Origin of the sequence: Amycolatopsis sp. NPDC101161 (assembly GCF_044768185.1) — a bacterium.
Taxonomy (GTDB): domain Bacteria; phylum Actinomycetota; class Actinomycetes; order Mycobacteriales; family Pseudonocardiaceae; genus Amycolatopsis.
Map to the genome: position 1 here is coordinate 913,341 of NZ_JBIWPI010000006.1, position 55,764 is coordinate 969,104.

A 55,764-nucleotide genomic window follows, 5' to 3' on the forward strand; every position below is an offset into this window, starting at 1 on the left:
CCGGTGACGTGCGCGATTCCGGCTGGCGCTCGGGAGGGGAGAACCGGCAAACTGGACGCGCTGTGAGGGGAGTATTCCTTCGCGGCGGTGTCGTCAGCACGGTGGCCCAGCGCCCCCGGCACCGTCGGCCGGTGTTTTCACTGGCGGGAGAGACCTCCGGTTAGTTGCTCATGCGCACTATCCGGAGGTTCTGGTTCCATGACTGTCCCCCTGTGGCTGTGGATCGCCACGATCGGTGGCCTGCTCGCGCTGATCGCGCTGGACCTGGTCATCGTCGATCGCAAGCCGCACGAAGTGACCACGGGGGAAGCCGCTCGCTGGGTGATCTTCTACATCTCCTGCGCGATCCTCTTCGGCGCCGGCGTGTGGTTCTTCGCCGGGCACGACCCGGGCGTCGAGTTCTTCACCGGGTACATCACCGAGTACTCGCTGAGCGTCGACAACCTGTTCATCTTCATGATCATCATGGCGTCGTTCAAGGTGCCCGCCATCCACCAGCACCGCGTGCTGCTGGTCGGCATCCTGCTCGCGCTGGCCATGCGCAGCGTCTTCATCGCGATCGGCGCCGCGCTCATCGAGCAGTTCGTCTGGGTGTTCTTCCTCTTCGGCGCGGTGCTCGTCTGGACGGCGATCAGCATGCTGCGCGGCAAGGGCGAAGACGAGGAGTACCACGAGAACGCCCTCACCCGGCAGGTCCGCAAGATCGCGCCGGTGACGGACGACTACCACGGCCACCGCTACACGGTGAAGCTGAACGGCAAGCGGATGATCACGCCGATGCTGCTGGTGATCGTGGCGATCGGCTCGGCGGACCTGCTCTTCGCGGTCGACTCGATCCCGGCGATCTTCGGCATCACGCAGGAGGCGTTCCTCGTCTTCACCGCCAACGCGTTCGCGCTGATGGGCCTGCGGCAGCTGTACTTCCTGCTCGGCGGCCTGGTGACGAAGCTGGTCTACCTCACCTACGGCCTCGCGGTGATCCTGGCCTTCATCGGCGCGAAGCTGTTCCTGCACGCCCTGCACGAGTACCACGTCGTGCCGGACTGGCTGGACATCAACAACTGGGTCTCCCTCGGGGTGATCGTCGTCGTGCTGAGCGTGACCACGGTGGCCAGCCTGGCGAAGGCCCGGCGCGACGAACGCAAGCAGGTCGCCGCGTAAGTCCCGACGTTAGGTCGTTCGCAGCGCTAAGGAATTCCGGTACGGTCGGGGACGTGCGTCCTGCCGACATCGAAGCCCTCGTCGCCCCCGGCCGTCCCGCGCTGCGCGGGAACCTGCTGCTCACCGCGCTGAAGAAGCCCGATCTCGAGACGAACGCCGCGCACAGCGCGCTGCGGCGCGTCTCGCTCGACGGCGGGGAAACCGCGTGGACGCACGGTCCGCGCGACTCGGCGCCCGCGATCTCCCCGGACGGGCGCTGGGTGGCGTTCCTCCGCGCGGGAGAGGGCAAGGGGGCCGACGGCAGCCCGCAGCTGCACGTCATGCCGGCCGACGGCGGTGACGCGCGCCGGGTGACGTCGCTGCACCTCGGCGCCGGCGAGCCGGTGTGGGCGCCGGACTCGCGGCGGATCGCCTTCACCGCGCGCGTGCCCGAACCCGGCCGGTACGGAACCGAAGACGCCGACGGCGAGACGCCGGAGCCGGCCGCCGAGGCCCCGCGCCGGATCACGCGCATGGACTACCGCATCGACGACATCGGCTTCCTGCGCGACCGCGTGCAGCGGCTGTTCGTCGTCGACGCGCTGGACGAGGACGCGCCGGATCCGGAGCCGCTGACCGGCGACGGCTTCGACGTGACCGGCCCGGTGTGGACGCCGGACGGCACCCGCGTGGTCTTCACCGCGCCGCCGGACTGGGGCGCGGCCGAGAGCGACCACCGCGACGTCTGCGCGATCTCCGCGTCGGGCGGCGAACCCGAGGTCCTCGTGCGGGGCGCGGGTTTCTCCGAGCGGCCGGCGTTCGGCGCCGACGGCACGCTGTTCTACTTCGGGCAGTCCTTCGACGAGCACCGCGAAGCCGCGATGACCGGGCTGTACGCGGCGACGCCCGAGTTCGGCGCCGGCCCGGTGAAGGCGCGCCGGCTCACCGACATCGAGACGGTCGACTGCGAGGCGTCGGCGGGGCCGCCGGCGCCGCGCGGGGGCGACGTGCTGGTGGCCGTCCGCAACCGCGGCGCGGTGGAGCTGCGCGCGGTGCCCTTCGCCGCCGCGGACGCCCCGCTGGCCGACCTGCCGGTGGTCTACGCGGACCAGACGGCGGTGCGGTCGTTCACGCTCGACGGCTCGGTGCTGGCGGCGGTGATCGCCACGCCGTCGACGTCGGGCGAGGTCGTGCTCCTCGGTGACGGCGAGCCGCGGGTGCTCACCGACTACTCGAAGCCGTTGCGGGACAAGGGCATCCGGCCGATGATCGAGCTGGAGACCACGGCGCCGGACGGCTACCCGGTGCACGGCTGGCTGGTGCTGCCCGAGGGCGACGGCCCGCACCCGGTGCTGCGCGTGGTGCACGGCGGCCCGTTCACCCAGCAGGACTGGGCGGTGTTCGACGAGGCGCAGGTGTACGCGGCCGCGGGGTACGCGGTGGTGCTCGGCAACCCGCGCGGGTCGGCGGGCTACGGCCAGACCCACGGCCACGCGATCACGGAGGCCTTCGGCACGGTCGACGTCGACGACGTCCTGGCGCTGCTGGACAAGGCCCTCGAGCGGCCGGACCTGGACGCCTCCCGCGTCGGCATCATGGGCGGCTCGTACGGCGGGTTCATGACGAGCTGGCTGGCGGCCCACCACGGCGAGCGCTTCAAGGCGGCGTGGAGCGAGCGCGCGGTCAACGCGTGGGACTCGATGGTCGGCAGCTCCGACATCGGCTACTTCTTCGTCGACGCGTACATCGGCGCGTCGCCGGAAGTGCAGCGCGAGAAGTCGCCGCTTTCGTATGCGGCGCAGATCAAGATCCCGTTCGCGGTGGTGCATTCGGAGCAGGACTGGCGCTGCCCGCTGGAACAGGCGCAGCGGATGTTCGTCGCGCTGCGTCGGGCGGGCGCTCCGGCGGAGATGCTGCTGTTCCCCGGCGAAGGCCATGAGCTGTCCCGGTCCGGGCGTCCGCGGCACCGCGTCCAGCGCTTCGAAGCGATCCTCGAGTGGTGGGGCCGGCACCTGTGACCGTGCCCGAGGTGGACTTCGAGCTCGAGACCTGGCGGATGGTGCTGTTCCGGGCGGGTCCCCGCGCCGGCGAGATCTCCGAGGAGATGGCGCGGGAGCTGCGGGCCCGGCACCTGTCGTCCGCGCGGCAGCAGCAGGAGGCGGGAACGCTCCTGTTCGCCGGGGCGGTGCCGGAGCCGTCGTCGGCGCTGCCGGTGACGGGGGTGGCGTTCTTCCGGACGTCGGAAGCGGAGACGCGGGCGATCCTGGACGCCGATCCGGCGGAGCAGGCGGGGTTGATCGCGTCGGAGATCGTCGGGTTCGTGTGCCCGCGGGGCACGCTTGGCTGACGGGCTGGTCTGCTTCGACGTCGACGGGACGCTGGTCCCCGGCACCAGCTCGTGCGCCTGGGTGGCCGCGGTGCTGGGCCACGAAGCCGAGCTCGTCGCGGCCGAGGCCGCGTACGGCGCCGGCCGGATGACGAACCAGGAAGCGTCGGTGATCGACGCCCGCGGCTGGGCCGGGCACACCGAAGCCGAGATCGCGGCCCGGCTGGAAAAGCTGCCGCTGGTCGACGGGATCGCCGAGACGGTGGCGTGGTGCCGGGAGCGCGGCCTGCGCCCGATCCTGACGACGCTCGCGTGGACGCCGGTGGGCCGGATGCTCGCCGGGCGGTTCGGGTTCGCCGCGTACTGCGGCCCGGTCCCCGCGGTGGCGGACGGCCGCTACACCGGCGACGTCGCCGAGCACCTGGACGAGTACGGCAAGCGGGACTTCGCGCTGGCCCAGGGCTTCGCGCCGGAGCGGTGCGTCGCCGTGGGGGACAGCCGGTCGGACCTGCCGCTCTTCGCCGCCGTCGGGATGAGCATCGGGTTCAACGCGAGCCCCGATGCCCGCGCTGTCGCGACGCACCTCGTCGACGGCGGTGACCTGCGGGCGATCATCCCGCTGCTGGACGCTCAGTTCAGCAGCGTGTAGTTCAGCTCTTCGCAGACCCGGCCGAGCGGGACGTCCAGGCCCGGGTGGTCCAGCGGCAGCAGCACGTCCGGTGCGATCGGCAGGGCCGCGCCCGCCGGGGGGTCCCACAGGCAGATCGCCGGGTCGCCCGAATCCATCGAGGACCGGTACCAGAGGCCGTCCAGGTCGCTGAACGCGCCGCGGATCGCGCGCGCCCACGCCTGCGTCAGCTTCTTCGGGCCGCTCGAGATCTCCTGGGACGCGCCGACCCGCGTCGGCCACAGGCTGGTCAGGTCGAGCAGGCGCAGCGTGCGCGTCGGGCGGACGACGACCAGGCGGGGCCCGCGCGTGCGGCGGTCGACCGTCGAGCTGGTCTGGAAGACCTCGGCGACCGACGTGCGGACCGTGAGGCCGAAGTAGAGGACCCCGTTCGCGGGATCGGTGACCGGTGCGCCGCCGCGGCCGGGCGACTGCTGGTCGAACCGGCCGTGCGGGAGCGGGCCGGTGTAGCGGAACGAATTCCACTGCTGGGGGTGGTTGCCGTGCGCGGTGAAGATCCGCACCAGCCTGGTCGCGGGCTGGACCGTCACCACGTCGTTGGCGCGGTTCAGCTGCCGGACCAGGACGGATCGGGCGGGCGGCAGCGGTAGCCGGGCCATGGGTCGGGGGTGGTCCGTCCTTGTCGGTGATCTTGCTCGGGGACGCTCCAGCCTAGAACGGGGAGCCGAGCGTGGCGATGAGGCGGGCGATGTGGTCCGGGTCACCCCCGGACAGGAGCCACTGCCGCGGCGTCGCGGGGTGCTCGTTGATGACGAGGTCCGGCTGCGGCGTGCTCATGAAGGCGGCGACGACGAGCGCGGGCTGGTCTTCGGGGAGGGCCTTCAGCACGACTTCGAGTCCGGGGAGCACGCCCGAGCCGGCGAACTGCCACGCCGGGAGCCGCCAGCCGCCGTCTTTCCAGCCGGTCAGCCTGCCTTCCTTGAGGCGGTGCCGGATGCGGCTGTCGTCGACGCCGAGGGCGCGGGCCGCTTCGTTGACGCTGAGGGCGCCTTCCGCGAGGACGGCGTGCGCGGCCACGGTGCGCGCCCGGAAGTCCGGTTCGCCTTCCCGGCGCGGTGAAAGGTCCAAGCCGACGTCGGTGAGCGCGGCGCGCTGGTCGGCGGAGAAGTAGTGCGAGGGATCGGGGTTCGGTGGTGACAGTCTGCGCGCCGCGTCTTCGACGAGCGTGAGGAACTCGTTCGCGTCGACCTTCAGGCCCGCCTTGGCGAGGATGTTCTCCAGCGCTACAGACATGGGGTTCAGACTAACCCGAAACAGCGCGGGTGTGCGGGTTCGTGCGGTTTCTTGCCCTATCTGTGGGTGAATTCACCAGAGATCGACACTTACCGCACATCAGTCAACACGTTGAGTAGGCAACTTCCGGTCAGTGTGACGGCATCGGACGAGGTTGTCCAGGCTTGACAGTGTGCGTGCCGGGCCTTACGTTCCGGATGAGTAAACGATTTCCGCTCCGTGCTCACAGGATCCGGCGGGTTCGCGCCGGTCATGGGGGACACAGGGGGTGGGGCGTGCCTGGGGGGCCCGGCACGAGCCGGCCCCCCGGGCACGTCGCTCCGCTCCCGCGCACGTGAGCCGATCCGTTCGTCAGCGGCGCGAGCTCTTCCGCTCGATCAGCGTCGCCTCGAGGGTCGTGGTCGTCGCTTCGCGGCTGCTGTCGGAGATCCGGGCCAGCAGCAACTGCGCCGCCACGCGGCCGACCTCGTACGCCGGCTGGGCGACCACCGTCAGGGGCGGCTCGATGAGCGTCGTCCACGGGGCGTCGTCGAACGAGACGATGCCGATGTCACGTCCCGAGCGCAGCCCACGCGACGACAGGGCCTCCAGCACGCCGATCGCCATCGTGCTGTTCGCGACCAGCAGCGCGTCCGGCGGGTGCGGCTCGTCCAGCAGCTCCAGCGCCGCCAATCGGGCGCCCTCGGCCCGGTACTCCGCCCGCCGGGACACGACGTTCGCTTCGCCGACGACGTCGGCGTACCCGGCCAGGCGGTCGTCGGCCGTGCGGACGCCCGCCGGCCCGGTCAGGCAGCCGACGCGGCGGTAGCCGCCCGCCAGCAGGTGCCGGGTCGCTTCGGCGGCCGCGTGCCGCGTGTCGACCAGGACCTGGTCGCCCGAGGCGGCCGGCAGCGGGCGGTCGACCGCCACCAGCGGCGTGCCCTGGCGGCGCAGGCCCTCGACGTTCGTCGAGCGGCCGGTCGGCGACAGCACCACCCCGGCGACCCGCTCCTGCAGCGCGACCTCGATGTAGCGGCGCTCCTTGTCCTCGTTCTCGTCGGAGTTGCAGAGCACCACCGAGTAGCCCGACCGCTGCGCGAGGTCCTCGACGCCGCGCGCGATGGCCGTGAAGAACGGGTTTTCGACGTCGGAGATGATGAGCGCGAGGACCGCGGTCTCCTGCCGGCGCAGGTTCCGGGCCAGCCCGTTCGGGTGGTAGCCGAGCTCGGCGGCCGCCTCCTGCACGCGCGCGGCCAGCGTCGGGTCCACAGTGGACTTGCCGTTGAGCGCGCGCGACACGGTCGCCGTGGAGACGCCGGCCCTCGCCGCGACGTCGCTGATGGTGGCCACACGCCCTCCCTGATCACCGGTCGAGGGGGAGGATAGCGCTCCTGGTGGTCGTTTACCGTCCGCTTACCTTGCCGGGTGCCGGCCCACTTCCGGTTGACCGCGGGGGTTACGCCGAACGGAGCCGGTCGCGCTCCGCCACGTCCACAGTGGAGGGTGGTCGGAAGTGGCCGCGCGGGGTCAGCCCGGTGAGGGCCCGGCAGTCCCGGCTGAGGTGCGCCTGGTCGGAGTACCCCGCGGCGGCGGCGAGCGCGGCCAGCCCGGCAACGCGCGGAGCGAGCGCGACGGCACGCTGAAACCGGGCGACGCGCAGGTAGGTGGCCGGCCCGTACCCGACGGCCTGGACGAAGCGCCGCCGCAACCGCCGCTCGCTGACGGCGGAGGGCTCTTCGATTCGGGTGGCCGCGACATCGGGCGAGGTCGCCCGCGCGGGTGCGCCGAGCTTCGCCGCGATCCCGGCCGGGTCCGCCTCGCCTCGAGCGAGGAGTGCGGCCGCATCGGCGACCCGCGCTCCACCGCTCCCCGGCCGCATCAGAGCCTGCGCTTCCGCGACCCGCGCGGCCCCCGCGTCCAGCCGCTCGATCAACTTCGCGACCGCCGCATCCGCCGTTGCAGCCTCCATCGAAGCAAGCCGCGACTCCACCGCCTCCGCCGGCGACAGCTCACCCGCCAGCAACCGCTCCGAAAGCACCTCCCCGGCCCGCCCCCACAGCTCACCCAACGACACCCGGCGGTCCCGCAGCTCGTCGGCCGCCACGCCGAGCACCGCCGGCGCGTGCCCCGGCTTGAACCGGACGCCCCGCAGCACCGCGCCCGGCCGGGTCAGCGACGACCACGCCGCCGTGTCCGGGCCCGCGATGAACACGCCGCCGTCGCCGGCGACCAGGTCCAGGCAGCCGTCGGGGACGATCCGCTTCGGGCCCGTCGAAGCCGATCGCCACACGCAGCGCGCCACGCCCGCCAGCCGCCGGGGTGGCGCCTCCTCCTCGTACACACCCCGATCATGCACCCGGGCACCGACAAAAACCGGGCGGCACCCGTTCGGGTGAATCCCAGTGGGTAACGGCTAACGCGCGGTGAGGTCACGGCGAGATAGAGGTCGACGCACCCGACGTAGGGTGCGCCCGACGAGAGAAGACCTCTTCATGGGTGCTCACACCGCCAACCGCGACCAGGGCCGCGTCAGGTCGGCCGGCAGCGTCGTGGTCGTCCTGGGTGTGCTCGCCGCGGCCTTCGCGGTGACGTCGTTCGTCGTGCCGCGGTCGGCTCGCGGTCCGGCCAAGGTGGAGCCGGTCGCCGCGCCGGTCGTGCCGGCCGCCGTCGCCACCGTGAGCCACTCCGTCGTCTACGAGCTGCTCGGCGCGCACGGCGCCCAGGACGTCACCTACTCCGGCGCCGGCTCGGTGCTGACCCAGCACGCCGAGGTCGCGACGCCGTGGTCGGCCGGATTCACCCGCGTCGGACCGGTCGGCCGCACCGAGTTCTACAGCGTCGCCGCGCGCAACACCGGACCCGGCGAACTGCGCTGCCGGATCGTCGTCGACGGGGTCGTCGTCGCCGAGAAGACCGTCACTGAGCCGGGCCGCCAGTTCACCTGCGCCGTCTGACGGCACTATGAGCGGCGTGAACGACGCCGCGATCCACTTCGGGCCTGCCCTCGTGGCGGTGCTGGTCCTGCTCGCCGTCGCCGCCACCGCGGTGGTCCAGGCGGGGGGCCTCGGGCGGGGCCGCGACGTGCTGATCGCCGCCGTCCGGGCGGTCGCGCAGCTGGCCCTCGTGTCGTTCGTGATCACCGCCGTGCTGCGCTCGACGCCGCTGACCGGCCTGTTCGTGCTGCTGATGTTCGGCATCGCCGCGGTGACGTCGGCGCGCCGCGCCGGCCGCTGGGGGAACCTGCCGTGGACGGCGCTGGCGATCGCGGCCGGCGTCGTACCGGTGCTCGCGCTGGTCCTCGGCGCCGGGGTGGTCCCGCCGAAGCCGATCGCCGTCGTGCCGATCGCCGGCATCGTCATCGGCGGCGCGATGACCGCGACGTCGCAGGCCGCCCGCCGCGCGCTCGACGAGCTCAAAGCCCGCCACGGCGAGTACGAAGCCGCGCTCGCCCTCGGCTTCCTGCCCCGGCCCGCCGCGCTGGAGATCTGCCGCCCCTCGGCGGGCCACGCGCTGATCCCGGCGCTGGACCAGACCCGAACGGTCGGCCTGGTGACGCTCCCGGGCGCCTACGTCGGCGTGCTGCTCGGCGGCGCCGGGCCGATCGAAGCGGGGCTGACGCAGGTGCTCGTGCTGATCGGGCTGCTGGCCGCGGAAGCCGTCTCGATCCTGGTGACCGTGCAGTTCGTCGCGGCGGGGAAGCTCAGCCGAGCGGCGTAGCCAGGTGCGCGGTGTCGTTGAAGCGCCGGATGATCCAGGTGTCGCCGTGCACCACCAGGTGCGAGATCGAGCCGTTGTCCGCGCCGAGGAACGCGAACCGCTCGACCGAGCGGCTCGCCTGCGCGAACACCTCGCCGATCACCCCGCCGTGGGTGAACACGGCGACGCGCTGGTCCGGGTGGGCCGCGGCGATCCGCGTCAACGCGCCGCGCAGCCGGGCGCCGAACGCCTCGTCGGACTCCGCGCCCGGGATGACGTCCCAGCGCTGCTCGGCCCACAACCGCTCGACGACGGGATGGCCTTCGGCCGTGTACTTGCGGAAGAGCCCGTTCTCCCAGTCGCCCAGGTGGATCTCGCGCAGGTCGCGCTCGACGACCGGGGTCAGCCCGAGCTTCTCCGCCAGCGGCGCGGCCGTCTCGGCCGTGCGCCGCAGCGTCGTCACGTAGATCGCGTCGATCCGCTCGCCGGCCAGCCGGTCGCCGACGCGCCGGGCGTGGTCGCGGCCGTCCGGCGCGAGCTCCGGGTCGGCCTGGCCCTCGACCAGGGTGAACGGGTTTTCGCCACGCGCGGGAGCCGACTCGCCGTGCCGCACCAGGAAGATCTCCGTCGCGCCCGGCGGCGGGCTGAAGCGGTGCTGGCGGTACTCGATCTCCTGCTCCGGCGTGCTCATGCTTCGACGGTACAGCGGCGCGAAGCGCCTCGGTTGAGGGTGGTGGTGGGGAGGAAGGCGGAGACTAGCCGAGCTGCTTGTCCACGAAACACCACCGCCACGTCTCGCCCGGCTCGAAGCTGCGCATCACCGGGTGCCGCGACTCGTGGAAGTGCCGGGTCGCGTGGCGCCGCGGCGAAGAGTCGCAACAGGCGACGTTGCCGCACTTCAGGCACATGCGCAGGTGCACCCAGGTCGTGCCCTCTTCGATGCACGCGACGCACGTGTCCGGCGAGCTCGGGTCCTTTTCGACCCATTCGTGGGCCAGGTGCTTGCACGATCCCGCCGTCGCGGCCGGCGTGCGCAGCTCGCGCCCTTCGACCTCGGGTTCTTCCTCGTCGCGGTCCAGCATGGACTCTTCGATGTCGAGCCGCTCCAGGACCTTGCGCAGGACGTCGTCGTCGGCGCTGCCGCTGTCGCGGGCCTTGAGGAACTGGCGGCGTTCGACGTCGAGCAGCTCGAGCCGCAGGCGGCGGTAGGCGTCGCTCGGCGTCTCGGCCAGGGCGCTCTGCCGGCCGAGCTGCTCCCACGCCGAGTCGGCGCGGTGCTGCAGCCGGTCGCGCAGGCGCTGGATGATCTCCGGCGGGTCGTCGTCCGTCCGGATCTCTTCGAGCTTGGCCAGCGCCGCGCTGGTCATGTCGTGCAGGACGGCCGCCTCCTGCAGGGCGTCCTCCGCCGGGTCCGGCCGCGGCAGGCGCAGCTTCCGGATCAGCGGCGGCAGCGTCATGCCCTGCACGGCCAGGGTGCCGGCCACGACGACGAACGCGGCCAGCACCAGCACGGCCCGCTGCGGGGTGTCCGCGGGCAGCACGAACGCCGCGGCGAGCGTGACCACGCCGCGCATGCCCGCCCAGGCGATCACGGCCGAGTAGCGCCACGGCCAGATCTTCGCCCGCGGTTTCGCCGGCAGCAGGCGCCGCTCCAGCCGTTTCACGGTGCCGATGCCGGCCATCCACAGCACGCGGGTGAGGATGGTCGCGGCGAGCACGGCGACGCAGATCCAGGTCAGCATCGCCAGCGACAGCCCGGTCTCGCCGACCTCCGACAGGATCCGCCGCAGCTGCAGGCCGATGAGCAGGAAGACCATGTTCTCCAGCAGGAACGCGATGGTCTGCCAGTTCAGCCGGGACGCCAGCCGGGTCGAGCCGGACAGGATCTGCGGGGCCTTGTGGCCGAGGATGAGCCCGGCGATGACGACCGCGAGCACGCCGGAGCCGTGGATCGCCTCGGCCGGGATGTAGGCGATGAAGGGGACGGCGAACGACAGCGCGGTGTCGAGGACCGGCTCGTTCAGCCGGGCGCGGACGAACGCAGCCGCGAACCCGACGAGGAGCCCGACCACGGCCCCGCCGATGGCCGCGCGGAAGAAGTCGGCGCCGACCTGCCACAGGCTGACCGACCCGGCCAGCGCCGCGATGGCCGTGCGGAGGGCGACCAGCGCGGCGGCGTCGTTGAACAGGCTCTCGCCTTCGAGCAGCCGGATCAGCTTGCGCGGCATGCCGACCCGCCGGGCGACGACGCTGGCGGCGACCGCGTCCGGCGGGGCCACGACGGCGCCGAGCGCGATGCCGCCGGCCAGCGGGAGGCCGGGGATCACGGCCCAGGCGACGAGGCCGACGCCGAGCGTGGTGAACACGACGAGCCCGACCGACATCAGCCCGATCGCGCTCCGGTTCTTCCGGAAGTCGATCAGCGACGTCTGGATGGCCGCCGAGTACAGCAGCGGCGGCAGCAGGCCGAGCAGCACGACCTCGGGGTCGAGGTGGTACTCGGGCACGCCGGGGATGTAGGAGGCGACGACGCCGACGACGATCAGGCACAGCGGGGCGGACCAGTCCAGCCGCCGCGCGACCGCGCTGACGACGAGGACGGTCACGACCAGCGCCACTATCTCTGCCGCGATGTGCACGGGGTAATCATCACCCCGGGGTCGCGGCGCGCGTCACCGGGCCAGCTCGGTGAGCACCTCGGCGACCAGCTGGGTGTCCATGTACTCGGTGATCTCGCGGATCCGGCCGTCCTCGAGGCGGAACACGAAGCAGTACGCGTTGTCGTACCGCGCGCCGGTCTTGAAGGCGACGCTGCCCCGCGTCTCGACCACGACGACGTCGTCTTCGGCGACGAACCGGCTCGCGGTGCTGGTGTAGGTGCCGTCGAACTGCTCGCCGAGCGGGCCCAGCAGGTCGCGGCGGACCGAGTCCTTGCCGCGGAAGCTGCCGGACCAGCTGTTGTGGCCGCTGACCGTCCAGGTGACGTCGTCGGCCATCGCGGCGACCAGCGGCCGGATGTCGCCGGTGCCCCAGGCGTCGAACGCGGTTCTCAGCAGTTGCTTGTTTTCGGCTGCGCTCATGGCTCGTAGTCAACACGCTGGAGCGCGCTCCAGGGCAAGTTCGTAGGCTGGGCCGTGTGACGACGGTGGAGATCGCGGCCGGTGCGCTGCGCGGGTCCGCACGCGACGGGGTCCGGACGTTCCTGGGCGTGCCCTACGCCGAGCCGCCGGTGGGGGAGCTGCGGTTCCGCGCGCCCCGACCGGTTTCGCCCTGGACCGGAGAACGCGACGCGACGAAGTGGGCGCCCCGCGCGCCGCAGCCCGAGCTGACCGGTCGCGGTTTCACCGGCGACGAAGACTGCCTCTACCTGAACGTCTACGCGCCCGAGCCGCCCGGTTCGTACCCGGTCCTGGTGTGGATCCACGGCGGCGGGGGCGTGATGGGCGCGCCGCACCAGTTCGACGCGTCCGCGTACGCCCGCCGCGGTGTCGTGGTCGTGACGATCGCCTACCGGCTCGGTGTGCTCGGGATGCTGCACCTGCCCGGCGTCGCCGACTCGAACCTGTCCCTGCGCGACCAGGTCGCCGCCCTCGAATGGGTGCGGGACAACATCGGCGCGTTCGGGGGCGACCCGGGGCGCGTCACGCTCGCCGGGCAGTCCAACGGCGGCCGCACGGTCGGGACGCTGCTCGCCGTGCCCGCCACGCGCGAGCTGGTCCACCAGGCGATCGTGCAGAGCGGGACCGGCGTCGGCTCGGTCGTGCACACCCCGGCCGAGGGCGCTGCCGTCGCCGAAGCCGTCCTGCGGGAGCTGGACGCCTCGCCCGAGGACCTTCCCGATCTCCCGGTAACGCGGATTCTCGAAGCGCAGCAACGGGTTTCGGCGGTTTCGGGGACCAAGGTGACCTACCGCGTGGTCGTCGGCGACGAGCTGCTCCCGCGCCCGCCGCTCGAAGGCGTGCGCGAGGTCCCGCTGCTGATCGGGACGACGGCCGACGAAGAGGACCTGTTCAGCTGGCTGCAATCGGGCGGCGCGAAGCTGCTGGGCGTCGGCTCGACGATGCTGGACGCGTCCGCAGTGGAGAAGGCCGCCGAGGCGTATAACGACCTACTCGACTGGCCTGAGGACCAGATCCGCAACCGCGCGCTGACGGCGGGGGACTGGTGGATCCCGGCGATCCGCTTCGCCGAACGGCAGCCGAACGCGTGGATGTACCGCTTGGACTGGCGCATCGCCCCGCGCGGCCGCGGCCTGGGCGCGGTGCACGGCCTCGACCTGCCGCTGATGTTCGACGACATCCGCAACCGCAACTGGCGGTTCCTCTTCGCCGGCCGCACGTTCCCGGCCGAGCGGATGCAGGCGGTCGCGACGGAGATGTTCGAGGCGTGGGTCCGGTTCATCGCGACGGGCGACCCGGGCTGGCCTCGGTACACGACGGCGGACCGCGTCACGCGGCTCTTCGACGACGTCTCGACGACGGTGTCCGACCCGGACCGCGAGCAGCGCCTCCTCTGGGACTGAGCCGGGGCGGCGCGAAACCGCCCCGGCTCGGGCCTAGACGGTGATCTTGTCGACGTTCGGGCCGCCGTTGGCGGTCGTCGCGGTCGCCTTGATCTTGTTCGCCCCGGCGGTCAGGGTCACCGGGATCGTGACCGTCTGCCAGGTGTCCCAGTTGCCGGTGCCGCCGAAGGCCACCCCGGACGCCACCTTCGTACCGTTCACCGAGATGTCCATCGGCCGGTTCACCGTGGTGCCGTTGGCGAACCGCAGGACGACGTTCGCGCTGCCCGCCGCGGCCGCGGTCACGGTGAACTCCACCGCACTGCCGGTCGCGTTGTCGTAGTTGACGAACCCGGTGCCGGTGAAGCCCGCGTGGTTGGACTCCGCGACACCATTGGTGATCGTGGCGTCCTCGGCCTGGTAGTCCACCGGGTTGCCCGGGCCGGGGTCGACCGTGCCGTCCGCCGGGATCGTCTTCGTCCCGGTGTTCCAGCCCGCGACCCGCACGGACGGCTTGGCGCCCTTGAGGTCCGCGGTCCGGTACGTCGCCGTCAGCGTCGTCGACTCGCCCGGCCAGAGGCTGACCTGGTTGTCCGTCCACTGCACCGGCAGCACCGGTGCGCCCGCCGCGCCGACCACGTGCGCGTCGACGAAGAACGCCGGCACCTTGCCGGACGCGGGGTTCGTCAGCGTCACCTTGGTCGTCGTGGTGCCGTCGCCGTTGGTCGTCGTCGTGGCGGTCGACCCGAGCGGCACCTGGGCCAGGCCGTTCAGCCCGGACAGGTCGGCGTACGACGTCGTCGGCGTGTAGTACCAGTCGCTGTTGGCCCAGTCGAGCGTGTCGGCCTTGGTGGACAGCCAGTACACGTTCCGGCTGACCTCCTTGCCCGACGAGTCGGTGAGCACCAGCTTCGCCAGGTACGTCGTCGACAGCCCGCTCACCGAACCGATGGTCAGCGCGGTCGTCTTGGCGCCGTCACCGCCCACGGACACGGCCTTGGACTGGGTGAACTTCTCCGTCCCGTCGAGGTTGTACAGCTTCACGGACGCGGTGAGGCCCGACGCCGCGTCGTGGTTGTGGTTGACCACCACGACGGACTTGGTGTCGTACGAGTACTGGATGTGCAGCGGCTCGTTCGCCTTCTTGGCCCCGAAGTAGGAGCCGTTCTGGTCGAGGTAGGTGTCGAACAGCTGCCAGTGCAGCGACGTCCAGCCGCTGTTGAGCATCCAGTAGATGATCCCGGTGGCCGGGTTCGAGCTGTCGCTGAAGTTGCGCGAGTGCGACTCGAACTCGGCGCGGACGTTCTCGTACTGCGCCAGCTGCGCCTTGCGGACGAAGTCGTCGAGGCTCGCCGGCTTGCCGTACCGGCCGGTCAGCGCGTTGCCGAACAGCTTGAGGTTGGCGAACGTCGACGACGAAGACCGGTGGTACTGCGCGGCCGACGGGTTCTTCCACAGCGTGTCCAGCTCACTGGACGACATCATCCGCTTGAGCGTGTCCATCGTCGGGATGTCCGGCCCGGCGCTGGTCTCGGAGTTGAAGCCCCACGCACCGCCGAGGTCGCTGTGCGCCTTGTCGTACCAGTAGTTCGGCGGGACGTAGTCGTACGGCCCGTTCATCTTCATGCCCGAGGACCCGAGCTGCGGCGACGACTTCGCCGACGCGGCCGGGACCACCGGCGTGGGCCAGTCCGCGGCGCTCAGCGCGTCGAGGTAGTTCTTCTCGATCGTCGCGTCGGGAGCGAAGTCGCTGCCGATCAGGAAGGAGATGACGCTCGGGTGGTCGCGCAGCCGCTCGGCCTCCGCGGTCATCGACGCCTTCGCGACCGGGTAGTCCGCGGACGTCCACGTGTCACCCGGTTCGCTGCCGTTGACCTGGCCCTCCCACTTGTCGCAGCACTCCCAGCCGGGCAGCGTCAGCACGCCCATCCGGTCGGCGAGGTCGAAGAACTCGTCCGGCTCGATGTGGCCCTCCAGGCGCACGGTGTTGAGCCCGAGGTCCTTGACGTAGGCGAGCTTGTCCGCCGCGTACTGCTCGTTCCAGCGCAGGAAGAGGTCCGGCGAGTAGCCGCCGCCCTTGATCAGCAGCGGGCGCCCGTTGATCGTGTACGCCCGGCCGCCGCTGGAGTTCTTGTTCGCCGTCACCTGGCGGACGCCGAAGCTCGAGTGCGAGGTGTCCGACGCCGTCCCGCCGACGGCGGCGGTCAGGTCGAGGTCGTAGAGCGGCTGCCCGCCCATCCCGGCCGGCCACCAGACCTGCGGGTTGTCGATCCCGACCACGCCGAAGGTGACGGTCTTCTTCTCCTTGGCGGCCAGGTTCACGGTCTGGCTGATGGCCTTGCCGGCGACCGTGCCGGAGACCGTCGTGGACACCGCGGCCGCCGAGTCGTTGCGGACGTCGGCCTTCACCGTCAGGTCGGCGTGGGTGGTCCCGGTCAGCTTCGTGACGACGTGGCCGCCGCGCAGCGCCACCGGGCCGCTGCGCCGGACGAGGACGTCCCGCACGATGCCCATGTTCTGGTCCGGCGGGGTCTGCGCCCAGTCGATCCAGCCCATCGACAGGTCCTTGTTCGGGTCGTTGGGGTAGACCTTGAACGCGACGCTGTTCGCGCCGGCCTTCACCAGCGCGGTGATGTCCAGGTCGTGGCGCGTGTAGGCGCCGGTGACCTGCGTCTTGTCGGCGACGCGCGTCCCGTTGACCCAGACGTCGGCCTTGGACAGCACGCCGCTGAAGTCGAGGTAGGTGCGCTGGGTGGTGTCGGGGACCGTGAGGTCGGTGCGGTACCACCACGGGACCTGGAAGTCCGCGGTCGGCACGTTCTTCATGTTCGTCGAGTAGAACGGGTCGGCGTACTTGCCGTTGGCCAGCAGGCCGGCGTAGACGGTCGAGCGCGGGCCGACCGGGTACCAGCCGGACGTGTTGTACCCCGGCTTCGACACGGCCGAGTCGTCACTGACCTGCGCGGACGTCTGGATCAGGAAGCCGGGGACGGCGGTGGCCGGGCCCGCGGCCGCGACGGCCGCTCTCGCCTGCTCTTGCCCGGTGGCCGCCGGGACGGTCGCCCCGCTCACGGCGACGGCGAGCACCGCCGCCGCCACGAGGGTCCGGGTTCTTTTCTGCCGATAGCTCACTAGCGCGCCTCCTAGGCACCACGGCGGCGTGGGGACAGCGGGACCATCGTTAGGGAACTTTCCTAACAATTGCGGACGATCGTAGCGGTCCGGTCACGCCGGGAACAGGGGCGAATCGGTCAGACCCGCGTGATCCGCCACGCCGCCGCGGCGCGCAACGCCAGCAGGAGGGGCAGCGAGCCGTCCTCCCGGATCCGCCGCGGAAGTGCCTCGCTGAGCGGGACACCGCGGGTCGGTGCGGTGCCGATGGCCGGGCGGCGACCTCGGTGCTGTCGACGGCCGGCTCGGTCACGCCGAAGAACTCCGGCTTGGCGCCGCGTTCCATACCGGCGCGGGCCGTCGCCCAGCGTGCGCAGGTCCCCGGCTCGAGCGAGCCACTGCCCGACGGCGCCACCGTCGAGACGCCGATCAGGTCGGCGAGCGCGCTGCTGCCGAGCTCGCGCAGCGCGCCGTCGGTGTCGGCGCGGGCCGCGCGCCGGCGGCCGGGAGCGGGTCGCCGCGCATGCCGAGATCGGGCCGTTGAAGAGCAGGCGGCCGCGGGCCCGCACGGGGAGACGCAGTGGCTTTGAGCGCGGGCGGCAGCCGGTAGGGCTCCTCGGCGGAGGTCTGGCGTGGGGCGAGTTTCAGGCTTCCGCGTCGAGGTAGACCCACTGGCCGTCGGCGCGGCGGAAGCGGCTGTTCTCCTCCAGGAAGCCGTCGCGGCCGCGCTGGCGGTAGTGCGCCCGGAACTCGACCGTGCCCTCGGTGTGCAGCAGGCCGCCGCCGGTGCGGCCGAGGATCTGCAGCCGCGTCCACTCCTGGCCGGGGTCGAGCGCCAGCCGGCGCGGGCGGGTGTCCGGGTGCCAGGTGCGCAGCAGGTACGCCGTGTCCCCGACGGCGAACGCGCTGAACCGCGAGCGCATCAGCAGCTCGGCCGTCGGCGCCGCGAGGCCGCCGTCGTGGAACCGGCCGCAGCACGCGGCGTAGGACCCGGCGAGACCACATGGACACGAAGTCATCCCGGAATCATCCCACGGCGGCCGTGACCGTCTACTGAGGACTAACCCGCGTTGACCGGCTTCCCGGACTCCCGCGCCTCCTGGGCCCCGCGCACCGCGAGCCGGTCGGCGCGCTCGTTCTCCGGGTGCCCCGCGTGGCCCTTCACCCACAGCCACTCGACCTCGTGCACGCCGGCCGCCGCGTCCAGGCGCTGCCACAGATCCGCGTTCTTCACCGGCTCGCGCGCCGCCGTCTGCCAGCCGTTCTTCTTCCAGCGCGGCAGCCACTGCGTGATCCCGTTGCGCACGTACGTGCTGTCCGTGAACACGCGCACCTGCGACGGCCGGGTCAGGCTCTCCAGCGCGCGGATCGGCGCCGTCAGCTCCATCCGGTTGTTCGTCGTCGGGGTGGCCTCGCCGCCGTACAGCTCGCGCTCGTGCCGCCCGTAGCGGAGGACCGCGCCCCAGCCGCCCGGTCCCGGGTTCCCGCTGCACGCGCCGTCGGTGAAGATCTCCACGTCCACGCGGCGACCCTACCGGTCGCGACCCTCGCCCGGAGCCGCCACGCCGGGTTACGGTGAACCTCCGGAGGGGAACCATGAACGGGCACGACGACACGGGCGAGGGCGCACTCCTCGCTTACCTCGCCGATGCCGATCGCGACTACCTGCTGGGCCGGGGCACCCGCCGCCGGTTCCGCGCGAACGACGCCCTGCTCATGCAAGGCGACCCCTCGGACCACGTCCACGTGCTGGTCTCCGGCTGGGTCCGCGTCTCGACGATCGTCGAGGACGGCCGCGAGGTGCTCTTCGGCCTGCGCGGCCCGGGCGAGGTGCTCGGCGACCTCGCCGCCGTCACCGGCCGGCCGCGGTCGGCCTCGGTGCGCGCGATCGAACCCTGCACCGTCGTCCAGCTGACCGGCGCGGAGTTCGTCGACGTCCTGCACACCCGCCCGGAAATCGCCATCGCGACGATCAAAACCGTCGCGGCCCGGTTGCGCAACGCCGAGTCGGCCAGGCTCGACTCCGCCGCCTTCGATGTCAGCCGCCGCGTCGCGGTCTTCCTGGTCAGGCTGGCCGAAGAGCACGGCAAGCGCGTCCCCGAGGGGGTGCTCATCGAGGCCGCGTTCTCGCAGGAGGACATCGCCTCGCAGATCGGCGCCGCACGGCGTACCGTCGCACGAGCGTTGCGCGTGCTGCGGGAGCGGGGGATCGTCGAGACCGGCCGCCGCCGGATCCTCATCCGCGAGCCGCGCGTCCTGCGGGCCTTCGCCCGTTCTGAGCCAAACGGCACACAACACCCGTGACAACGGGCATCTGAGCGCACCCCTCCCGGCGGCATCCTGGGTTCCGGCCGGAAAAGAAACCGATGCCGACCGGCCGGAAAAAACAGATGCCGGAATTCCCATTCGAACGAGATCGGGGCGTGTTCCGCACGCGTCAGACGACTTCCGTTCCGATCTCCGTCCCGGCCCGGGTGCAGCGATGAGGAGGTGTGTGTGATGGAGAGCCACTCGATCTGGGCGCTGATCTTCGGCGCCAACTGACCCGCGGCGGCCCGGCCGGCAGGCTCGTGGGGGGTCGGCCGGCCGGGTATTCCGCGAATGCGGTGTCCACGATTTGTCATATCCGCGCGGAATCGCGCTTGGTAATGTGGTCGTTCGATTCCGCCGGGCAGGGGAGGGGGTGGGATGCGGCCGGAGAACGCCTTCCCGTTCGTGCGCGAGCTGAACGAACTGCGCCGCGGCCGCGGGCTCGACGCGGCCGACCTGCACCAGCGGATCGGCCCCTGCCTGCGCGAAGCGTGCGAGATCACCGCCGCCGACCAGCCCGCCGCCGCCCGGCAGAAGCTCGTGCTGCGGCTCACCGAGCTGTGCGGCCGGCTGCCCGCGGACCTGCGGCTGGCCGCGCTCGCGGCGCTCGGCCTGCACGAAGAGGCCGCGGGGGAGTTCCTCGACCGGCGGATCTCCTGGCTGGCCAGCGTCCTGGACCGCGACCCGCGCACCGCGCGCCGCCGGATCGACCTCGCGTTCCGCCGGCTCGACGAGCTGCTGGGCGCGCCGCCGGCCGGGCGCGACCTGCACCCGCTGGCCGGCTGGTACGTCGAGTCGATGAAGGCGCGGCTGCGGCTCGACCGCGACCCGCCGGACCTGGAGGAAGAGCGCCGGATCGTCGCGGAGGTCGACGAGCTCGACGAGCTCGTGCTCTCGTTCAGCGTCCCGGCCGAGCCGGGCAGCGACCCGGTCCCGGACATCACCGCCGACGTCCTGTTCGGCGGCGAGGTCGTCGAAGCGCGCCAGGTTTCGGTGAGCCACGCGCAGTTCATCATGCGGCTGCCCAGCCCGTTGCGGCTGGGCCAGCGCCACGAGTACGGGATCCGGTTCGCGCCGCGGCGCACGTCGCTGCGCCCGTACTACGTCATGACACCCCTGCGCCGGTGCGAAGAGTTCTCGGTGCGGGTGCGGTTCGACCGCGCGGCGCCGCCGTCGCGCGTGTGGCGGCTCAACGGCGTGCCCGGCCGCGTCATCGACGACGGCGTCGACTCGGGGGACGCGCTGACGGTCAACCGGGTCGGCGAGGTGGGGCTCGAGTTCCACGATCTGCACCAGGGGTTGAGCTACGGCCTGCAGTGGTCCTTCGACCCCCGGGAGGACTGAGCGGGTCATGCGCACCGTCCCGGTGGCCGCGACCGTCGTCCGGATCGGGATCGTCTCCCCGAGCCGCGGTGGCACCGCCCGCGCGGTGCACCTCGGCACCACCCTCGACGGGGTGCTGGACGAGGTGTTCGACCGCGTCCCGGAGCCGTACCGGACGCCGACGTGGTACCGCCGGCCGGAGGGGGACAACACGACGCTGGTCATCCCGCCGACCGTGCCGCGGCCGTGGGTGGCGGGCGAGTTCGCCGGCGAGCTGGCCGCCGCGCTGCGGCGTCGCAACCGCCACCTCAACGAGTTCGGCCGGCTGCGGCTGCGGCTCGCGGCCGACCACGGCGACGTCGTGCTGCGGCCGCCCAACTTCGGCGGCGCCGCGGTCGCGCTGGCGGTCTGGCTGTGCGAAGCCGAGGTGCTCAAGGCGGCGCTGGCCGCGGCGCCCGAGCTGGACCAGCTGCTGATCGTCTCCGACCGGTTCCACGAGGCGTTGCCGGACGGCCCGGGGTTCCGGCGCGTCGTCGTCCCCGCCGGCGGGGAGCGCGAAATCGCGTGGCTGCGGACCGGTCCGGATACTGGGACGCGGAATACCGCCACCGGCGGTGGGTTGGCACCGTCGTAGCCGACGGAAAAAGGGGCCCGCGATGAGCACGTTCACGAGCGAGTGGCAGGACTGGAAGACGCGGCGCGAGGAGGACCTCGCGGCGCCGCACGGCTGGCTGGCGCTGGTGTCGCTCGACTGGCTGACCGACGCCCCGCGCGAGTACCCCGGCATCCCCGGCCGCTGGTGGCAGGACGCGGACGCGGCGTACGTCGACCCGGCCGGCGCGTCCCTGACGCACGAGGGCTCGCCGATCACCGAGACCCGCCGGTTCGAGCTGGTCAACAGCGGCGCGGGCACGCGGGTGCTGGCCGGCGACGTCGAGATCGAGGTCGCCCGCCGCTCGGGGTACCTGATCCGCGTGCACGACCCGAAGGCCGAGGTCCTGCGCGCCTTCCACGGCGTCCCGGCGTACGAGCCGTCTCCGTCCTGGGTGCTTTCGGGCCGCTTCGAGCCGTTCGAGTCACCGCGCCCGACCACGGTGGGTGCGGTGGTGGAGGGCCTGAGCCACGTCTACACGGCGCCGGGCGTCGTCCACTTTTCGTTCGGCGGGCAGCAGCACACGTTGACGGCGTTCAACGGCAAGGACGGCGGCTTGAGCATCCTGTTCACCGACGGAACGAGCGGCGTCACGACGTACGCGGCGAACCGTTCGCTGCCGGTGGCCGCGCCGTCGCCGGACGGATCGGTGACGCTGGACTTCAACCGGGCGGTGAACCTGCCGTGCGCGTTCACGGACTTCGCGACGTGCCCGCTCCCGCCCGCGGGCAACCACCTGCCGTTCGCGGTGGAGGCGGGGGAGAAGATCCCGCACGAACGCGGGTGACCCCCCCGCCCGCCGTCAGTGGGCGACGTCGATGACGACGCGGTTGGGCGAGGTGAGCGTGAAGACGTTCACCGCGGTCCGCGACCGCACCCCGAGCCCGACGGTGACCTGGGCTTCGAAGTCCCCGGTGAGGGCGACGGCCATGACGTTGGCGAGGTTGCGCGTCCGGAACTTCTGCGGGCCCGGGTAGGTCGGGTTGCCGTTGTCGTCGTGGTAGGTGGCGTGCGAAACGGCGACGTTGATGAAGTACTCCCCGGTGAGCCACACGATTTCGCCGCTCGGGTCGGCGGTGAGCTCATCGGTGAGCCGGTAGCTGACGGTGGGCGTGGCGCCATCACCGAAGTCGAGCACGACCCGGTCGAAGCCGGGGTTGTTCCCGGTCCGGATGGCAGTCAGAGTGGGAACGCTTTGAACGGCGGCATCCGAGGGCACCGCGGCGGCGAGCGTCCCGGCTAGCAGGAGCGCAACGGCGACGAGCGCGCGTCTGACGGGTCTGGACATGGGTGGACCTCCTGGAGCGAACCGACGGAAGTCCCAGCGCTGGGTTCTCGGGGGACGTCCGGTTCGTCCGGGAGTTGCGCGGGAGTCCCTTATCGTTATGCGGCTGCTCCGATCGGGCCGGGATCAGGTCGCGATCGGGAGCCGGAGCTCGACTTCGACCCCTTTGGCGGTGGGGAAGGCGAGTCCTTCGCAGGTCACCCGCAGACCCTGGGCGAGGAAACCGCGGACGACGCCCTCGTACCGCTCGCTCATGAGCTTGGTGAGCTGACCCACTCGCCGGCCGTCGAGGTGAACGCCAATCACTTCTGCGCCTCGGTGCTTTCCCCGGTCGACCGTGCAGAAGCCCAGGGTCGCGACGATGGCCCGCACGTCTTGACCCTTGCGTGGCGCGTACGCCGCCAGGACGTCTTGGTGGTCTTCCTCGCGGGTTACGGTGCAGGTGCGATCGCCGCACAGCAGCACGGTGCCCGCCGTTCGCTGGGCGACGATCGGGTCGATCGCCCCCACCGCCATCCCGACCGCGCGGGCTTCGGCCAGGTGCAGGTAGATGCCGTAGAACTTGGCACCGCCGCCCGTCACTCGTGCCGGACAGGATCCCAGGCGGCCGCGCTCGCCCAGCCACCGCAGCACGGGCTGGTAGTCGCGGGCGAGCTCTCGCTCCAAGTAGCCGACGGTCGCCGTCCCGGTGCTGTTCACCACGTCGACCCGCACCGCGTTCCGGTCGTGCGGGTTGGCGGGTTCGGGGACGAGCACGGCGGTGACGGGCAAGTGGTCGTCGAAGTCGTACCCCGCCGCCCGGCCGCGGACCGACGACCGCAGTGCCGGCTGGTAGTGCGACTCGCCCCGGACCGGGACGCGTCCGTCATCGGGCAGCGCAACGAGCTGGGACGCGGAAGCAGCGGGCCGAGGCGCTGGGCTCTTGGTGCCGCCGCGCTGGAACAACGACCACATCGGACGACCTTTCGCGCAGGTGAGCTGTTCGCGCTTGCAGTCGCGCAAAGCGGTCTGGCCGTTACCGATGACGTCAGCGGTGACCGTGACGCCGCAGCCAGACGTCCGTACAGCACGCTTCGCACGGCTCGAGTTCGCCGGGAGTGACCGCTCCCCAGGCGATTCGCTCCTTCGGGTGCACAGTCCGTCCTTGACGCGCGGAGCGGTTTTGCCCTTTGTCCAACCAGGTGCAGTCCGGATCGTTGTGGTAGGCACTCCCGCCCCGCGTCCGGTATCCGTACGGCAGGACGTTGACCGGCGGCTTCCGGCACAGCGCGCACCAGGCGACCGGCATCTGGTGCACGCACTCGGTTTCGTCGCCGGCGGGAAGCGACGGAACCCGGTCCGGCACCGCTTCGCCGGCCGGTTCGACAACACCCCACCACAGGTAGTCGCGGGCTCGCGTCGCCGCGACGAGACGCTGCCGATCACGAAGCTCCGACGCCTCCTCGGCCGCGACCCCGGCTTCGGTGGCCTTACCGGGAAACTCGACCACCAGCACGGCTTGGAAGTCGAGCCCCTTCGCCCGGTGCACGGTGCCGACCTTGAGGCAGTCGTCGGGCTCGCCGGAGTAGTCGTCGAGGGACAGGCACGGCACGCCGATCGCGCGCAGGATCCGCCGGCACCGCGTGAGATCGCCGCGGTGGAACAGGATCAGCGCCGTCTGCCCGAGCGGAGCGGGGAGCTCGGCGATGCGCCGCGCCAGCTCGTCCGCGAGTTCGTCCTCCGAACCGCGCCACGACGTGGCCGTACCACCAGTGTTCGCCCCTTCGGCTTCGCGCAGGGCGACGCCGACCTCGTCGTCGAGACCGTCCACCTCGTTCTTCGCGTCGATACCCTTGGCGAACGAGAGCACCTCGTGCCGGTTCCGGTCGTTGACCCGCAGCACCTCGCCGCGGCCCTTGACGGGGATGCCGGCGTCCGAGAGCCGCCAGCCACCCGGGTAGACCTGCTGCTGACCGTCGCCGACCAGGAGGAGCTGGTTCGGGCCGGTCCCGGCCAGTTCCTTGATCAGCCGGAGGCCGTTCAGCGTGATGTCCTGCACCTCGTCGACCACCACGGCGGCGTAGCGGTTCTCGAGGGGCCGCTGCCGCAGTTCGGCCAAGGCCGTGTCGATCACGTCGTTGTAGTCGTGGAGTCCGCGCTCGGCGAGCAGTTCCCGGTACGTCTCGTAGAACCGCCACACCGCCGCCTTCTGCTCGGCGGTCAGCCGCACGTTCCGGCCGTGCCTGCGCGGGATGCTGTACTCCGCCAGCGTGGTGAACCCGCGGCCTCTGATGACCCGGTCGATTTCGGTCCGCCAGTATTCGTCGTGCCGCTCGATCGGTTCCAGCACGGCGCGATGGCGTGCCCACGCCCGGCTGAACGCCGTCCGCACGCCGCGAGGATCGACGTCGAGCCCCATCCCGCGTTCGACGAGGAACCGGCGGATCCAGGCGTGGAGGTGGGTGAATTCGGCCCGCCCGGCCAATTCCGGCGCAAGACGGGTGAAGGCCGCCTCGTGGACCGCCGGAAGGGTGCGTACGAAAGTGGTGAACAGCAACGGACCGGTGCTCCGCCGGGCAAGGCGGCGGAGCCGGTGCAGTGCGACCACGGTCTTGCCGGTCCCCGCCGGGCCGCTGATCCGGGCGGGGCCGCTGTAGTCCCGGTTGACGATCGCCCGCTGGTGCGGGTGCAGGAAGGTCAGCCAGCTGTCGAACGGACGCTGCTGGGCCGCGGCGACTTGGTCGGCCACCAGGGCATCCGGCTCCAGCAGGGCGTCCGCGGTCCGGTCGCGTCCGGAGGTCTCGACCCGCAGGGGAACGTAACCGGCCAGCAGCCTCCCGGCCTGGTCGGCGACCGCTTCGACCTGGCCGCGGTTCAGGTGCGGCGCGGCGCGTTCGAACAACTGCGACAGGCGCTGTTCCGCGATCACCCGGAAGGGGCCCGCGTCCCGGACCGAGGTGCCCGCTGAACCCGGTGCGATCAGCACGAAGTGAACGGCACTGCCCGGCAGCACGCGACCGCGGCCGTCCCGGATACCCGCGCACCGTTCCTCGGCGTGCCGGACGAGCCGGTGAAGCGCAGGCGGAACCGGCGGCCGGGCGGCGATGGTGATCGCGAAGACGCCCTCGGAACCGATCAGGAACGCGTCCGCCCGCGGCTGTTCGGCGGGCAGATCGCCGCGCACGAACAGACGCCAGGCGGTCGTGGTCTCCACGAGCAGTCCGCCGAGCACGCGGCGCCGGTCCGGATCGAGTTCTGGGAAGCGCTCCTTCACCAGCGTGGAAGCGATTTGTTGGCGCACTCGCCGGGTATGGTTGCTGAAGTTCACTGACCCTCCCCGCCGTGACTTCCGGTAGCCAACTTATTGCCGGCTGCCGTCACGCGGGGAAAGTCAGTGACATCTCACTCGAATGTCGCAGGACGCGGAATCCGCCCACCTGCGGAGGCGGAAATCACCAGCCGCGCTCGCGCCACTCCTTCAGCTTCGGGCGTTCCGCCCCCAACGTCGAATCGTCCCCGTGCCCCGGGTAAAACCAAGTCTCATCCGGCAGCTCATCGAAAATCCGCGCCGAAACATCGTCCAGCAACGACGCAAAGTCCTCCGGCGAAGTAGTCCGCCCCACCCCGCCCGGGAACAGTGAGTCCCCAGTGAACAGATGCGGATGTCCTGAAGGATCGCGATAAAGCAGCGCGATCGACCCCGGCGTGTGCCCCCTCAAGTGGATCACCGAAAGCGTGACCTGCCCCACCGAAAGCGTGTCACCGTGCTCCACCAGGAAGTCCGGCGGCACCGGCAACGGCGACGCGTCCAGCGGATGGGCCGCCGTGTTGGCCCCGTTGGCTCCGGCGACCGCGCCCAGCGCCTGCCAGTGGTCCTGGTGCTGGTGGGTCGTCACCACCGTGCGCAGCGCCGGCCGGTCGGGGCCGTGGCCGATCAGGTCCGAGATGCGCTCCGGGTCGTTCGCCGCGTCGATCAGCAGGCCCTCGTTCGACGCGCGGCACACCAGGAGGTACGTGTTGTTGTCCATCGGGCCGACGGACAGCTTGGTGATGGTCAGCGCGTCCAGGGTGCGCCGGGTGGCGTCGCCGCCCGGGTCGACGTGCCCCGTGTAGGTCTCCACGATGTTCACCTGGCACACGGTAGTCGTTTCGCTCCAACCGGTTCCACCCGCACAAGCGCGCGCCCGCGGGGGCACGTAGGCTCACGGCGACCCCCAGCCGAGCCGAACCCCAGGACGATCGTGCCCACCTCCCCGACGCCGCGCCGGATCAGCTGGGACCTCCTCCGCGTCGTGGCCGTCTTCGCAGTGATCCTCGGGCACGTCACCCACCAGGGTGCGCTCCTGCACCCGGAGTTGACGGGGTACCCCGTAAGGGTGACAGCGCAGTTCGGCGCCGCCATCCTGCTGGTGATCTCCGCCTACTTCGTTTGCGCCAGCCTTCGCAAGGGCAACCCGCGCCGGTGGCTCTGGAACCGCGTCGCGCGCCTCGTGCCGGCCTACCTGGTCGCCGTCCTGCTGACCTACGTCGTGACGCGGTGGGCCGCCATCTCCTTCAGCGGCCTGCCCTACCCGCCGGGCGTCGCCGGGTTCCTCTTCGGGGTCCCGCAGGGCCCGCCCGCCGACCCGTCGCCGTGGTACATCCCGACCTGGCTGGACCTCGTCGCCAACCTCGGCATGGTGCAGGAGTGGGGCATCCGGTCGGAGACGTTCTACTACCTCGACGGCTCCTACTGGACGCTGCCGGTGCAGCTGCTGGCCTTCACCGGCGCCGCCCTGCTGTGGCCGCGGTCGTGGCGCACCCACCGGCTGACCGTCGCCCTGCTCTGGGCCCTGATCCTGGTTCCGCTCGCGTTGCGCTTCCTCGTCTTCCCGCCCGGGACGGCGAGCCCGGTCGTCGAAACCTTCTTCTACGGCCTGGGGCTGCACCGGCTGCACGTCTTCGCGATCGGCGTCGCGATCTGGCTGTGGGCGCAGCACCGGCTGAAGACGTGGCACGCCGCGCTGTTCGTCGCCGCCGCGGTGGCCGCGCAGGACCTGCAGGTCTTCCCGTTCCACGTCGCGCTGCCGCAGGACGCGCAGCGCTGGCCGTCCACGATCGGGTTCGCCGTGTTGCTCCTGCTGGTCTGCCTGGCCGCCCGCGGCCCGGACTGGCGGTTCCCCGGACTCGCGCGGATCGCCCCGGCCGTCACCTGGCTCGCGGGCATCTCGTATGGTCTTTATCTGGTGCACCAGGAACTGGGTTACATCCTGGCCCGCGTCCTGCTCGACCTCGGCCTCCCCGGCTGGCTGCGGCTCCCCTTGGTGGTCGGCGCCGCCGTGCTGGCCGGCTGGGCGGTCACCGCGGGGGTCGAACGCCCGGCCCACCGGTGGCTCACCAGACGTCGAAAGCCCGAAGAACCGCAGGTCAAGGACGCGGAACCCGTTTTTGTCGGTGGTGGCTCGTAGCATGGATCGCGGCCACCCGTGCACCTTGAAACCGGGTCGGCGACCGCACTGAAGAAGACATTGAGAGGACCCTGGCGTGGCTGATCGCCTCGTTGTTCGCGGTGCCCGCGAGCACAACCTCCGCGGCGTGGATCTCGACCTGCCCCGCGACAGCCTGATCGTGTTCACGGGCCTGTCCGGGTCCGGGAAGTCGAGCCTCGCCTTCGACACCATCTTCGCCGAGGGGCAGCGGCGCTACGTCGAGTCGCTCTCGGCGTACGCCCGGCAGTTCCTCGGGCAGATGGACAAGCCGGACGTCGACTTCATCGAGGGCCTCTCGCCCGCGGTGTCGATCGACCAGAAGTCGACCTCGCGCAACCCGCGCTCGACTGTGGGCACGATCACCGAGGTCTACGACTACCTGCGCCTGCTCTACGCCCGCGCCGGCAAGGCGCACTGCCCCAAGTGCGGCGAGCTGATCAGCAAGCAGACCCCGCAGCAGATCGTCGACCAGGTGCTCGCCATGGAGGAGGGCACCCGGTTCCAGGTGCTCGCCCCGGTGGTCCGCGGGCGCAAGGGCGAGTACGTCGACTTGTTCGAGAACCTGCAGCAGCAGGGCTACGCGCGCGTGGTCGTCGACGGCACGGTCCACCCGCTCACCGACCCGCCGAAGCTGAAGAAGCAGGAAAAGCACCAGATCGGCGTGGTCATCGACCGCCTGACCGTGAAGGCGGCGTCGCGCCAGCGGCTCACCGACTCGGTCGAGACGGCGCTGCGGCTGGCCGACGGGCTGGTCGAGCTCGAGTTCGTCGACCTGCCCGAGAACGACCCGCACCGCATCCGCGGCTTCTCCGAGAACCTGGCCTGCCCCAACGGCCACCCGCTGGCGATCGAGGACCTCGAGCCGCGCTCGTTCTCCTTCAACTCGCCCTACGGCGCCTGCCCCGAGTGCACCGGCATCGGCATCCGCAAGGAGGTCGACCCGGAGCTGGTGGTGCCGGACGACGAGCTGTCGCTGGCCGAGGGCGCGATCGCGCCGTGGTCGGGCGGCCAGAGCGCGGACTACTTCATCCGCCTGCTCGAGTCGCTGTCGGAGACCATCGGCTTCCGCATGGACACGCCGTGGCGGCGGCTGCCGGCGCGCGCCCAGAAGGCGGTGCTGCACGGCGTCGACGAGCAGGTCCACGTCCGCTACAAGAACCGGTACGGCCGCCAGCGCTCGTACTACGCGGCCTTCGAGGGCGTCATCCCGTTCCTCGAGCGGCGCCAGGAGCAGACCGAGTCCGAGTACATGCGCGAGCGGTACGAGGGCTACATGCGCGAGGTGCCGTGCCCGGCCTGCCAGGGCACCCGGCTCAAGCCGGAGATCCTCGCCGTCACGCTGCAGCACAAGACCCGCGGCGACATGTCCATCGCCGAGGTCTGCGCCCTGTCCATCGCCGAGGCGTCGCAGTTCCTCGACGAGCTGGAGCTGGGGCAGCGCGAGGCGATGATCGCCGGGGCGGTGCTCAAGGAGATCCAGGCGCGGCTGCGCTTCCTGCTCGACGTCGGCCTGACGTACCTGTCGCTCGACCGCGCGTCCGCCACCCTTTCGGGTGGTGAAGCGCAGCGGATCCGGCTCGCGACGCAGATCGGCTCCGGCCTCGTCGGCGTGCTGTACGTGCTGGACGAGCCGTCGATCGGCCTGCACCAGCGCGACAACCACCGGCTGATCGAGACGCTGACCCGGCTGCGCAACCTGGGCAACACGCTGATCGTCGTGGAGCACGACGAGGACACCATCCGCTCGAGCGACTGGGTGGTCGACATCGGCCCGGGCGCGGGCGAGCACGGCGGCCACATCGTCCACAGTGGACCGTACAAGAAGCTGCTCAAGAGCAAGGAGTCGCTGACCGGGCAGTACCTGTCCGGCCGGCGCAAGATCGAGGTGCCCGCCATCCGGCGGCCGATCGACAAGAAGCGGCAGCTGACCGTCGTCGGCGCGCGCGAGCACAACCTGCGCGGCCTGGACGTCTCGTTCCCGCTCGGCTGCCTGGTCTCGGTGACCGGTGTCTCCGGCTCGGGCAAGTCGACGCTGGTCAACGACATCCTCGCGACGGTCCTGGCGAACAAGCTCAACGGCGCCCGCCAGGTGCCGGGCCGGCACACCCGCGTGAACGGCCTGAACAACGTCGACAAGCTGGTGCGCGTCGACCAGTCGCCGATCGGGCGGACCCCGCGGTCCAACCCGGCCACCTACACCGGCGTCTGGGACCACGTCCGCAAGCTGTTCGCCGCGACCACCGAGGCGAAGGTCCGCGGCTACCAGCAGGGCCGGTTCTCGTTCAACGTCAAGGGCGGCCGCTGCGAGGCGTGCGCCGGCGACGGCACGATCAAGATCGAGATGAACTTCCTCCCGGACGTCTACGTCCCCTGCGAGGTCTGCAAGGGCGCGCGGTACAACCGGGAAACCCTCGAGGTGCACTACAAGGGCAAGACCGTCTCGGACGTGCTCGACATGCCCATCGAGGAGGCCGCGGAGTTCTTCGAGCCGATCAAGGCCATCCACCGCCACCTGCAGACGCTGGTGGACGTCGGCCTCGGCTACGTCCGGCTCGGCCAGCCCGCGCCGACGCTGTCCGGCGGTGAGGCCCAGCGCGTCAAGCTGGCCAGCGAGCTGCAGAAGCGCTCGACCGGCAAGACGGTGTACATCCTCGACGAGCCGACCACCGGTCTGCACTTCGAGGACATCAACAAGCTGATCGGCGTGATCAACGGGCTGGTCGACAAGGGCAACTCGGTGATCGTGATCGAGCACAACCTCGACGTGATCAAGACGTCCGACTGGGTCATCGACATGGGTCCCGAGGGCGGCTCGGGCGGTGGCACGGTGATCGCCGAGGGCACGCCGGAGCACGTCGCGGGGGTCGAGGCCAGCTACACCGGCGATTTCCTGCGGACGGTGCTCACGGCGGAGTGACGGCTACCGCTTCTCCCCGGTGGTCTGGTGGACCACCGGGGAGAGCGGGCCGTAGTGCAGTGCCCGCACCCGGAACGCCGAGTTCTCCTCGCCGGGCAGCAGCGACAGCGTGCAGGTCGTCGCGTTCGGATCGGTCACCTCGACCGGGTCGTAGTCCGGCGCGCCCGGCCGCCGGATCTCCAGCAGGAACCCGGCTTCGTCGCTCGTGCGGTCGGCCCACGTGAACGTCACCGTGTCGCCGGACGGCACCGCGCGCAGCTCGGTCGACACCGGGCCGCCGAACGGCTGCTCCCGGTAGTAGAACGGCGTCTCCGGGATCAGGTCCGGGTGGTGGTAGCTCGTCGTGTGAGCGGGCAGGAACCGCAGCGTCGTCCACGGCCCCGCCGGGTCGTTCGCGTAGTCGACCCGGTGGCCTTCGCCGTCGTCCGGCCACGTCAGCACCACGTCGGTCGGTGACGTCAGCGAAGCGGTGAACGAGGGCGGCGGCGCGGCAGCCGAACAGCCCGCCGCCAGCAGCGCCAGCAAGAGGAGGGGTTTCGCGGACACGGCGGCTCCCGGGACGAGCGGGGCGGCGGGTGCGAACGTGATCAGCTTAGGAACCCGCCCGCACGGCGACAAGATCGTGCCGATCACCGGCACGCACCAATCCGCCGGCGAACCGGCACCGAACCGCGTGAAACCCCGCTGAACCGTTTTCCGCAACCGTCCGTGTTCCCAGGTGTCGAGGTCCGCCGGACGGCGGTGCCGCCCTCACCGAGGAGAGAACGTCATGAACCGTATCCGGCCGGTCGTCGTCAGCGCCTTGGCGCTCGCCGCCGTCGCCACGTTGTCGGCCTGCAGCGAGATGGCCTCCGGGGCGCAGGGGCCGGAACACGGGCAGCCGGGGCACAAGATGCTGGCGGCCGGCTCGGTCACCGGGCTCGGCGCGGTGGTCACCGACGCCGACGGCAAGACGCTCTACCGCTTCGACAAGGACCTCTCGCAGCCGCCGACGTCCAACTGCGACGGCGAATGCGCGACGGCCTGGCCGCCGGTGCTCGCCGGGGTGGCGACCCCGATGCTCCAGGGCATCCAGGAGTCCCAGGTCGGCACGGTGACCCGCAAGGACGGCGGCAAGCAGCTCACGCTCAACGGCTGGCCCTTGTACCAGTTCTCGGGCGACAAGGCGCTGGGCGACGCGAACGGCCAGGGGGCCAACGGCACCTGGTTCGCGATCGCCCCCGACGGCAGCAAGATCACCGCGGCCAGGGCTTCCGGGTCCTGACCGACGACGGTTCTCCGGGCAGAACGAGGAAGGACGGGCAGCCGATGAACACCATGGTCGCGCTGCGCTCGGCGCACGCACCGCCGGTGGAGCTGAGGGTTGCAGTACTGTCCTCGCCGACTCAGAACACCGTCGGGAGGACGAGGGTGGCCATAGGAGGCAGGCGGCCTAAGAAGGCCAAAGGCGAGGACCTGATCCGGCAGCTCTATGCCGAACACGGGCGAAGCCTGCTGGCCTACGCGACGAGGCTGACCGGTGATCGGGCGGCGGCCGAGGACGTGGTCCAGGAGACGCTGGTCCGAGCGTGGAAGCACGCGGACGACTTGCAGAACGACGGGAAGGGCTCGGTGCGCGGCTGGTTGCTGACCGTCGCGCGCAACCTGGTCACCGACCGGGCCCGGGCCCGGGCGGCGAGGCCACAGGAGGTGGCCGAACCGGCCGAAGGCGTGCCGACGCCGGCCGTCGAGCGCGATCACGCCCAGGGCGTGGTCGACTCGATGACGGTGCTCGGCGCGATGGACGGCCTGTCGAACGAACACCGAGAGGTCCTGGTGGAGATCTACTACCGGGGACGGACGGTGGCCGAAGCGGCGAGAACACTGGGCGTCGCGCCGGGTACCGTGAAATCAAGGTCTTACTACGCACTGAGAGCACTGAGAGCAGCGATGATTTCGAGCGGAACGGAGGTGGCGCGATGAACTCGGTCGACGAGAGTCACACGCAGCTCGGCGCGTACGCCCTCGGCGCGCTCGACGCGAACGAGGCGGCCGACTTCGAGCGGCGGCACCTGCAGACCTGCGCGCAGTGCCGGTTCGACCTGAACGAGCTCGTGGCGTTGCGCGAGTCGCTCGACGAGGTACCGCCCGAGGCGTTCCTCGACGGGCCGCCCGAGGGCGGGGACCTGCTGCTGCAGAAGACCCTGCGGCGGGTGCGCGACGAAGAACAAGCACTGCCGGCCCGCTCCTCGGGCCGCTCGACGTCACGCCGGGGCCTGGCCCTGGTCGCGGCGGCCGTGCTGGTGGTGGCCGCGCTCGGTGGCGGGATCCTGGTGGGCCGGCAGACCGGTGGGGGAAGCGAGCCGATCGCGATCCCCGCGCCGCCGACCGACGTGCCCGGCACGAAGAGCGCCGAGGGACGGGATCCGACGACCGGCGTGCAGCTGGCCGCGTCGGTGAGCCCCTTCCAGGGCTGGGTCCGGGTCAACGTCGCCGTGAAGGGCGTCAAGGCCGGGGAACAGTGCCTGCTGCAGGTCGTCACGAAGGAAGGCCAGGCGGTCACCGCCGGCAGCTGGAAGGTGTCCGCGAAGTGGGAGAGCCAGGGCTTCTCGCTCGACGGTTCCGCTTTGGTGGCGCCCGACGACGTGAAGTCGGTCGACATCGTCACGGTGGACGGCCGGAAGCTGGTCTCGGCCCAGGTGTGACGTGACGGGCGCGCGCTACCGGTTCAGCAGCACGTGGCTGCTGCCCGGTACCGCGCCCGAGCGGGTGTTCGGCGCGGTCACCGACCTCGCCGGCTACCCGCGGTGGTGGTCGGACGTCCGCACGGTGCGCCGGGTGGACGACGACACCGCCGAGCTGGTCTGCCGGTCCCGGCTCCCGTTCCGCCTGGTGGTCCGGATGCACCGGGACCACCAGGACGAACAGGCGGGCCTGCTGCGGGTCCGGTTGAGCGGCGACCTGGACGGGGTGCTGGCGGGAGCGGTCCGCGCGGCGGGCGCGGGCACGCTCCTGCAGATCACCCAGGACGTCCAGGCTCGCAAGGAGCTGCTGCGGCGGCTCGACGCGGTGGCCCGGCCGCTCTTCCGCGCGAACCACGCGCTGATGATGCGGCGGGGCCACCGTGGACTGTCGGCCTACCTGGCCTGACCGGCGACGCAGACCTCGGGCGCGACGGCCCGGCGAGGGCGGCGGGCCAGCACCAGCCCACCCAGCGCCACCGCGGCCACCAGGAAGCCCGCGCTGACCCCGTAGGCCAGCCGGAAGCCCGACGCCAGCGCCTCGCGGTGGTCCACCGCCGACAAGCTCGCCGTGCGGGACGCGGCCACCGAAGCCAGCACCGCCGTGCCGATCGCCGCTCCGGCCTGCTGGGTCGTGTTGATCAGGCCGGACGTCACCCCGGCGTCCTCCGCCGGGACGTCCGACATCGCCAGCCCCATCAGCGCCGGGATCGCCGCGCCCGCGCCGAGGCCCATCAGCAGCAGCGGCGGGAGCACGCCGGTGAAGTAGTCATCGCCGACCTGCGTCAGCAGCAGCAAGCCGACGATCACCAGGCCCAGGCCGGACAGCAGGACCGTCCGCGGCCCGAACCGCGCCGCCAGCTTGTCCGCGAAGCCCAGCGACGCCACCGCGATCACCAGCGGCACCGGCAGGAACGCGACGCCGGTGCGCAGCGCGTCGAGGCCCAGCACCTGCTGCAGGTACAGCGCCGTCACGAACTGGAAGCCGAGCATCCCGGCGACCATCAGCACCATCACGACGTTCGCGCCGGTGACCGCGCGGATCCGGAACAGCCGCAGCGGCAGCAGCGGCGTGCGCGCCTTCGCCTGCCGCACCACGAATGCGGCCAGCAGGACGACGGCCGCGGCCAACGCAGGCCACACCGACGACGAAATCCCGTACACGCCCAGCATCACGGCCGCGGTGACCAGCACCGCGCCGAGGACGTCCAGGCCCGCCCGGAGCCCGGTCCCGCGGTCCGGCGAGACGACCCGGACCGCGAGCACCAGCGCGGCCGCGCCGATCGGCAGGTTGACGTAGAACGTCCAGTGCCAGCTCAGCGCCTGCGTCAGCGCGCCGCCCGCGATGAGCCCGATCGACGCGCCCGCGGCCTGCGTGAAGCTGTAGACGCCGATGGCGCGAGCCCGGGCGCGCGGCTCGGGGTACATCGTCACGATCATGCCGAGCACGACGGCCGACGCGAGCGCGCCGCCGACGCCCTGGACGAACCGCGACACGACCAGCACCCCGGCGTCCTCCGAGAGCCCGGCGACCAGGGACGCGAGGGTGAACAGGCCGAGCCCGCCGAGGAAGACGCGGCGCCGGCCGAGCAGGTCGCCGAGCCGGCCGGAGATCAGGAGCAGGCCACCGAACGCGACCAGGTACGCCGTGACGACCCAGGCGAGGCCGGCGGGCGTGAACCCGAGGTCGGCTTGGATCGCGGGCAGCGCCACCGCGACGATGCTGCTGTCCAGCACGACCATCAGCGACGCGGCGCACAGCACCGCCAGCGCGAGGCCGCGGGAGCGGGTGGGGTGGTTCTCGGCCATGTGGGGCCCCTCCAGTCGAGCGTTCCCCCTGGTCGTTGCCAGGGCACTTCTTGTAACAGTGCCCATCATGTGTGACCATGGGGGCGCGCGTAAGGAGGCACTTCCATGTCCCAGGGGAACATCGGTGTACCCGTCCAGGTCACGGAGATCGACCCGGAGAAACTCGACGTCTGCACGGTGCTCGAGGTCATCAACCGGATCAGCGGCAAGTGGGCGATCGGCATCCTGCTGGAGGCCATCCGCGGCCCGGTGCGGTTCACCGAGCTGGAACGCGCGGTCAACGGGATCAGCCGCCGCATGCTGACCCTGACGCTGCGCAACCTCGAACGCGACGGGCTCCTGGAGCGCACGATCTACCCGACCGTGCCGCCGCGCGTGGAGTACGAAGCCACGGCGATGGCGAAGGAGCTGTACCAGTCGCTGAGCGGCCTGCTCGGCTGGGCGGAGCAGCACCGCGAGGACATCGCGGCGGCGCGCGTCGCCTACGACGCCGCCGTCTGAAGACGTGGAAACGGGCCGCTGCGCGAGGTCGGGGAGACTCGCACAGCGGCCCGTCGTGGCTCGTGCTCAGCGGGGGCAGTGAGCACGAACGCTTTCGGTGTTACCGGGCGGGTTCCTTGACGGCGTCCTCGAGGTCGTCGGTCCCGGCCGCGTGGCTGTGCTCGTCGAGCATCGTCGCCTCGTCGAACGGTTCCTGGCCGGCGAAGACGCGTTGCGCCTTCTCGCGGTCGAACTCCTTCGTCCAGTTTCCGATGAGGACGGTCGCGACGGCGTTGCCGGCGAAGTTCGTCAGCGCGCGGGCTTCCGACATGAACCGGTCGATGCCGAGGATGAAGCCGACGCCGTTGACCAGCTCCGGCCGGTGCGACTGCAGGCCGCTCGCCAGGGTCGCGATGCCCGAGCCGCTGACGCCCGCCGCACCCTTGGACGCGATGATCATGAAGGCCAGCAGGCCGATCTGCGAGCCGATCGACAGCGGTTCGTCCTGCGCGGCGGCGATGAACAGCGTCGCCATGGTCAGGTAGATCGCGGTGCCGTCCAGGTTGAACGAGTAGCCGGTCGGGACCGTGATGCCGACGACGGACTTGCTGACGCCGACGTGCTCCATCTTCGCGATCAGCCGCGGCAGCGCCGACTCCGACGACGACGTCGAGAGGATCAGCAGGAACTCGCGGCCGAGGTAGCGCAGCAGGTTCCAGATGAAGACGCGGGCGCCGAGCCACAGCACGATCCCGAGGACCACGAACACGAACACCAGGCAGGTCGCGTAGAACCCGACCATGATGACGGCGAGGCTCTTCAACGCCGCCCAGCCCGTCGCGCCGACCACCGCGGCGATGGCGCCGAACGCGCCGATCGGGGCGGCCCACATGATCATCGCCAGGATCCGGAAGACCAGCCGCTGGATGTGCTCGATGCCGCGCAGGATCGGGGCGCCCTTCGGGCCGAGCTTCTGCAGCGCGAACCCGACGAGCAGCGCGACCAGCAGCGTCTGCAGGACCTCGCCTTCGGTGAAGGCGGACACGAGGGTCTTGGGGATGATGCCGAGCAGGAAGTCGACCGGGCCTTCGGCGCCGCCGGCCGACTTCTGGACGCTCTTCACATCGGCCGGGTTGAGGTGCAGGCCGGTGCCCGGGTGCAGGATGTTGCCGACGACCAGGCCGATCGCCAGGGCGAAGGTCGACATGATGATGAAGTAGAACAACGCCATCAGACCGACTTTGCCGACCTTGGCCGCCTTCGCGACCGAGCCGACACCGATGACGATGGTGCAGAAGATGATCGGCGTGATCATCATCTTGATCAGGTTGACGAAACCGTCGCCGAGGGGCTTGAGGCCCTTGGCGAAGCCCGGGAAGAGGAAGCCCACCAGGATCCCGAGCGCGACCGCGACGATCACGGCCAGGTACAGGTAGTGGGTCTTGTCCCGCTTGCGCGGGGTCTCCTCGGTGGTCGGTGGGGTCGGCACCGTTGCCTCCAGCTCAGGGGTGTTCCAGGTTGCGGCACACTGTAGGCGCCCACGGGTGATCCGGCTCACTTGTGTTCATTGAGTTCGCGCACCGTCCCCTTCGGACACCGGAGAGCGTGTGCTGGTATGAGGAGGTGCCCCCGACGATGCGGTCCCGCTGGAGCCTCGCCCGTCAGCTGCTCGTGCTGCAGCTGGCGGTGCTCTGCGTGCTCGCCGGCGCCGGCATCACGTTCGCCTACGTCGACGCGTCTCGCGCGGTGAACGAGAACGCGCGCGACCAGGTCCGCGCGGTCGCTTCGACGGTGGCCGAAGCGCCGACCGTCGCCGCCGCGGTGGGAACGCCGAACCCGAGCGCGACGCTGCAGCCGTTCGCCTCGCAGGTGCAGAACCACACCCACGTCGACTTCATCACCATCATGAGCCCGGCCGGGATCCGGTACACGCACCCGAACCCGGCGCTGATCGGCCAGCACTACATCGGGACCATCGACCAGGCGCAACGCGGCGGCGAGCTCACCGAGACCTACACCGGTTCGCTCGGCCCGTCGGTGCGCACCGTCGTGCCGGTGTTCGGTCCGGGCCACCGGGTGGTCGCGCTGGTCGCCGTCGGGATCACCGTGGTGGCGATCTCGGCCGAGCTGCGCGAACGGCTCTGGCCGCTGTTCGGCGTCGCCGGGGCGGTGCTGGTGGTCGGGGCGCTGGGCGGCTGGCTGATCAGCGCGCGGCTGCGGCGCCAGACCCGCGGGATCGCGCCGGACGAGCTGAGCAACCTCTTCGAGTACCACGAAGCCGTGCTGCACTCCGTCCGCGAAGGCGTGCTGCTCGTCGGCCGCGACGGGCGCATCGGCCTCTGCAACGACGGCGCCCGCGCCCTCCTCGGCCTCGACGCCGACCCGGTCGGGCGCGAGCTGGCGTCCCTGGGCCTGCCGGACGAGCTGGCGCGGGCGTTCGCGTCGTCGGAGAACCGGGCCGAGGAACTGCACTTGACCGACGCCCGGGTGCTGCTCGTCAGCACGACCGCCGTCCGGTCGGGCGGCCGGGCGCAGGGCACCGTCGTCGTCCTGCGCGACCACACGGAACTGCAGACGCTGACCGGGGAGCTGACCACCGCCCGCGGTCTCGCGGAGGCGCTGCGGTCGCAGGCGCACGAGGCCGCGAACCGGTTGCACACGGTCGTTTCCCTGGTGGAGATCGGCAAACCCGAGCAGGCCGTCGAGTTCGCGACCGCCGAGCTCGCGCTCGCCCAGGAGCTGACCGACCGCGTCGTCGGCGCGGTCGCCGAGCCGGTGCTCGCGGCGCTGCTGCTGGGCAAGGCGGCCGAGGCGAGCGAACGCGGCGTCGAGCTGACGGTCACGCCGGACACGGTGATCGACGACGTCTCGCTCGGCGTCGAGGCTCGCGACTTGGTGACGATTCTCGGCAACCTCATCGACAACGGCCTCGACGCGGCCGTGCGCGGCGGCGGCAAACCGGCGGTCGTCGTCACCGCCCGGACCGGCGACGACGGGTTGCTGCTGCGCGTGGCCGACAGCGGGCCGGGCGTGCCCGAGGAGGCCGACGTCTTCCGCCGCGGCTGGTCGACGAAGGCCGGCGACGGCCACGGGCTCGGCCTGGCGCTGGTCGGCCAGGCGGTGCGCCGCTACGGCGGCACGGTCGAAGTCGGCCACGACGGTGGCGCGGTGTTCACCGTGCGGCTGCCCAGACAGGAGGCGGACCGGTGATCCGGGTGCTGGTGGTGGAGGACGAGCCGGTGGCCGCCGAGGCGCACCGCGTCTACGTCGAAAGGCTCCCGGGCTTTTCGGTGGCCGGCGTGGTCCATTCCGGTGGAGAGGCGCTGCGGTTCTGCGAACGCGAGCCGGTCGACTTGGTGCTGCTGGACTTCTACCTGCCCGACACGCACGGCTTGGCGGTGTGCCGCTCCCTGCGCGCGGCCGGCCTCCCGATCGACGTCATCGCGGTGACCTCGGCGCGCGACTTGGGTCTGGTCAAGGCGGCGGTATCGGTGGGGGTGGTGCAGTACTTGCTGAAGCCGTTCACGTTCGCGACGCTGCGCGAAAAGCTGGAGCGCTACACGGAATTCCGCGACGCGTCCGGCGAAGTGACGGGCCAGGCGGAGATCGACCGGGCATTGGGCGCGTTGCGCACGACGGAGCAGCCACCGCTGCCGAAGGGAATGAGCGTCCAGACGCTGGAGGCGATCACGGACGCGCTGTCGGGAGCGGCGGAGGGATTGTCGGCAGGAGCGGCGGCTTCGGCGATCGGCGCATCGCGGGTGACGGCGCGGCGGTACCTGGAGTACTTGGCGGACAACGGGATGGCGCACCGGGAACCGCATTACGGGCAGGTGGGTCGGCCTGAGGTCTGGTACCGGCTCACTCGCGTGTGAGTTGCAGGCGGTGTTCCGTCAACCGTCGGCGCGCTTGCGGAGCACCTGTGCCGTCAGCCGCTCGACGTACGAGCGTCCGAAGCGCCTGACCAGAGCGAGATGGAACGCGGCGGGCGCCACCGGCGTCCAGTTGTTTCGCCGATCGGGTCGCAACAGGTGGTTCACAACGTGGGGGACCGTGAACCGGACGAACTCCGTTTCGTCGTGCTCCCACTTGTCCGCAACGCCCCGGGTCCTGCGTTCGGCCAGCTGGGAGCCCGTGATTTCGTGCAAGAACGCGACGAACACGCATCCCCACTGGTTCGTCCGGCGGTCGATGTCGAAGGCCAGGAGCTCGAGGCGGTAGTCGGTGCGGTTCAGGCCGAGCTCTTCCCAGAGCCCCCTTCTGGCGACGTCGTAGATGCCGGGCGGGGTACGTCCGTGCGAATCCAGGGAGCGGGACAGTGCCTCGTTGGCCGAGACGTCCCAGCAGCCCGGGAAGGCACCGACGTGTTGGCTGCGTTTGGCGAACAGGGTCAGCTCGTCAGCGGTGACGACCACGGTGTAGGTGCCGAAGCTCGCTCGCATGAACTCCGGTACATCGGCTGGAGCGAAAGGATCCACGTACTTGCTGCGGAGCGTTGCTCCGTCCGGCAGCTCGCGGTCGAGTTGCTGGGTCGCGAGGAAAGTGAAGTAGTCGGTGCTCTTCAGCCGGAGGTGGACGCCGGGGGATTCGTCGATGCCGAGCCGGCGGATCGACAGGCCGGCGACGGCGTAGGTCGGACCGTTCCAGTGCGACTGCAGACCGGCCGCGGTCAGGGCTTCCTGGCGGACGGCGACCTCGGACCGAAGCTGCTCCACGTCGTCCGGCAGCGACACCGGGTCGGGGTCGACGATGACGTCGACCGCCTGCTCGTCGATCACCTGACTGCCGTCGCCTTCGACGAGGACGACACTGGTGTGCAGTAGGCCGAGGCTGAATTCCCCGCGCGCCTCAGGGGCCGGCGGTCGAGCCAGCGCGCGGCGGACGGTCCTGGCCGACTTGGCGATCCCGCGCTTCAGCGCGTCCTCGAAGAACACCGAGAGCGCGAGGCCCAGAACGGCACCCAAGACGAGTCCGACCAGGCCGGAACTGAGCTGCTCCATGGTGAGTTCAGTCGGTGGCGGCGGGCGCCGCGTTTCACCCCGGCAGGCACTCGCGTATAACGACTTATAGCCGGTCGCCCAGAAGCTGGGCGATCTTCGCGTACACCTCGGCCCGCTGGGGACGGAGATCGAGCTCGGCCAGCCGGGTCTGGCCGTGGCTCTTCTTCGCGACCAGCACCATCGTGTCGCCTTCCTTGTCCGGGTTCGTGGACCGGCACGAGCGCGCCGTTCCGGCGGGGACGCTGATCTGTTCCACCGGCGTGCCGCAGTCGGGGGCGAATTCCTCGAGCGTGGCCGCGAGCCGTCCGGTACCTGGCACCGCGGCGATGTACAGCTGGTGCACCTGCCGGCCGCCCACCCGGGAGGGGTAGTCGCAGCGGTAGACCGGGACCCGCCACCCGCTGTCCGCTTTCGCCTCCTCGGCCCACGTGTCGAGGGCGGCGCCCATCGCGGCACTGATCTCGGTCACGCCGAGGAACGGGCACGCCGAGGTGACCTTGTCCGGCGACCGCGGCGGCGGTGGCTGCGGCGTGGTCGGCGGCCGGGAGCCGGGCCCATTGCCCAAGGCCGGCGCGTCCGACGAGGGAACCGGCTTCGTGACCGAGATCGGCGAAGGCGCGGCCGGCGCCGGTGTCGAACACGCGGTCAGCAGGGCCAGCGCACCGGCCGTGGTCAGGATTCCCCCTCGATTCCCCATTTCGCGAGGATAGCCCGACTTCCGGCGGTTCCGGCCGCTTTTGCGGTGCGGTAGACCGGGACCATGTCGAAGTGGGCCGGGTTCCTCGCCGCACTGCTGATCGCCGTCGGAATCGCCACCCCGGCGTACGCCGACGACCCCGTCGCGAGCGTCACCGACGTCCAAGTGACCGGGCCCGTCGCCCAGCGGTTCAACCTCGTCGTCCTCGGGGACGGCTACACCGCCGCCGAACAGGGCAAGTTCTTCGCCGACGTCCAGCGGCACGTCAGCACCCTCTGGTCGCTCGAGCCGTTCAAGTCCTACCGCAGCTACTTCAACGTCTACGCCGTGTCGATCGCGTCGCCCGAGTCCGGTGTGGACTGTGACCCGTCGCTCGACGCGCCGCGGCGCGACACCCCGCTGAACATGGGTTTCTGGGGCGGCTGCAACCCGCAGAGCGTCCAGCGCCTGCTGACCGTCGACGACGCGGCCGCGCAGCGGTACGCCGACCTCGTCCCCGGCACGACCCGCGCGAACCGGCAGATCCTGGCGCTGGGCAACAGTTCCACCTACGGCGGCGCGGGCGGCACGTACGCGACGGCGTCCGGCGGGAACGCGCTGTCCGCGCTGATCTCCCCGCACGAGCTCGGCCACTCGCTCGGGGGCCTCGACGACGAGTACGACTACTACGCCCGCAACGTCCCGGGTGGCGCGTACGAGGGCGGCGAGCCGGACTCGATCCACCACACGCTGCTGACCGAACAGCAGATGCGCGACCAGCACGCGAAGTGGTGGCGCTGGCTGGGCGAGCCCAGCGAGGCCGGCGGCACGATCGGCCGCGTCGAAGGCGGGCTGTACACGCAGACCGGCGTCTGGCGGCCCAGCAAGCACTCGATGATGAAGACCCTCGGCTACGCGTTCGACCAGGTCGGCCGCGAGCGGATGACGCAGCGGGTATCGGCGAAGGTGCCGCTCATCAGCGGCGGGACGCCGGCCGGCACGATCGGCGCCGACCGCGTCGTGTGGGTGCGGCCGATGCACCCGGTGGACCACCGCCTCGCCGTCACGTGGGCTCTCGACGGCCGTCCGCTGCGCGCCTCCGACGCCCTCGACCTGCGGCAGGCGCACGTCAAGCCGGGCAAGCACACCTTGACGGCGTCGGTGACCGACCCGACGCCGTTCGTCCGCGACCCGGCCGTCCGCCCGACGGCGACCCGCACGTGGACCGTGGACACAGCGGTGGTCACGCCGCCCGCAGGAGATTCGGCGGTCATCGCGTCCACCCCGACGACGGCCCCGGTCGGCGGCCACGACGTCGTGTACGTCGAGACGGGGGAGCCGACCGGCTCGATCCCGCAGGTTCGCTGGACGCTCGACGGCCGCCCGGCCGGCAGCGGGTCCGACTTCGCCTTGAAGGAGTCCCGCGGGCAGCACACGCTCACGGCGACAACCGGCGGAGTCACGTTGACCTGGACGGTGGACGCGGACGGCCCGACGACGACGGTCTCACTGCCCCCGGACGCGGTGTTCCACGGCTCGTTCCCGATGCGGCTGACGGCCTCGGACGGAATGCCGGAGTTCCGCGTCGACGGCGACGGCTGGCACAAGTACTACGGCTGGCCGACGGACCCGAACGCGCCGTACCTGTTCACGCCCCGAGGCACGGAGATCGACGGCTTGGCGTACGGCAACCTCGGCCCGGACGGGTTGACGGTCTCGCCGTTCACCGAGCGAAAGCCGGGATACGGCCGCCACCGGATCGAGTACCGCTCGATCGACGCGGCGGGCAACGTGGGCCCGACGCGGTCGGTTACGGTGACGCTGCTGCCGTGATCAGCGCGGCCGGCCCGGCACGCCCGGCCGGGTCTGCCAGGGGTGCGGCCCGTCCAACGGCCGATACTCGACCCCCAACGCGTCGAGCCGCGGCAAGTGGTGGTCCCGCAAGCGCGGCAAGAACTCCGCATACTCCCGAGCACCGCTGCTCCAAGCCACCTCCGCAAAGGCCGACAACCGCGGAAAAGCCATGTAGTCCACCCGCCGGACATCGTCCAAGTGCTCGCTCCACACCTGCGCCTGCACCCCACGCAACCGAGGCCCCGCCAACGCCGGCTCGTACCCGTACACGTCCTCCAGCGTGTGGACCCAGCCGACCGGGATCGGCTCGTCCGGGTCCGGTGACTGGCGGTGGTCCAGGTACACGTGCTGCTCCGGGCACATCACCACGTCGTGCCCGGCCGAGGCCGCTCGGATGCCCGCCTCCTCGTTCTGCCACGAGCCGATCACCATCGGGGGCAGATCCGGGATGTCCAGGACCTCGTCCCAGCCCATCGGGGTCCGGCCGCGTGCCACCAAGTGCTCGGCCAGCCGCCGGACGAACGCGCGGTGCTCGTCCGTCGCGCCCGGGGTCTCGTCGCCGCCCAGCGCGATCACCTGCGACGGGAAGATCTCCAGCAGGTGGTCGAACACCGTCCGGAAGAAGTCCAAAGTGGAATCGACCGGCGAAAGCAGCGAAGTGCTGATACCCCAGGAAGTCCAGATCTCGTAGGTAGACGAAGTCCCGAGCGAAGGGTAGGCGGCCAAGGCGGCACGGGCATGACCGGGGATGTCGATCTCCGGAACCACCGTTACAGCCCGGGAAGCCGCGTACGCCACGATCTCGCGCAGGTCGTCCCCGGTGTAGAACCCGCCGTGCGGCCGGCCGTCCTGCTCGCCGCCGCTGCCCACCATCGACGACGGCCGCCACCCGCCCACGGACGTCAAGCGCGGATAAGCGGGAACCTCGAAACGCCAACCCTGGTCGTCGGTCAGGTGCAGGTTCAGCACGTTCAGCTTGTGCGCTGCCAGCAGATCGATGAACCGCAGCACTTCGGCCTTGGTCCGGTAGTGCCGGGCGACGTCGAGCAGGCACCCGCGCCAGCCGAACCGCGGGTGGTCCTCGACCACACCGCACGGCACGGACAACTCGCCTCCGATGGAAGCCGCGCGGAACGCCGACGGTCCCGCCAGCTGACGCAGCGTCTGCCGCCCGTAGAACTCCCCGGCCGGGTCACCGCACGACAGAACCACACCCGAAGGAGTGATCTCCAACCGGTACCCCTCGGCCGGCAGCGAAGCAGGCTGAACATCCACAGTGGACGGATAGACGCATGACCCGGACGCGGGCGTCACGGAAACCGGGCGGGGGAGCAGGGTGTCGAAAGCCATGTCAGCCCTTCACGGCGCCGGCCATCCCGGACACCAGCCGTCGTTGCACGAGGACGAAGAACACGAGCACCGGGATCGTCATCAGCGTCGAGGACGCCATCACCGCGCCCCAGTCGGTGTCCTCCGGCTTGAAGAACACCAGGATTGCCTGCGGCAGCGTCTGGTTCTCGGTCTTGGAGATGATGAACGTCTTGGCGAAGAGGAAGTCGTTCCAGGCGTGGATGAACGCGAGCACGCTCACCGCCACGAGCCCGGGCGCCACCAGCGGGAACAGGATCTGCCACGTGAACCGCATCCGCGACGCACCATCGAGCTTCGCCGCCTCTTCGAGTTCCACCGGCACCGCGGCGACGAACCCGCGCAGCATCCAGATCGCGAACGGCAGGCTGAACGCCAGGTGCACCAGCACCAGCGAGCCCAGCTCGTTCAAACCGAAAGCCGGCACCGCCGCGCCGAGGGACCGCATCAGGAAGAACAGCGGGATGGTCAACGCCTCCACCGGAACCATCTGCGCCACCAGGATCATCACCAGCAGCACCGTCCGGCCCTTGAACGAGAACCGCGTCAGCGCGACCGCCGAGAGGAACGACAGCAGCAGCGACAGCACCACGACGACCAGCGCCACCACCAGGCTGTTCACGAAGAACCGCCCGAAGCCGGACACCGTGAGGACCCGCGAAAAACTGTCGAACGACGGGCTGAACGTCCACGGCTTCGGGCTCGCCGACTGGATCTCGCCCGCCGGTTTGAACGCCGAGAGCAGCATCCAGTACAGCGGGAACGCGACGATCCCGGCGATCACGACCGTGAGGACTTCGGCGACCAGGCGCCCCGGACGTTTCACAGCCATGCCGCGCTCCGGCGCTGCGAGCGGACGTACAGCCCGGTGACCGACAGCAGCAACAGCGTCATGACGACTCCGATCGCCGAGCCGAGGCCGTACTCCTGCCCGGCGAAAGCCTGTTGGTACGCGTAGACGTTGAGGACCAGGTTCCGGCCGGCGACGCCGCCGCCGTTGGTCATCACGTAGATCTGGGTGAACACCTTGAAGTCCCAGATGATCGACTGGACGGTCGCGATCATCAGCAGCGGGCGCACCATCGGCAGCACGATCGACCAGGTCGTCCGCCACACCGACGCGCCGTCGAGCGACGCCGCTTCGAGCACCTCGTCCGGGACGCCCTTGATGCCGGCGTACATGGTGACCAGCACGAACGGGAACGAGCACCAGATCACCTCGGCGGCGACCAGCCCGAACGCGCCGAGCGTGCCGAAGGTCCACGAGTGGTGCTCGAACGGCAGCCCGATCCCCGAGAGCACCTCGTTGACCAGGCCGAAGTCGGTGTCGAAGAGGAACAGCCAGACGTAGGAGCCCGCGATCGCCGGCGTCGACCACGCGCCCAGCGCGGCCAGGAACAGCAGCGTCCGGGGCAGCGAGCGCACCCGCGAAGCCAGCACCGCGAGCCCGGTGCCGACGAGCAGGGAACCGACGACGCAAGCCGCGGCGAACCCGACCGTGTTGCCGAGCACGCTCCAGAACTGCGACTGGGACAGCAGGTCGGTGTAGTTCGCGAAGCCGAGGAACACCAGCGGCGCGTTGCCCGCGGCCTGCGGCTGGCCGTAGTCGTAGAACGAGATCAGGACCAGCTGGTAGATCGGGTAGGCCAGCATCGCCACGAGCAGGATGCCCGCCGGGGCGAGGTAGAGCGCGGCGGCCCGGCCGTCCCCCTTCCGCGTCGGCCGCCGCGCGGGGGCCGTGACGGAAGGGGCTTCCTGGACGGTCACCACTACCCGAAGGCCTTGTCCATCGCCGCGGCCGCGTCGGTCAGGGCCGCCGCCGGGTCCTTGCCGCCGGTCGCGATCTGCTGAACGGCCGTGGGCAGCACGTTCTGGCTGTCGATCTTCGACCACGCGGGCGTCGCCGGGACGAACTTGGTGCCCGCCTTGAGCGTGTCGACGAACGGCTTGAGGAACGGGTCGTTCGCCGCCAGCTTCTGCTGCACGGTGCTCAAGGTCGGCAGGTTCCCCATCGCCGTGTACATCTTCTCCTGGTACTTCGCGCCGCCGAGCAGCTCGACGAACTCGAGCGCCAGGCCGCGGTGCTTCGAAGCGTTGAACACCCCGAGCAGGTTGCCGCCGGCGAACGCGGGAGCGACGCTGCCCGCGGCCGTGCCCGGGACCGGGACGACGGCGTACTTGCCCTTCACCGCGCCCTGCTCGACGGCCTTGCGGTTGAAGTCGCCGCCGATAGTCATCCCGGCCTTGCCGCCGGCGAACGCCGTGACGCTCTGCGTGCCGGTCAGGTTCGCGCACTGCGCGGGCGGGCAGATGTCGTCCTTGAGCAGGCTCGCGTACTGCGTCACGCCGGCCTTGGCCGGGTCCTCGGTCACGGCCGACTTCCACTTGCCGCCGTCGCCCCGCGCGAGCTCGCCGCCGTTGGCCCAGAGGAAGGGCAGCATCGCGTAGGTGTACTTGCCGCCGACGGAGATGCCGTAGAGGTCCGGCTTGGCGGCGCGGATGCGACGGGCAGTGTCGGTCAGGTCGGTGAGCGTCGTCGGCGGCTTGAGGCCGAGCTCGGTGAAGACGTCCGTGCGGTAGTAGAGCGCGCGGATGCCGGTGTACCAGGGCAGGCCGTAGGTTTTGCCGCCGGACTTCGCCGTGTCGAGCACGGTCGGGATGAGGTCCTTGCCCTCGCTCCACGACGCGAGGTCGCCGGTCAGGTCGGCGAGCGCGCCGGTGGCCGCGTAGCTGGAGACGTCGGTGTTGCCGAACTCGGCGACGTCCGGCGCGTTGCTCGGGTCGTTGAAGGCGCCGGAGAACTTGTCGGCGCGGCCTTCGACCGGCACCCACTGGACGTCGACCTCGACGCCTTGGTGCGCGGCCTTGAACTCGGTGATGGCCTCCTTGACCGCGGCCTCCTTCGGCGCGCGGTTGGCCTCGTCGAACAGCCAGACGCGGACGGTGCCGGTCTTGTCGTCCCCACCGGAGCCGGCGGGCGCGGACTGGGTGGGCGCGCAGCCGGCGAGCAGGGCCAGCCCGGCGACGACGGGCAGGGTGCGGCGCAGTCTCATGACGGATCCTCCAGTGGGTTCCTGAACGGCGTCAGGCGAAGTAGACCGAGTTGACGCTGCCGACGGCGAGCGAGCCCGCGACCGCGCCGGGCAGGCCGGTGGCCGGGTCACGGGGGAGCCAGGTGACGGTGCCGGAACGCTGGTTCGAGACGTAGAACCAGTTTTCGCCGGGGTCGAGGGCCACGTGCCGCGGCCAGTTGCCACCACTGGACACAGTGGACACCAGCTTCAGCGTCTCGCCGGCGACGGAGAACGTCGCCAGGGTGTTCGGCCCGCGGACGGTGGCGTAGGCGAACTTCCCGTCCTTCGACAGCGTGATCTCGCCGGGGTAGAGGTCGCCGGTGCTGCCCGGCGGCACGGCCGGCACGACGGAAAGCGCCTTCAGCGTGCCGGTGGCCGCGTCCCAGCTCGCGACCGTCACCTCCGGCCGCAGCTCCTGCAGGATGTAGGCGAACGTCCCGGTCTTGTCGAACGCGAGGTGCCGCGGCCCGGCGCCGGCCGGGAGTTTGAGCTGCTGGTGCAGCGCGAGCTTCCCGGTGGCGACGTCGAGCGAGTAGACGTACACCGAGTCGGCGCCGAGGTCGACCGACAGCACCCAGCGGCCGGTCGGGTCGTTGACGACCTGGTGGGCGTGCGCCTGCCCGGAATCCGCCTGGTGCGTCACGAGGTCCGTGGCCGCGCCGAGCTTGCCCCCGGCCAGGATCGGCAGCACGACGACGCTGCCCGAGCTGTAGTTCGCGGCCAGCACGTACTTCCGGCTCGAGTGCACGCTCAGGTGCGTCGGCGCGCCGCCCTTCGAGGAAACCTTGTTGAGCAGCTTCGGGTTCGCCGCGTCGGCGATGTTCAGCGCCGAGACGTACCCGTTCGGATCACCTTCGTTGGTGACGTACAGGGTCTTGCCGTCGGCGCTGCGGTCGAACCACGACGTGTCGGTGATGCCCGGCACCGTGCGCACGGGGTTCAGCGCGGCGCCCGACCGGTTCGTGACGTCGAGGCCGTGACCGTTCGCCCCGCTGGTGTAGCTGCCGATGTACACGGTCCCTCCGGCGATGCAGCCCTTCGAGGTGGTGGCCGCGGACGCGAGCTGCGCGCCGAGAACGGTGGCGGCACTCGCGCCCGCGGCGGCGCCGAGGAACGTGCGACGGGAAAGTCCGGTCATCGTCATTGTCTCCCAACGGGTTCGGGTCGGCGGCTCACCCCAGTATGGTCTAGACCACGGCCATGAGCAATGCCGAAACCGCGAATCCGGAAACGGAAAGCACGGTTTCCAGCGCCGTCCAGGACTTCAGCGTCTGGACGACGCTCATGTTGAAGTACCGCGAAACGATCCAGAAGCCGCCGTCGTTGACGTGCGACGCGATGATCGACCCGGCCGAGATCGCCATGACCAGCAAGGCCAGCTGCACCTGCGAATACCCGAGCTGCGCCACGGTCGGCGCGATGATCCCGCTCGTGGTCACGATGGCGACCGTGGCCGAGCCCTGCGCGATCCGCATGCCGCAGCTGATCACGTACGCCGCCAGCAGCACCGGCAGTCCGGCGTCGTGCAGGGAGTCGGCGACGGCCTTGCCGATGCCGGTGGCCGAGAGCACCGCGCCGAAGAACGCGCCCGCGCCGACGACCAGCAGGATCATCGCGACCGGCCGCAGCGACTTCGCGGCCAGCTCGTTGAGGTCCTTGCCGGTGAACCCGCGCCGCAGCCCGAGCAGCCAGGACGCGAGCAGCACGGCGACGGTCAGCGCGACGGCGGGGGTGCCGATGAACGCGGCGACACCCGCGAGCGCGGAGCCCTTCGGCAGCCAGATGCTGCCGAACGTCCCGGCGAGGATCAGCACCAGCGGCACCGCGATGATCGAGCCGACCAGCGCCAGCGACGGCACGTCCTCCTCGGTCTCGCCCTCTTCCTCGGCGACGATCATCTCCTGGGGCACCTCGACGTCGATGCGCTTGCCGATCCAGGTCGCGTAGAGCACGCCGCCGACGAGGAACGCGGGGATGCCGCAGGCCAGGCCCATCAGGATGATCCAGCCGAGCTCGACGTGCAGCAGGCCCGCGGCGGCGACCGGACCGGGGTGCGGCGGCAGGAACGCGTGCGTGATCGACAGACCGGCGATCAGCGGCATCGCGTACAGCACGAGGGAGCGCTTTCCCTGCTTCGCGGCGACGTACACCAGCGGCGCCAGCACGAAGATGCCGATGTCGAAGAACACCGGGATGCCGAAGATGAACCCGGCGACACCCATGGCGAGCGGCGCCCGCTTCTCGCCGAACCCGCGCAGCAGCGCTCCGGTGAGCACCTTCGCGCCACCCGAACGTTCGAGGATCGACCCGAGCAGCGTGCCGAGCCCGATGATCGCCGTGATGTGCCCGAGGATGCTGCCGAAGCCCTTTTCCAGCAAGGAGTCTGACGACTTCTGGGCGGTGCCGACGATCGTGCCGACGGGCAGGCCCGCGGCCAGCGCGGTGAGCAGGCCGACCACGATCAGGGCGATGAACGGCTCGATCTTGAGCTTGACGATCAGCACCAGCAGGACGGCGATCGAGACGGCGGCGAGCGTGAGCAGCCCGCCCGTGGTGTGTTGCAGCCAGTGGATCATCGGGCTCTCCGGGGGTTGCGCAGGGAGTGGCCGGCGAGGGCGCCGGTGGGACGGCCGTCGTCGAGGGCGGCGACGCCGTTGACGAAGACGTGCGTGATCCCCGCGGCGGGCTGCCGCGGGTCGTCGAAGGTGGCGGTGTCGGCGACCGCGTCCGGGTCGAAGAGCACCAGGTCGGCGGCGTACCCGGCGCGGACGAGCCCGCGGTCGGTCAGCCGCAGCCGCCGCGCGGCCCGCCCGGTCAGGTGGGCGACGCACTCGGCGAGGTCCAGCACGCCCAGTTCGCGGACGTACCGGGCCAGGTAGCGGGGGAACGTGCCCCACGCGCGCGGGTGCGGCCGGGCGCCGACGAGTAGGCCGTCGCTGCCGCCGGTGTGCGTCCGGTGCCGCATGATGGCCTGCACGTTCTCCTCGTGCCCGACGTGCATCAGGCACGACGTGCCGAGTTTCTCGTCCAGCAGCGTGTCGAAGTACAGCTTCGCCGGTTCGGTGCCCTGCGTACGGGCGGACGCGGCGACGCTGTGCCCGACGAGGTGGGTGTTGTGGTCGTTCCGGACGCCGTTGATTTCGATGGCGTCCCAGTCGATCGGGACGCCGTGGGCACCGTCCGAACCGGACTCCTCGATCGCCACCCGGATCCGCTCGCGCGTGTCCACATCGGACAGCCGTGCCAGGGTGGCGTCGAGCCCGCCTTCGGTGGCCCAGCTCGGCAGCAGCGCGGAAAGGTAGGTCGCGCCCGGCAGGTACGGGTAGGTGTCGAGGCTGATGTCGCAGCCGTCGTCGAGCGCGTCGTCCAGGAGCTTCAGCAGGTCGGGCGCCTTGCCCTTGTTCACCGAGAAGTTCATCGTCGCGTGCGCGAGGTGCAGCGAGCAGCCGGACTGCCGGCTGACGTCGATCATCTCGGCGAACGCCTCCAGCGCGCCCTTGCCGTAGCTGCGGTGGTGCGGGCTGTAGAACCCGCCGCCTTCGCCGACCACCCGGCACAGCTCGACCAGCTCGCTCGTCTCCGCGTACATCCCGGGCGTGTACGTCAGGCCGGACGACATCCCCATCGCGCCCTCGGCCAGACCCGTGGCGACGAGCTCCTTCATCCGCGTCAGCTCGGCGTCGGTGGCCGGGCGGTCGTCCCAGCCGACGGCGAGCATCCGGACCGTGCCCTGCGGCACGAGGTAGGCCGCGTTGACGGCGACGCCCTGGTCGAGGCGGTCGAGGTACTCGCCGACCGAGCGCCAGTTCCAGTCGAACCCGGCCGGGTCGTCGTTCCACCCGGCGAGCTGCTGCCGCAGTGCTTCCAGGACGGCGTCGTCGACCGGCGCGTACGACAGCCCGTCCTGCCCGAGCACCTCGGTCGTGACGCCCTGGGTGATCTTCGCCGCGTGGTCCGGGTTGGCCAGCAACTGCAGGTCGGAGTGCGAGTGCATGTCGATGAACCCGGGCGCGAGCACCAGGCCGTCGGCGTCGATCGTCCGGCCACCGGTGAGCGAGCCGGCGTCGCCGATGTCCGCGATCTTCCCGTCGCCGATGCCGACGTCGTGGCGGGCGAGTGGTTCGCCGGTGCCGTCCGCGACCAGCGCGTTCTTGACGACGACGTCCATCAGAACCACGTCCGCACGAGGTCGACGACCGTTTCGCCGTCGGCCGCGGTCACCGGCAGCAGCGGCCACTTGTCGAACACCGTGCACGGGTGCGAGAGGCCGAGCCCGATCCAGTCGCCGACCTCGACCGGCGAGCCGGCGGGCAGCGTGAGGAACGCGTGCTGGTCGTTCATCTTCGCGACGACGTGGCCTTCGAGGGGCTCGGCGGGTCCGTTCGGCGTCCGGCGCAGCTGCGGCTCGGGCATGCCCTCGTCGAAGGACGCGTCGCGCTTGCCGATCGTCAGCAGCGCGAGGGTGTCCGACGGCTTCGACGTCACCTGGGCCCACGCGCGCAGGGCGGGCCGGAACGACTCGACGCCGTCGATGCGCGGGTGGTCGCCGAGCGGGGAGATCTCGCGGTAGAAGCCGTCGTCGTGGGTGATGTACGCACCGCTGCGCAGCACGGGCAGCACGTCGAGGCCCTCGGGCCACGGCTTGGTCAGCTCGTTCGCGACCTGGTCGAAGTACGCGCTGCCGCCGGCGGTGACGATGACCTGCCCGTCGAGCAGTCCCTTGTCCGCGAACGCGATCGCGAGGTCGCGCAGACCGTCCACATAGGAGCTGATCTTCGCGAGCGCGGCTTCGTCGGTGTCGTGGGAGAGCGCGCCTTCGTAGCCGCCGGTGCCCCGCAGCCGCAGGACCGGGCTGGCGTCCACGGCTTCGGCGACGGCCCACGCGGTCGCGGTGTCGCGGACGCCCGTGCGGCCGCCGTCGGCGCCGAGCTCGAGCAGGACGTCCACCGGGCGCTCGCTGCCTTCGAGAGCTTCGGTCATCAACTCGACGCCGCGGACCGAGTCCACCCAGCAGACGAACTCGAACGCCGGGTCGGCCGCCAGCTCGGCGGCCAGCCAGCGCAGGCCGGCCGGGTCCAGGAGCTGGTTGGCCAGCAGGATCCGGGAGACGCCGAACGCGCGGTAGATCCGGAGGTGACCGGCGTTCGCGCAGGTCACGCCCCAGGCGCCGTGCTCGATCTGGCGGGCGAACAGCTGCGGTGCCATGGTCGTCTTGCCGTGCGGGGCGAGCACGACACCGCGGGCGGCGCACCAGGCGGCCATCGTCCGCAGGTTGTGTTCGAGCGCTTCCTCGTCGAGGACGACGAAGGGCGCGAAGAACCCGTCGGTGAAGAGGTTGAGCCGGCGGTCCGCGGCTTCCTCCAGGGTGAGCCCGGTCAGGCCGGGGGCGGCCGAGCGGAAGCGCCAGTCGACCCGCTCCTGGCGGAGAGCGTCGAGCGCGGCGGTGTTCATGGTGCAAGCGGCGGGTTGGTTCATCGGCGGCGACCTCGGTTGCGTATGTTGCAACGACTGTTGCGCATTTTGAGTGCCATAGGTGTAGCATCCGGGTCGCCACAGGTCAACGGGGTGAAGGGCAGGGAGACGGACAGTGACGAGCGGGCCCGAGGTGCTGTGTATCGGCGAGTCGATGGCGCTGTTCGTGCCCGCCGAGCCCGGCCCGCCGGACGAGGTGAAGCGGTGGCTGCGCACGATCGGCGGCGCCGAGTCGAACGTGGCCTGCAACCTGCCGACGCTCGGGGTGCGCAGCGGCTGGGTGAGCGCGGTCGGGGACGACCCGTTCGGCCGGGCGATGCTGCGGGAGGTCGCTTCCCACGGCGTCGACGTCAGCGCGTGCTTCGTCGACCCGACGCGTCCGACCGGGCTCTACGTCAAGGAAAGCGGCGCCGGCGGCAGCCCGGTGCGCTACTACCGGGCCGGCTCGGCGGCGTCGGCGATGGACCCGTCGCTGCTGGACCGGCTCGACCTCGACGACGTCCGCGTGCTGCACCTGTCCGGCATCACCCCGGCGTTGTCCGACAGCTGCCTCGCGCTCGTCCGGGCTTTTCTGGAAATGCCGCGCGGTGACCGGCTGATCTCGTTCGACGTCAACCTGCGGCCCGCGCTTTGGGCGGGCCGCGACCCGCGCCTGCTCGCCGAACTCGCCGGGCAGGCCGACATCGTCCTGACCGGCGACGACGAGGCCCAGCACGTCTGGGGCACCGGCGACCCCGCCGAGCTGCGCGCCCTGCTGCCGGGGCCGCGCACGCTGGTCGTCAAGCACGGCGAACGCGGCGCGACGCTGGTCGAGGGCGAGCCGCTGTTCGCCCCGGCGCTGAAGGTCGACGTCGTCGAGCCGGTCGGCGCCGGCGACGCGTTCGCCGCGGGCTTCCTCGCCGCCACCCTGCGCGGCGCGTCGCCTTTGGAACGGCTACGGCAGGGGCACCTGCAGGCCGCCGTCACCCTGCTCACCCACGATGACGTCGGGGTACCGCTGCCGCGTCCGGTGGTGGATAGCCTGCTGCAGGCGGGTCCGGACGAGTGGAGTTCGGCCCGGCTGACCGGAGAAGGGCTGGTGGGGACGTGAGCCAGAGCCTGGATCGCGCGTTGACGCTGCTGAGCTCGATCGCGAAGGACGCGCGCACCCTCGACGACCTCGCCGAGGAGATCGGCGTGCACAAGTCGACCGTGTTGCGGCTGCTGCGCACCCTCGAGCAGCACCACTTCGTCCGCCGCGAAGGCGCCCGGTACTACCGGCTGGGCAGCGCGATGTTCGACCTGGCCAACCAGGCGCTCGACTCGATCGACGTCCGGCGCAGCGCCCAGCCCGCGCTGGCCGCGCTCAACGCGCGCACCGGCCACACCGTGCACCTGGCCAGCTACGACGACGGCGAGGTCGTCTACATCGACAAGTACGAGGGCCGGCACTCGGTCCGGATGTACTCGCGCGTCGGCAAGCGGGCACCGCTGCACTGCACGGCGGTCGGCAAGGTCCTCGTCGCGGCGATGCCGCAGGCCCGCCGCGAGGAGATCGCGCGGTCGATCGAGTACCCGGTGCTGACGCCGAACACGATCACCACGCCGTCGGACTTCCTGGCGGAGCTGGACCGCGTCGCGCGCCTCGGGTACGCCGTCGACAACGCCGAGCACGAGGACTTCATCCACTGCATCGCCGCCCCGGTGCGCGGCGCGGACGGTGAAGTGCTGGCCGCCGCGTCGATGTCGGTGCCGAAGGTGCTGCTCGACTACGAAGGCCTGCTCGCGCTGGTGCCGGACCTGCGCGCCGCGACCACGGAAGCTTCCGTCCACAGTGGATGGACGGAGAACGGAAAGGGGCACTGATGAGCAAGACGGCAGTTTCCACCGAGAACGCGCCGAAGCCGCCGGCGAAGTTCTCGCAGGCCGTCCGCAAGGGGAACCTGCTGCAGGTCGCCGGCCAGGTCGGCTTCGACCCGGCGACGGGCGAGATCGTCGGCGACGACGTCGTCGGCCAGACGCGGCAGACGTTCAAGAACATCGAGGCCGTGCTGGCCGAGGCGGGCTCGAGCCTGGCCGACGCGATCATGGTCCGGGTGTACCTGACCGACACCGCGCACTTCGCGCCGTTCAACGAGGTTTACGACGAGCTGATCGGCGACGCGCCGCACGCCGCCCGCACGACGGTGTACGTCGGCCTGCCGGGTGAGCTCCTCGTCGAGATCGACGTGCTCTGCGTGCTGGACTGAGGCCTTCCCGGGGCCGGCTTCCCGGCCCCGGGGTGCTCAGCCGAGGACGCTCGTGTAGCCGTTGAGCGCGGGCTGCCCGCCGAGGTGGGCGTAGAGGACGTTCGAGTCCTTGCCGATTTCCCCGCTCCCGACGAGGTCGATCAGCGCGGCCATCGACTTGCCCTCGTACACCGGGTCGGTGATCATGCCCTCCAGGCGGGCGCAGGTCTCGATCGCGTCCACAGTGGATTTGTCGGGGATGCCGTAAATCCCGGCGTGGTAGCGGTCGTCCAGCTCGACCTCGGGGATCTCGCCGGCGCCGATCAGCTCGGCGGTGTTGCGCGCGATGCGTGTGACCTGCTCGCGGGTCTCGTCGGGCTTCGCGGAGGCGTCGATGCCGAGGATGCGCCGGTTCTTGCAGAGCGCCGTACCCGCGACCATCCCGCCCTGGGTGCTGCCGGTGACCGAGCAGACGATCACCGTGTCGAAGAAGACG

52 protein-coding genes (1 of these 52 cut by a window edge) are annotated in these 55,764 nt (G+C 71.1%); 24 read left to right on the top strand and 28 right to left on the bottom strand.

Annotated features, from left to right (window positions below; translation table 11 throughout):
- The first annotated feature begins 198 nt into the window (after positions 1 to 198).
- From ACIRSS_RS42475 to ACIRSS_RS42490, 4 genes are read left to right on the top strand one after another with little or no spacing between them, the layout of a single operon-like run.
- Positions 199 to 1,161, top strand: coding sequence for a TerC family protein (locus ACIRSS_RS42475; RefSeq protein WP_400905698.1), 963 nt, complete (start codon positions 199 to 201; stop codon positions 1,159 to 1,161).
- Positions 1,162 to 1,214: 53 nt separating this feature from the next.
- Positions 1,215 to 3,158, top strand: coding sequence for a S9 family peptidase (locus tag ACIRSS_RS42480; RefSeq protein ID WP_400905701.1), 1,944 nt, complete (start codon positions 1,215 to 1,217; stop codon positions 3,156 to 3,158).
- Between the two features lie 11 nt (positions 3,159 to 3,169).
- Positions 3,170 to 3,487 carry a YciI family protein gene (locus ACIRSS_RS42485; RefSeq protein WP_400905704.1) on the top strand — a complete coding sequence of 106 codons (318 nt, stop codon included), beginning with the start codon at positions 3,170 to 3,172 and terminating at the stop codon, positions 3,485 to 3,487.
- Positions 3,480 to 4,115 (top strand): HAD family hydrolase, encoded by a 636-nt coding sequence (locus tag ACIRSS_RS42490; RefSeq protein ID WP_400905707.1) that lies wholly within the window; start codon positions 3,480 to 3,482, stop codon positions 4,113 to 4,115. The genes ACIRSS_RS42485 and ACIRSS_RS42490 overlap by 8 nt, the downstream gene beginning before the upstream one ends.
- Here ACIRSS_RS42490 and ACIRSS_RS42495 read toward each other — a convergent pair.
- From ACIRSS_RS42495 to ACIRSS_RS42510, 4 genes are all read right to left on the bottom strand, one after another.
- Positions 4,097 to 4,753: an RES family NAD+ phosphorylase gene (locus tag ACIRSS_RS42495; protein WP_400905710.1), complete on the bottom strand. Its 657-nt coding sequence runs from the start codon at positions 4,751 to 4,753 to the stop codon at positions 4,097 to 4,099. The two genes, ACIRSS_RS42490 and ACIRSS_RS42495, sit on opposite strands and share 19 nt — an antisense overlap.
- A 52-nt stretch (positions 4,754 to 4,805) precedes the next feature.
- Positions 4,806 to 5,387 carry a DNA-binding protein gene (locus ACIRSS_RS42500; RefSeq protein ID WP_400905712.1) on the bottom strand — a complete coding sequence of 194 codons (582 nt, stop codon included), beginning with the start codon at positions 5,385 to 5,387 and terminating at the stop codon, positions 4,806 to 4,808.
- Positions 5,388 to 5,738: 351 nt separating this feature from the next.
- Positions 5,739 to 6,716 (bottom strand): LacI family DNA-binding transcriptional regulator, encoded by a 978-nt coding sequence (locus tag ACIRSS_RS42505; protein WP_400905715.1) that lies wholly within the window; start codon positions 6,714 to 6,716, stop codon positions 5,739 to 5,741.
- Positions 6,717 to 6,822: 106 nt separating this feature from the next.
- Positions 6,823 to 7,707 carry a helix-turn-helix domain-containing protein gene (locus tag ACIRSS_RS42510; protein WP_400905718.1) on the bottom strand — a complete coding sequence of 295 codons (885 nt, stop codon included), beginning with the start codon at positions 7,705 to 7,707 and terminating at the stop codon, positions 6,823 to 6,825.
- 151 nt (positions 7,708 to 7,858) lie between these two features.
- Between ACIRSS_RS42510 and ACIRSS_RS42515 the strand changes: the two genes are divergently transcribed.
- Complete coding sequence (locus ACIRSS_RS42515; RefSeq protein WP_400905720.1) at positions 7,859 to 8,320, top strand: MmpS family transport accessory protein; 462 nt, start codon at positions 7,859 to 7,861, stop codon at positions 8,318 to 8,320.
- A 16-nt stretch (positions 8,321 to 8,336) separates the two neighbouring features.
- Positions 8,337 to 9,083, top strand: coding sequence for an ABC transporter permease (locus ACIRSS_RS42520; RefSeq protein ID WP_400905723.1), 747 nt, complete (start codon positions 8,337 to 8,339; stop codon positions 9,081 to 9,083).
- Here ACIRSS_RS42520 and ACIRSS_RS42525 read toward each other — a convergent pair.
- From ACIRSS_RS42525 to ACIRSS_RS42535, 3 genes are all read right to left on the bottom strand, one after another.
- Positions 9,067 to 9,753, bottom strand: coding sequence for a histidine phosphatase family protein (locus ACIRSS_RS42525; RefSeq protein ID WP_400905726.1), 687 nt, complete (start codon positions 9,751 to 9,753; stop codon positions 9,067 to 9,069). The genes ACIRSS_RS42520 and ACIRSS_RS42525 overlap by 17 nt on opposite strands.
- A 64-nt stretch (positions 9,754 to 9,817) precedes the next feature.
- Positions 9,818 to 11,701, bottom strand: coding sequence for a Na+/H+ antiporter (locus ACIRSS_RS42530; protein WP_400905729.1), 1,884 nt, complete (start codon positions 11,699 to 11,701; stop codon positions 9,818 to 9,820).
- A gap of 33 nt (positions 11,702 to 11,734) precedes the next feature.
- Entirely contained in the window at positions 11,735 to 12,142 is a 408-nt protein-coding gene (locus ACIRSS_RS42535) for a nuclear transport factor 2 family protein (RefSeq protein WP_400905732.1), read from the bottom strand.
- A 56-nt stretch (positions 12,143 to 12,198) separates the two neighbouring features.
- On the opposite strand from ACIRSS_RS42535, the gene ACIRSS_RS42540 reads away from it, so the two are divergent.
- Complete coding sequence (locus tag ACIRSS_RS42540; RefSeq protein ID WP_400905734.1) at positions 12,199 to 13,584, top strand: carboxylesterase/lipase family protein; 1,386 nt, start codon at positions 12,199 to 12,201, stop codon at positions 13,582 to 13,584.
- 33 nt (positions 13,585 to 13,617) lie between these two features.
- Here ACIRSS_RS42540 and ACIRSS_RS42545 read toward each other — a convergent pair whose 3' ends face one another.
- The 3 genes from ACIRSS_RS42545 to rnhA all read right to left on the bottom strand — a co-directional run bounded on the left by ACIRSS_RS42545 (position 13,618) and on the right by rnhA (position 18,196).
- Positions 13,618 to 16,695, bottom strand: a complete 3,078-nt coding sequence (locus tag ACIRSS_RS42545) for a glycosyl hydrolase 2 galactose-binding domain-containing protein (protein WP_400905737.1) — start codon at positions 16,693 to 16,695, stop codon at positions 13,618 to 13,620.
- Positions 16,696 to 17,318: 623 nt separating this feature from the next.
- Positions 17,319 to 17,693 carry a YchJ family protein gene (locus ACIRSS_RS42550; protein WP_400905740.1) on the bottom strand — a complete coding sequence of 125 codons (375 nt, stop codon included), beginning with the start codon at positions 17,691 to 17,693 and terminating at the stop codon, positions 17,319 to 17,321.
- A 41-nt stretch (positions 17,694 to 17,734) separates the two neighbouring features.
- Positions 17,735 to 18,196, bottom strand: a complete 462-nt coding sequence (gene rnhA, locus ACIRSS_RS42555) for a ribonuclease HI (RefSeq protein ID WP_400905743.1) — start codon at positions 18,194 to 18,196, stop codon at positions 17,735 to 17,737.
- A 74-nt stretch (positions 18,197 to 18,270) separates the two neighbouring features.
- On the opposite strand from rnhA, the gene ACIRSS_RS42560 reads away from it, so the two are divergent.
- From ACIRSS_RS42560 to ACIRSS_RS42575, 4 genes are all read left to right on the top strand, one after another.
- Positions 18,271 to 18,978: a Crp/Fnr family transcriptional regulator gene (locus tag ACIRSS_RS42560; protein WP_400905746.1), complete on the top strand. Its 708-nt coding sequence runs from the start codon at positions 18,271 to 18,273 to the stop codon at positions 18,976 to 18,978.
- A gap of 384 nt (positions 18,979 to 19,362) precedes the next feature.
- Positions 19,363 to 20,328 (top strand): hypothetical protein, encoded by a 966-nt coding sequence (locus ACIRSS_RS42565; protein WP_400905748.1) that lies wholly within the window; start codon positions 19,363 to 19,365, stop codon positions 20,326 to 20,328.
- 7 nt (positions 20,329 to 20,335) lie between these two features.
- A complete protein-coding gene (locus ACIRSS_RS42570; RefSeq protein WP_400905751.1) occupies positions 20,336 to 20,941 on the top strand; it encodes a hypothetical protein in 606 nt (201 codons plus the stop codon).
- Positions 20,942 to 20,963: 22 nt separating this feature from the next.
- Entirely contained in the window at positions 20,964 to 21,746 is a 783-nt protein-coding gene (locus tag ACIRSS_RS42575; RefSeq protein ID WP_400905754.1) for a DUF1684 domain-containing protein, read from the top strand.
- Positions 21,747 to 21,761: 15 nt separating this feature from the next.
- Here the strand turns inward: ACIRSS_RS42575 and ACIRSS_RS42580 are convergent, their stop codons facing one another.
- From ACIRSS_RS42580 to ACIRSS_RS42595, 4 genes are all read right to left on the bottom strand, one after another.
- Positions 21,762 to 22,247, bottom strand: a complete 486-nt coding sequence (locus ACIRSS_RS42580; protein WP_400905757.1) for a hypothetical protein — start codon at positions 22,245 to 22,247, stop codon at positions 21,762 to 21,764.
- A gap of 123 nt (positions 22,248 to 22,370) precedes the next feature.
- Positions 22,371 to 23,198: an HIRAN domain-containing protein gene (locus tag ACIRSS_RS42585; RefSeq protein ID WP_400905760.1), complete on the bottom strand. Its 828-nt coding sequence runs from the start codon at positions 23,196 to 23,198 to the stop codon at positions 22,371 to 22,373.
- Positions 23,199 to 23,271: 73 nt separating this feature from the next.
- The gene (locus tag ACIRSS_RS42590) at positions 23,272 to 25,497 is read right to left on the bottom strand and encodes a UvrD-helicase domain-containing protein (protein WP_400905763.1); all 2,226 of its coding nucleotides are present in this window, start codon (positions 25,495 to 25,497) and stop codon (positions 23,272 to 23,274) included.
- 178 nt (positions 25,498 to 25,675) lie between these two features.
- Positions 25,676 to 26,353: an MBL fold metallo-hydrolase gene (locus ACIRSS_RS42595; RefSeq protein WP_400905765.1), complete on the bottom strand. Its 678-nt coding sequence runs from the start codon at positions 26,351 to 26,353 to the stop codon at positions 25,676 to 25,678.
- Positions 26,354 to 26,464: 111 nt separating this feature from the next.
- Here ACIRSS_RS42595 and ACIRSS_RS42600 point away from each other — a divergent pair, with 111 nt between their 5' ends.
- Together ACIRSS_RS42600 and uvrA are read left to right on the top strand one after the other, a co-directional pair.
- Complete coding sequence (locus tag ACIRSS_RS42600) at positions 26,465 to 27,670, top strand: acyltransferase family protein (RefSeq protein WP_400905768.1); 1,206 nt, start codon at positions 26,465 to 26,467, stop codon at positions 27,668 to 27,670.
- Positions 27,671 to 27,746: 76 nt separating this feature from the next.
- Positions 27,747 to 30,608, top strand: a complete 2,862-nt coding sequence (gene uvrA, locus ACIRSS_RS42605; protein ID WP_400905771.1) for an excinuclease ABC subunit UvrA — start codon at positions 27,747 to 27,749, stop codon at positions 30,606 to 30,608.
- A 3-nt stretch (positions 30,609 to 30,611) separates the two neighbouring features.
- On the opposite strand, the gene ACIRSS_RS42610 is transcribed toward uvrA, so the two are convergent.
- On the bottom strand, positions 30,612 to 31,154 hold the full coding sequence (locus ACIRSS_RS42610) for a fibronectin type III domain-containing protein (RefSeq protein ID WP_400905774.1): 543 nt from the start codon (positions 31,152 to 31,154) through the stop codon (positions 30,612 to 30,614).
- 223 nt (positions 31,155 to 31,377) lie between these two features.
- Here ACIRSS_RS42610 and ACIRSS_RS42615 point away from each other — a divergent pair, with 223 nt between their 5' ends.
- From ACIRSS_RS42615 to ACIRSS_RS42630, 4 genes are all read left to right on the top strand, one after another.
- Positions 31,378 to 31,872 (top strand): hypothetical protein, encoded by a 495-nt coding sequence (locus ACIRSS_RS42615; RefSeq protein WP_400905778.1) that lies wholly within the window; start codon positions 31,378 to 31,380, stop codon positions 31,870 to 31,872.
- Positions 31,873 to 32,018: 146 nt separating this feature from the next.
- Positions 32,019 to 32,570: a sigma-70 family RNA polymerase sigma factor gene (locus ACIRSS_RS42620; RefSeq protein ID WP_026469270.1), complete on the top strand. Its 552-nt coding sequence runs from the start codon at positions 32,019 to 32,021 to the stop codon at positions 32,568 to 32,570.
- The gene (locus tag ACIRSS_RS42625) at positions 32,567 to 33,292 is read left to right on the top strand and encodes an anti-sigma factor family protein (protein WP_400905781.1); all 726 of its coding nucleotides are present in this window, start codon (positions 32,567 to 32,569) and stop codon (positions 33,290 to 33,292) included. Before ACIRSS_RS42620 ends, ACIRSS_RS42625 begins: the two co-directional genes overlap by 4 nt.
- Before the next feature lies 1 nt (position 33,293).
- Positions 33,294 to 33,737: an SRPBCC family protein gene (locus tag ACIRSS_RS42630; protein WP_400905783.1), complete on the top strand. Its 444-nt coding sequence runs from the start codon at positions 33,294 to 33,296 to the stop codon at positions 33,735 to 33,737.
- Here ACIRSS_RS42630 and ACIRSS_RS42635 read toward each other — a convergent pair.
- On the bottom strand, positions 33,725 to 35,137 hold the full coding sequence (locus ACIRSS_RS42635; RefSeq protein WP_400905786.1) for an MFS transporter: 1,413 nt from the start codon (positions 35,135 to 35,137) through the stop codon (positions 33,725 to 33,727). The two genes, ACIRSS_RS42630 and ACIRSS_RS42635, sit on opposite strands and share 13 nt — an antisense overlap.
- A 105-nt stretch (positions 35,138 to 35,242) precedes the next feature.
- Here ACIRSS_RS42635 and ACIRSS_RS42640 point away from each other — a divergent pair, with 105 nt between their 5' ends.
- Entirely contained in the window at positions 35,243 to 35,638 is a 396-nt protein-coding gene (locus tag ACIRSS_RS42640) for a helix-turn-helix domain-containing protein (protein ID WP_086672303.1), read from the top strand.
- 100 nt (positions 35,639 to 35,738) lie between these two features.
- Here ACIRSS_RS42640 and ACIRSS_RS42645 read toward each other — a convergent pair whose 3' ends face one another.
- Positions 35,739 to 37,106 carry a cation:dicarboxylate symporter family transporter gene (locus ACIRSS_RS42645; RefSeq protein ID WP_400905789.1) on the bottom strand — a complete coding sequence of 456 codons (1,368 nt, stop codon included), beginning with the start codon at positions 37,104 to 37,106 and terminating at the stop codon, positions 35,739 to 35,741.
- Between the two features lie 146 nt (positions 37,107 to 37,252).
- On the opposite strand from ACIRSS_RS42645, the gene ACIRSS_RS42650 reads away from it, so the two are divergent.
- Together ACIRSS_RS42650 and ACIRSS_RS42655 are read left to right on the top strand one after the other, a co-directional pair.
- Positions 37,253 to 38,827 carry an ATP-binding protein gene (locus tag ACIRSS_RS42650; RefSeq protein ID WP_400905791.1) on the top strand — a complete coding sequence of 525 codons (1,575 nt, stop codon included), beginning with the start codon at positions 37,253 to 37,255 and terminating at the stop codon, positions 38,825 to 38,827.
- Positions 38,824 to 39,492: a response regulator gene (locus ACIRSS_RS42655; RefSeq protein WP_400905794.1), complete on the top strand. Its 669-nt coding sequence runs from the start codon at positions 38,824 to 38,826 to the stop codon at positions 39,490 to 39,492. Before ACIRSS_RS42650 ends, ACIRSS_RS42655 begins: the two co-directional genes overlap by 4 nt.
- A gap of 18 nt (positions 39,493 to 39,510) precedes the next feature.
- On the opposite strand, the gene ACIRSS_RS42660 is transcribed toward ACIRSS_RS42655, so the two are convergent.
- On the bottom strand, positions 39,511 to 40,617 hold the full coding sequence (locus ACIRSS_RS42660; protein ID WP_400905797.1) for a hypothetical protein: 1,107 nt from the start codon (positions 40,615 to 40,617) through the stop codon (positions 39,511 to 39,513).
- A 64-nt stretch (positions 40,618 to 40,681) separates the two neighbouring features.
- The gene (locus ACIRSS_RS42665) at positions 40,682 to 41,314 is read right to left on the bottom strand and encodes a hypothetical protein (RefSeq protein WP_400905799.1); all 633 of its coding nucleotides are present in this window, start codon (positions 41,312 to 41,314) and stop codon (positions 40,682 to 40,684) included.
- A gap of 63 nt (positions 41,315 to 41,377) precedes the next feature.
- On the opposite strand from ACIRSS_RS42665, the gene ACIRSS_RS42670 reads away from it, so the two are divergent.
- Positions 41,378 to 43,126 carry a M64 family metallopeptidase gene (locus ACIRSS_RS42670; protein WP_400905802.1) on the top strand — a complete coding sequence of 583 codons (1,749 nt, stop codon included), beginning with the start codon at positions 41,378 to 41,380 and terminating at the stop codon, positions 43,124 to 43,126.
- On the opposite strand, the gene ACIRSS_RS42675 is transcribed toward ACIRSS_RS42670, so the two are convergent.
- Genes ACIRSS_RS42675 through ACIRSS_RS42710 form a run of 8 tightly spaced genes read right to left on the bottom strand, consistent with a single transcriptional unit; the run spans position 43,127 to position 53,064 of the window.
- Complete coding sequence (locus tag ACIRSS_RS42675; protein WP_400905804.1) at positions 43,127 to 44,497, bottom strand: beta-N-acetylhexosaminidase; 1,371 nt, start codon at positions 44,495 to 44,497, stop codon at positions 43,127 to 43,129.
- Between the two features lies 1 nt (position 44,498).
- Complete coding sequence (locus ACIRSS_RS42680; protein WP_400905807.1) at positions 44,499 to 45,347, bottom strand: carbohydrate ABC transporter permease; 849 nt, start codon at positions 45,345 to 45,347, stop codon at positions 44,499 to 44,501.
- The gene (locus tag ACIRSS_RS42685) at positions 45,338 to 46,285 is read right to left on the bottom strand and encodes a carbohydrate ABC transporter permease (RefSeq protein ID WP_400905810.1); all 948 of its coding nucleotides are present in this window, start codon (positions 46,283 to 46,285) and stop codon (positions 45,338 to 45,340) included. Before ACIRSS_RS42685 ends, ACIRSS_RS42680 begins: the two co-directional genes overlap by 10 nt.
- Positions 46,285 to 47,568, bottom strand: coding sequence for an extracellular solute-binding protein (locus ACIRSS_RS42690; RefSeq protein ID WP_400905813.1), 1,284 nt, complete (start codon positions 47,566 to 47,568; stop codon positions 46,285 to 46,287). The genes ACIRSS_RS42685 and ACIRSS_RS42690 overlap by 1 nt, the downstream gene beginning before the upstream one ends.
- Before the next feature lie 31 nt (positions 47,569 to 47,599).
- Positions 47,600 to 48,727 (bottom strand): lactonase family protein, encoded by a 1,128-nt coding sequence (locus ACIRSS_RS42695; RefSeq protein ID WP_400905816.1) that lies wholly within the window; start codon positions 48,725 to 48,727, stop codon positions 47,600 to 47,602.
- A gap of 49 nt (positions 48,728 to 48,776) precedes the next feature.
- A complete protein-coding gene (locus ACIRSS_RS42700; RefSeq protein WP_400905818.1) occupies positions 48,777 to 50,165 on the bottom strand; it encodes a GntP family permease in 1,389 nt (462 codons plus the stop codon).
- Positions 50,162 to 51,757, bottom strand: a complete 1,596-nt coding sequence (locus ACIRSS_RS42705; RefSeq protein WP_400905820.1) for an amidohydrolase family protein — start codon at positions 51,755 to 51,757, stop codon at positions 50,162 to 50,164. The genes ACIRSS_RS42700 and ACIRSS_RS42705 overlap by 4 nt, the downstream gene beginning before the upstream one ends.
- Positions 51,757 to 53,064, bottom strand: a complete 1,308-nt coding sequence (locus ACIRSS_RS42710; protein ID WP_400905822.1) for an amino acid deaminase — start codon at positions 53,062 to 53,064, stop codon at positions 51,757 to 51,759. The genes ACIRSS_RS42705 and ACIRSS_RS42710 overlap by 1 nt, the downstream gene beginning before the upstream one ends.
- Before the next feature lie 151 nt (positions 53,065 to 53,215).
- Here ACIRSS_RS42710 and ACIRSS_RS42715 point away from each other — a divergent pair, with 151 nt between their 5' ends.
- From ACIRSS_RS42715 to ACIRSS_RS42725, 3 genes are read left to right on the top strand one after another with little or no spacing between them, the layout of a single operon-like run.
- Positions 53,216 to 54,151, top strand: a complete 936-nt coding sequence (locus ACIRSS_RS42715; RefSeq protein ID WP_400905928.1) for a sugar kinase — start codon at positions 53,216 to 53,218, stop codon at positions 54,149 to 54,151.
- Positions 54,148 to 54,906 carry an IclR family transcriptional regulator gene (locus tag ACIRSS_RS42720; RefSeq protein WP_400905824.1) on the top strand — a complete coding sequence of 253 codons (759 nt, stop codon included), beginning with the start codon at positions 54,148 to 54,150 and terminating at the stop codon, positions 54,904 to 54,906. The genes ACIRSS_RS42715 and ACIRSS_RS42720 overlap by 4 nt, the downstream gene beginning before the upstream one ends.
- The gene (locus ACIRSS_RS42725; RefSeq protein ID WP_400905826.1) at positions 54,906 to 55,289 is read left to right on the top strand and encodes a RidA family protein; all 384 of its coding nucleotides are present in this window, start codon (positions 54,906 to 54,908) and stop codon (positions 55,287 to 55,289) included. The genes ACIRSS_RS42720 and ACIRSS_RS42725 overlap by 1 nt, the downstream gene beginning before the upstream one ends.
- A 36-nt stretch (positions 55,290 to 55,325) precedes the next feature.
- Here the strand turns inward: ACIRSS_RS42725 and ACIRSS_RS42730 are convergent, their stop codons facing one another.
- A protein-coding gene (locus ACIRSS_RS42730) for a 1-aminocyclopropane-1-carboxylate deaminase (RefSeq protein ID WP_400905828.1) crosses the window boundary here: on the bottom strand, positions 55,326 to 55,764 show its 3' end. Its footprint extends 557 nt past the window's final position; the window shows 439 of its 996 coding nt (coding positions 558-996); its start codon lies beyond the right edge, outside the window; it ends in the stop codon at positions 55,326 to 55,328.

Coding starts and splice junctions, on each gene's coding strand:
- ACIRSS_RS42475 (WP_400905698.1), top strand. CDS start 199: ATGACTGTCCCCCTGTGGCTGTGGATCGCCACGATCGGTGGCCTGCTC.
- ACIRSS_RS42495 (WP_400905710.1), bottom strand. CDS start 4,753: ATGGCCCGGCTACCGCTGCCGCCCGCCCGATCCGTCCTGGTCCGGCAG.
- ACIRSS_RS42500 (WP_400905712.1), bottom strand. CDS start 5,387: ATGTCTGTAGCGCTGGAGAACATCCTCGCCAAGGCGGGCCTGAAGGTC.
- ACIRSS_RS42515 (WP_400905720.1), top strand. CDS start 7,859: ATGGGTGCTCACACCGCCAACCGCGACCAGGGCCGCGTCAGGTCGGCC.
- ACIRSS_RS42525 (WP_400905726.1), bottom strand. CDS start 9,753: ATGAGCACGCCGGAGCAGGAGATCGAGTACCGCCAGCACCGCTTCAGC.
- ACIRSS_RS42535 (WP_400905732.1), bottom strand. CDS start 12,142: ATGAGCGCAGCCGAAAACAAGCAACTGCTGAGAACCGCGTTCGACGCC.
- ACIRSS_RS42550 (WP_400905740.1), bottom strand. CDS start 17,693: ATGACTTCGTGTCCATGTGGTCTCGCCGGGTCCTACGCCGCGTGCTGC.
- ACIRSS_RS42560 (WP_400905746.1), top strand. CDS start 18,271: ATGAACGGGCACGACGACACGGGCGAGGGCGCACTCCTCGCTTACCTC.
- ACIRSS_RS42565 (WP_400905748.1), top strand. CDS start 19,363: ATGCGGCCGGAGAACGCCTTCCCGTTCGTGCGCGAGCTGAACGAACTG.
- ACIRSS_RS42570 (WP_400905751.1), top strand. CDS start 20,336: ATGCGCACCGTCCCGGTGGCCGCGACCGTCGTCCGGATCGGGATCGTC.
- ACIRSS_RS42575 (WP_400905754.1), top strand. CDS start 20,964: ATGAGCACGTTCACGAGCGAGTGGCAGGACTGGAAGACGCGGCGCGAG.
- ACIRSS_RS42580 (WP_400905757.1), bottom strand. CDS start 22,247: ATGTCCAGACCCGTCAGACGCGCGCTCGTCGCCGTTGCGCTCCTGCTA.
- ACIRSS_RS42585 (WP_400905760.1), bottom strand. CDS start 23,198: ATGTGGTCGTTGTTCCAGCGCGGCGGCACCAAGAGCCCAGCGCCTCGG.
- ACIRSS_RS42615 (WP_400905778.1), top strand. CDS start 31,378: ATGAACCGTATCCGGCCGGTCGTCGTCAGCGCCTTGGCGCTCGCCGCC.
- ACIRSS_RS42625 (WP_400905781.1), top strand. CDS start 32,567: ATGAACTCGGTCGACGAGAGTCACACGCAGCTCGGCGCGTACGCCCTC.
- ACIRSS_RS42635 (WP_400905786.1), bottom strand. CDS start 35,137: ATGGCCGAGAACCACCCCACCCGCTCCCGCGGCCTCGCGCTGGCGGTG.
- ACIRSS_RS42640 (WP_086672303.1), top strand. CDS start 35,243: ATGTCCCAGGGGAACATCGGTGTACCCGTCCAGGTCACGGAGATCGAC.
- ACIRSS_RS42650 (WP_400905791.1), top strand. CDS start 37,253: ATGCGGTCCCGCTGGAGCCTCGCCCGTCAGCTGCTCGTGCTGCAGCTG.
- ACIRSS_RS42660 (WP_400905797.1), bottom strand. CDS start 40,617: ATGGAGCAGCTCAGTTCCGGCCTGGTCGGACTCGTCTTGGGTGCCGTT.
- ACIRSS_RS42665 (WP_400905799.1), bottom strand. CDS start 41,314: ATGGGGAATCGAGGGGGAATCCTGACCACGGCCGGTGCGCTGGCCCTG.
- ACIRSS_RS42670 (WP_400905802.1), top strand. CDS start 41,378: ATGTCGAAGTGGGCCGGGTTCCTCGCCGCACTGCTGATCGCCGTCGGA.
- ACIRSS_RS42675 (WP_400905804.1), bottom strand. CDS start 44,497: ATGGCTTTCGACACCCTGCTCCCCCGCCCGGTTTCCGTGACGCCCGCG.
- ACIRSS_RS42680 (WP_400905807.1), bottom strand. CDS start 45,347: ATGGCTGTGAAACGTCCGGGGCGCCTGGTCGCCGAAGTCCTCACGGTC.
- ACIRSS_RS42690 (WP_400905813.1), bottom strand. CDS start 47,568: ATGAGACTGCGCCGCACCCTGCCCGTCGTCGCCGGGCTGGCCCTGCTC.
- ACIRSS_RS42695 (WP_400905816.1), bottom strand. CDS start 48,727: ATGACCGGACTTTCCCGTCGCACGTTCCTCGGCGCCGCCGCGGGCGCG.
- ACIRSS_RS42700 (WP_400905818.1), bottom strand. CDS start 50,165: ATGATCCACTGGCTGCAACACACCACGGGCGGGCTGCTCACGCTCGCC.
- ACIRSS_RS42705 (WP_400905820.1), bottom strand. CDS start 51,757: ATGGACGTCGTCGTCAAGAACGCGCTGGTCGCGGACGGCACCGGCGAA.
- ACIRSS_RS42710 (WP_400905822.1), bottom strand. CDS start 53,064: ATGAACCAACCCGCCGCTTGCACCATGAACACCGCCGCGCTCGACGCT.
- ACIRSS_RS42715 (WP_400905928.1), top strand. CDS start 53,216: ATGGCGCTGTTCGTGCCCGCCGAGCCCGGCCCGCCGGACGAGGTGAAG.
- ACIRSS_RS42725 (WP_400905826.1), top strand. CDS start 54,906: ATGAGCAAGACGGCAGTTTCCACCGAGAACGCGCCGAAGCCGCCGGCG.